Genomic DNA, 57,671 nt, shown 5'->3' on the forward strand with positions numbered 1-57,671 from the left:
GTGCAAAGGTAGATATTTTAACAGTATCTCCAATTTCTATATAACCATTATCAGGATTTATCGAACCTTTTATTATATTTAATAATGTAGTTTTCCCTACTCCATTATGCCCTATTATCCCAATTCTATCCTCTTTTAAAATATTATAATTAAAGTTATTTATAAGATTTTTTTCACTATAGCTTTTACTTATATTATGTAATTCTATTATTTTCTTTCCTAATCTAGTTCCTATAAATTGCATTTCTATACCTTGATTTGGTGATATATATTCTTGGTTAACTAAATCCTCAAACCTTTGAAGTCTAGCTTTTTGTTTTGTAGTTCTTGCCTTAGCTCCTCTTTTAACCCATTTTAACTCTTTTATAATTAACTTTTGCCTCTTCTCCTCAGCTTTAGATTCTACATCTAATCTTTCAGCTTTCTTTTCTAAAAACTCACTATAGTTACCTAAATATTGATATATATTCCCTCTATCTAATTCTAATATCTTATTAGATACTCTGTCTAAGAAATATCTATCATGCGTAATCATTAATAAAGCTCCCTTACGACTGTTTAAATATTCTTCTAACCATTCAATAGAATTTGAATCTAAATGATTTGTAGGTTCATCTAAAACTAATAACTCACAAGGTTTAATTAAGGCAGAAGCTAAAAATACTCTTTTTCTTTGACCACCAGATAAGCGTCCCATTTTAGCAGAATAATCTGTTATTCCTAGCTTATTTAATATTGTTTTTACTTCACTTTCCAAGTTCCATAAATTTAAAGTATCTATCTTTTCTTGAATCTTAATTAATTTATTATTATCCTCTTCATTAAAATCATTATTACTTATCTTTTTTATAAGCTCTTCATACTCCATTAACAATTTCATTTCAATAGAATTACTTTTAAATATTTGTTGAATTACAGTTGCATCAGAATCAAATTTAGAATTTTGTTCTAAATACTCTATCCTTACCCCTTTCCCTTTAGTTATCTTCCCGTCAAAAAATTCATCTACTCCAGTAATTATTTTTAATAAAGTAGACTTTCCACTTCCATTAAGTCCAATAATCCCAATTTTATCTCCTTCATTGATACCAAAAGATACATTATGTAATAATACTTTTTCACTATAAGTTTTATAAATATTTTCAACATTTAATAAATTCATTTTCTTCTCCTTTACTTTTGTAAGATTTGATTAATTAATTTTATCATATATTATTAATTCAATTCAAATTTACTTAAAAATTAATGACATCTATAATAGATGTCATTAAAATTAATTTATTCATTTAATACCTTGTGTATTCTTTGAATTTCTTCATTTTTATTTAACCACCAATTTCTATACCAAACAAAAATAATTTTATATCCTAAATTAATTAAATTTATTATTTTAATCAACTCATTACAATCAAAAAAATCATTATTATTTAAATATATAATTTTATTTTCAAAGCTTCCAGGTTCAAAATATATAATTGAAATATCATCTTCCTTTTGAAAAACTGCATACCCTAAATTATTAAGCATCTTATATATGCTTTTATCTAAATTTTCACTACAATTCTTATTGTTAATCCTACTATTATATAATTTATTAGTTAAATCTGATTCATCAACTATCAAATCAAATATCTCATCTAACTTTTCTCTATTTTCCATATATTCTTTTTTATCTATAATCATTATTGGAAAAAGGTTCAATAAAAAATTTATATTAACTTTACTATATCTTTCATTAATTAAACTATCAACATCTAATTTATTTAAATCTATATTATTTTTATTAATAAATAAATTAATTTCTTTATTTCTAATTCCTGTTAAAACCTTTAATAAAATATTATAATAAGACTTTAATGATTCATTTAATCTATATATTTTTTCATATATTTTATTATAAGAATTTATTACACCACCTTCATTATTCTCTATGAGTTCTATCCTTCTATAACAATAATACTTAGGTATAAATTTTAATAAATCTTTTAAATCATTTTTATTACTTAAATTTTCGTAAACATAATTTAAAATTTCTCTTTGGGTATCATTTAATATTTTTATTTTATCTTCTACTTCTAAATAATCCCTATATATAACTAAAGTTTCTTTTATATATTTTATATAATTATACAATTCATCTTCATTTATAATTTTATTATTTATTTCTTCTAAAACATTTTCTTTATAAACCCTATTTAAAAAAGAAAATGATTGGGAGAACATAGTTAAATTCTCTATATTCTCTATAAACTGATTATATATTATTTTTTCCTTCTCATTATATTCTTCATATAACATGTTTTTATTACTTATCATATCTTTATATTTTTTAATTCCAATACATTTATACCATTTAAAGCTTTCAGCTTTATTAATAATATCCTTATTATGTTCATAATTAATATTTTTAACTAATTCGTTAATTTCATCATTAGTATAATTCTTGTAATAAAAATTTCCACTTTTAAAGTCGCGTGTATATTCATTAAAATAAATAGGTGGTATAAAAGCAAAAGTATTGTTTAAAATAGTGCTTAATTTATTTATAATAATATCAATATCTTTTCTATCAATATTATTTTTTATTATTTTGAATTTTTTATTGTTTTGAAATTTATTATATTTAATAAAACAATTTACATAATTATTCTTTATCAATTTATCCACTTCTAAAATTATATTTAAGCTATTATCTTCTAAAAATAATGGAGATTTACTTAATATAGAATAATACTCAAATTCTTTATCCTTAAATTCAATACTTTTATCGGTAATTAAGTATAAATCATTTAATGAGTAATTTTTATTCTTTGTGTTAAATACAGAAAATGTTTTTATAATATTTTTTGTATCATTATTTATTTGTCTTCTTAAAACCTTAATTTTTTTAATATCTAATTCATCATTATATTCTTCTTTAATATTATCAATAGTTTCAAGAAAAATATTTTCATCAAATTTATTTATAATAAAATCATTAAAATATTCAATGAAATCATGAAGTTTACTATCATTTTTTATTATTAAAATTTTATTTCTATTTATTAAGTTTTCGATAATATCATCAAAAGCTTTATTATTTAACATAAATTTATAAATACTATTCATTACACTATTCTCCTTATATTATTTATTAATATAAGATATGAGTTTTATTAGGTTTACATTACAATTAAGATTTTTAATTTAATATAAAAGCTCGTTTTAAGCGTAAAATTTACGCCTAAAACGAGCTTTATTAATAACTAAACATTAATTTCACTTTTTATATTTAAAGCATCTTTATTGTCATTTATAATAGGATTAACATACTCTTCTATAAATTCAACAACTTGACTTGGAGCTCTTCCTATAAATTTATTTGGATTTATAATAGATTTAATTTCATCTTCACTTAAATTAAAATAATCATCAGAAATAATTCTGTCAATTAAATCATTATTTAATCCTTCACCTTTAACTCTTTGTGCTGCATCCATTGAATGTACTCTCACTCTTTCATGTAATTCCTGTCTATCTCCACCTTTTTTAACTGATTCCATAATTATATTTTCAGTAGCCATAAACGGTAATTCATTATTAACATGACTAGCAATTACTTTTTCGTATACAACCATATTTTCTGATATATTAATATATAAATTTAATACTCCATCTAAGGCTAAAAATGATTCTGCAACTGATATTCTCTTATTAGCAGAATCATCAAGAGTTCTTTCAAACCATTGAGTTGAAGCCGTTATTGCAGGATTTAGCGAATTTACAATTACCATTCTTGCTAAAGCTCCCATTCTTTCGCTTCTCATAGGATTTCTCTTATATGCCATTGCTGAAGATCCTATTTGATGTTTTTCAAATGGTTCCTCCATTTCTTTCATACTTTGTAATAACCTTAAATCATTACTAAACTTATAAGCACTTTGAGCTATTTCTGATAATGTATTTAATACTATTGAATCAACTTTTCTAGGATAAGTTTGCCCAGTAACTCCATAGCTTTTATCAAATCCCATTTTCTTAGCAACATATGTATCTAAAGCTTTAACTTTACTTTCATCATCCTCAAATAAGTTCATAAAACTAGCTTGTGTTCCTGTTGTTCCTTTTACTCCCCTTAATTTAAGCTTTGATAATAAAAAGTCTATATTTTCTACATCTAATACTAGGTCTTGCATCCATAAAGATGCTCTTTTACCAACTGTAGTTAATTGTGCTGGTTGAAAATGTGTAAACCCTAAGGTAGGCATATCTTTATATTTAATAGCAAAATTAGAAAGATGATATAATACTGTTATTATTTTTTTCTTTATTAATAATAAAGCATCTCTCATTATTATTATATCTGTATTATCTCCAACATAACAACTAGTAGCCCCTAAATGTATTATTCCCTTTGCATTAGGACATTGTAATCCATATGCATAAACGTGGCTCATAACATCATGTCTTACTTCTTTTTCTCTTTTTATTGCTTCTTCATAATTTATATTATCTATATTAGATTTTAATTCACTTATTTGCTCATCTGTAATATTTAATCCTAATTCCTTTTCTCCTTCAGCTAAAGCTAACCAAAGCTTTCTCCAAGTAGAAAACTTCATATCATCTGAAAATATATAACTCATTTCCTTTGATGCATATCTTGAATTTAATGGGGAATTATATATATTTGTCATTTTAATACCTCCGAATATTTTTTATAATTAACATAACATAATTCGTATTATATCATATTTTTATTTATTTTGTTAGTTATATTTAAAAAAAATTTTTCATATTATTTTATATGAATAGTATAAATATGGAGGATTTAAAATGTGTAAATTAAACTTTTTTGACAAATTATCTGCTGTTCTTGTTTTACTTGGTGCAATTAATTGTGGTGCTATAGGTCTTTTCACTACTAATGTTATAGCATCTTTAGTAGGTAATAATGTTATCATATTTAGAGTGATATATATATTAATATTAATAGGTGCTATTGATTTAATTTCCCTTATATTTAGATGTGATATATTAAAAAATTGATAAAACTTTAGGTAGTGAAAATCTTGAGGAAAAGTGAAACTTATATCTTTAGATATATACTCAAGAACTCCTCGCCTTTAGGCTTTGGAGTTTAAATACATAAAAATATAACTAAAATAAAAAAAGTGCATAAAGCACTTTTTTATTTTAGTCTTCTAAAGTTTCGATTAATTTAGCTATTTCTTCTGCTGCTAAAGTTTCATCATCACCAGTAGCTGTTACTGTAATGTTAGCTCCTTTAGTAACTCCTAATGATAAAACACCAATTAAACTCTTAACATTAGCTTTTTTTCCGTTAAATTCAATGCTTACATCTGATTTAAAAGATGAAGCCTTTTTAACTAATAAAGTCGCTGGTCTTGCGTGTAAACCAGTTCCGTTGTTCACTATTACTTCTTTAGATACCATTAAACACACCTCTTTACATATAATATATTATATATCTAACGATTACATTATATACTGTATTTAAAATAATTTCAATACTAAAATTTCCTTAAATATAAAGTTAATTATTTTTTATTTATATTTATCTAGGTTGAACAATTAACTTTATTGCAGTTCTTTCTTCACCATCAATTTCAATATCAGTAAATGCTGGTACGCATACTATATCTCTTCCTGTTGGCGCTACAAATCCTCTTGCAATTGCAACTGCTTTTACAGCTTGATTTATTGCCCCTGCTCCAACAGCTTGTACTTCTACAATGCTTTTTTCTTTAATTATTGCTGCTAATGCACCAGCAACTGAATTTGGATTAGATTTTGTTGATACTTTTAATACTTCCATTTATATTTTCCCTCCTGATTTAAAACCGTTTACATATAGTAGTAAAAAAAACTACTTATACAATTATATATTCTACAAAATAATTCTAATTCCTTCTTTTCATTTAAAAAAATTAAAATTAAAAGAACATATCTTACTTATAAAAATATGTTCTTTTAATTTATTATTTAGCAAAATCCACAGCCCTTATTTCTCTTATTACATTGATTTTAATTTGACCTGGATATTCTAATTGTTCTTCAACGCTTTTAGCTAAATTACGAGCTAGTTCAATAGAACCAGCATCATCTAATTGTTCTGGTTTAACCATTATCCTAATTTCTCTCCCAGCTTGAATGGCATATGACTTATCTACGCCCTCATAAGAATTTGCAATTTCTTCAAGTTTCTCTAATCTTTTAATATAAGCTTCTAATGTTTCTCTTCTTGCACCCGGTCTAGCTGCTGATATTGCATCAGCTGCTTGAACTAAAATAGCCTCTAAAGACATCATTTCAACATCACCGTGATGAGCTGCAATAGCATTAACAACTAAAGGTGATTCATGATACTTTTTAGCAAAGTCTCCACCAATTAGAGCATGAGGCCCTTCTTGTTCTTGATCTATAGCTTTACCAATATCATGTAATAATCCAGCTCTCTTAGCTAAATTAACATCAAGACCTAATTCTGAAGCCATTACACTAGCTAAGTATGCAACTTCTATTGAATGTTTTAAAACATTTTGACCATAGCTAGTTCTATACTTAAGCCTTCCTAAAAGCTTTATAATTTCAGGATGTAAACCATGTACACCTGTTTCTAAAGTCGCTTGTTCTCCTTCTTCTTTAATATCATTTTCAACATCTTTTTTGGCTCTTTCAACCATTTCTTCAATTCTAGCTGGATGTATTCTTCCATCTACAATTAATTTTTCAAGTGCTATTCTAGCTACTTCTCTTCTTATAGGATCGAAACTAGATAAAATAACCGCTTCTGGAGTATCATCAATTATTAAGTCTACTCCTGTTAATGTTTCGAGTGTTCTTATATTTCTACCTTCTCTTCCAATAATTCTGCCTTTCATTTCATCATTTGGTAATGCAACTACATGAACTGTTGATTCAGATACATGATCAGCTGCACATCTTTGTATTGCAGTAGTTATAATTTCTCTAGATTTTTTATCAGCTTCTTCTTTAGCTTTTGATTCAATTTCTTTAATAAGTAAAGCAGCATCGTGAGAAACTTCTTTTTTAACTTCTCCTAGAAGAATTTCTTTAGCTTCTTCTGTTGTTAAATTTGAAATTCTCTCTAACTCTTCTCTTCTTTTTACATATAACTGCTGAATATTTTCTTCAACTTGATCAACTTCTTGCATTCTTTTATTGATAGTTTCCTCTTTCTTTTCTAAAAGATCACTCTTTTTGTCTAAAGACTCTTCTCTTTGTAAAAGTCTTCTTTCAAGCCTTTGAATTTCATTTCTTCTCTCACGAGAATCTCTGTCTAAATCATTTCTTAGTTTGTGAACCTCTTCTTTAGCCTCTAAAATAGATTCTTTTTTAGTTGCTTCCGCTTCTCTTTTAGCTTTTTCTACTAAATCATTTGCTTCTTTTTCTAAAAATGAAACCTTTTTTTGCGTGGCCTTTTGTACGGCTTTATATACAATAAATCCGAATATTCCTAATAATAAAATATCAACTAATACCATTGTTAATATATTATTCAAACTAACACCTCCTTACATAAATCTCTATTTATATTTTAATAGAAAGCATTTAGGTGTCATATTATTCTCACTGTTCCTATGAATATGATAAACCAGTATTTGTTATTATTCTAACTTAAAAAAAAGATTATGTCAAGAATGTTACTTGTCATGCACATAGTGATTTAATTAAAATAAATAAAAAAATAAAATTAGAAATATCACTATAAGATTTACTTATTTGTAATATTCCTAATTTTATTTCATTACTTACTTTCTTTTTTATCCTTTTTTTTATTTTTATCTTCCATTAGTGGAAGTTCATATTTTAATCTTATTTTATTTTCAATTTCTAATGCAACCTCTGGGTTATCTCTTAAATATTGCTTTGCATTTTCTCTTCCTTGTCCTAATCTTATATCTCCATATGAGAACCAAGCACCGCTCTTTTGAACAATATTTTCTTTAACACCAACATCTACAATATTTCCTGTTCTAGAAATCCCCTCATTATACATTATATCAAATTCAGCTTGTTTAAATGGAGGAGCTACTTTATTTTTCATTATTTTAACTCTTGTTCTATTACCAATAATTTCATCACCTTGTTTTATTGAATCTATTCTTCTTACATCCATTCTAATACTTGAATAGAATTTAAGAGCTCTTCCTCCAGTAGTAGTTTCTGGATTTCCAAACATAACTCCAACTTTTTCTCTTAATTGATTTATAAAAATAACTACACACTTAGATTTATTAATTGTACCTGTTAATTTTCTTAAGGCTTGAGACATTAATCTTGCTTGTAATCCAACATGGGAATCTCCCATTTCACCTTCTATTTCAGCTCTAGGAACTAGTGCTGCAACTGAATCGACCACAAGAACATCTATAGCTCCTGATCTAACTAAAGCTTCTGCAATTTCTAAGCCTTGTTCTCCTGTATCCGGTTGAGATACTATAAGATTTTCTGTATCTACCCCTAAGTTTCTTGCATAACTTGGATCTAGAGCATGTTCTGCATCAACAAATGCTACTGCTCCACCTAATTTTTGAGCTTCTGCAGCTACATGTAATGCAACTGTTGTTTTACCAGAGCTTTCAGGTCCATAAATTTCTATTATTCTTCCTCTAGGAACTCCACCTATCCCTAAAGCTATATCTAAATCAAGACACCCAGTTGAAATTGAATCTACATTTAAAGTACTATGTTCACCTAACTTCATTATAGATCCCTTACCAAACTGCTTTTCAATTTGACTCATCGCATTTTCAATTGCTTTTAATTTATTTTCATCTATGTTTGCCATATAATAACCATCCTTTCACGAACATTTGTTCTTGTATGAGTAAATTATAATTTATATTTAATTTATAGTCAATATTTATTATATTTTTATATATTAAAAGTTCCTACTATAAAATATAGAAGGAACCTTTTTTTAAAATTATATCCATTTAAACTATAATTAAACACTTAATTCATAGAAATTACATGTTTATTTTTTATAAAGTAATCAATTCCTGAGATTATTGTTATTAAAACAGCTATATACATTATAATTTCAGGTACATAAGTAAAGAAGGAATTTAAAAATAAATTATTATCTACAAAATTTATTGCATCTACAGATGTATAAATATTAACTTTCAATAATAATAATAATATTGCTACCATTTGTGTTACTGTTTTAATTTTTCCCCACCAACTAGCAGCAATAATTTTTCCATTAGAGGCTGCTAATGTTCTTAATCCTGAGACTGCAAATTCTCTCGCTAAAATAACTACTACAGCCCAACTTGCTACTAATTTAAGTTCAACTAATGAAACTAATGCTGCTGTAACTAATAATTTATCAGCTAATGGGTCCATAAATTTCCCAAAATTAGTTATTTGATTTCTACTTCTAGCAATATATCCATCTAATTGATCAGTTATTGATGCTATTATAAATATAACAGTTGCTATTATAGATCCATACGGAATATTTTTTACTGTTATAAATAATAGGAAGACAGGTACTAAAAGTATCCTAATCATAGTTAATTTATTTGCTAAATTCATCTAAAACCTCTCCCATTAAATCGTACTCCATAATATCGCTAATCTTAACTTTTACTATATCACCTAAATTTAAAGGTTTTTCTTTTTTTATATAAATAAGACCATCAATTTCAGGAGCCATTTCATAACTTCTTCCAATGTAATAATCACTATTATTACCATCTATAATAGTATCATAAATTTTTCCTATTTTCAATTTATTTTGATCTTTAACTACTTTTCTTTGAATTTCCATAAGCTTCTTTTGTCGTTTAGCTTTAATATCTTCATCAATTTGATTATCCATTTTAGCAGCTGGTGTATCTTCTTCTTGTGAATATGAAAATACTCCAACATTCTCAAGCTTATAATCTTTTAAAAAGCTTTCTAACTCATTAAAATTTTCTTCAGTTTCTCCTGGAAAACCAACAATTAAAGAGGTTCTTAAGGCAATTCCTTCAATTTTATTTCTTAAAGTATTAATTTTATTAATGATATCTTCTTTATTTGTTCTTCTTCCCATTTTCTTTAAAACATCACTACTTATATGTTGAATTGGTAAGTCTAAGTATTTAACAACTTTTTTATTTTTAGCAATTTCCTCAATTAGTTCATCTGTAATTTCTTCTGGATAACAATACAATAATCTTATCCATTCAATATTTTCTATTTCAGATATTTTAGATATTAAATCATGAAGCATTCTTTTACCATAAATATCTACTCCATAGTCAGTTAAATCTTGAGCAATTAAAATTATTTCTTTAACTCCATTTTTTGCAAGCATATTTACTTCATCTAAAATATTTTTTTCTAATCTGCTTCTAAATTTACCTCTAATTTTAGGGATTATACAATAAGTACAAAAATTGTTACAACCTTCTGCAATTCTAACGTATGCAGTGTGTTGTTTAGTCGTTAATAATCTAATTCCTTCATTAATTCCTTCATCACTATAGTTAGTTGATGAAATTCTTTTATGATCTTTTATAAAGTCTAATATTAATTTGTGTAATTTCATATAATCATTAACACCCATTAATATATCTATTTCTGGAATTAAATCTAATAATTCATCTCCATATCTTTGAGTTAAACACCCTGTTGCAATTAGCATTTTGCAATTATATTTATTTTTATATTCTGCCATTTCTAAAATTGTATCAATAGATTCTTGTTTAGCGCTTTCTATAAATCCACAGGTATTAACAATTATTATATCAGCTTCTTTTGCATCATTAGTTATTTCATAATGTTTATTTATTGATCCTAATATTAATTCTGAATCAACTCTATTTTTATCGCATCCTAAGCTGACCATTCCAACTTTATATTTTTTCAAAATAATTTCCTCCTAAGTTCAAATAATAATATTTATTGTAATTTAACTATATTATATTTACAAGTATTTTATATTATTAGCTATTATACACATTTCCTTTTTCAACTAACACTTGTCTTGGCTTGCTTCCATCTCTTTGAGAAATTATACCACGTTCTTCTAATTCATCCATTATTCTAGATGCTCTATTAAAGCCAACTCTTAATTTTCTTTGTATAAACGAAGTTGAAGCTTGTTGATATTCAATAACTAATTTTATAGCTTCTTCTAATAATTCATCACATTCATTATCTAATTGGTTTTCGTTAATAGAATCATTATTTATATGATTTAATATTTCTTCTGAATAATCAATGCGCTCATCTGATTTTTTTATAAATTCAACTACATTTTCAACTTCTTCCTCTGAAATAAATGCTCCTTGAATTCTAATTGGCTTGTTTTCACCTAGAGGATAATAAAGCATATCCCCTCTACCAAGAAGCTTTTCAGCACCAACTTGATCTAATATAGTTCTTGAATCAGTTCCAGAAGAAACAGCAAAAGAAATTCTTGAAGGTATATTAGCTTTTATTACACCTGTTATAACATCCACAGATGGCCTTTGAGTAGCTATAATTAAATGCATTCCTGCAGCTCTTGCCATTTGAGCTAATCTACAAATATAATCTTCTACATCATTTGGGCAAGCCATCATTAAATCTGCAAGTTCATCTACAATTACTACTATATAAGGTAATTTCTCTTTTATTTGTCCTTTTTTTAGAAGATTATTATATGATTCTATATTTTTAACCTTCATTTGAGAAAATAAATTATATCGTTTATTCATTTCATTAACAGCCCAATTAAGAGCTCCAGCTGCCTTTTTAGGGTCTGTTACAACCGGGATTAATAGATGTGGTATTCCGTTATAAACACTTAATTCAACCACTTTAGGATCTACCATAAGAAGTTTAACTTGATCTGGAGAATACTTATATAACAAACTTATTATAAGAGTGTTTATACAAACAGACTTTCCTGATCCTGTTGCCCCTGCAATTAACATATGTGGCATTTTACTTAGGTCTCCAACTATACATTTTCCTGTTATATCTTTTCCTAAAGCAAAAGCTAAGTTTTTATTGGTATTTGTAAATTCTTTAGAATCAAGAACCTCTCTTAAAAAAACAGGTAATTGTTTTTTATTTGGAACTTCAATACCTATAGCAGCCTTTCCTGGAATAGGAGCTTCCATTCTAACCCCATTTGCTGCTAACCCTAATGCTATATCATCTTGTAAATTAACTATTTTTGATACTTTTACCCCAGGACTTGGTTGTAATTCAAATCTTGTAACTGAAGGACCTTTAGTTACTTGTATCACTTTAGCTTCTACTCCAAAATCAGAAAGTGTCTCAACTAGTTTATCTGCACTTTCAATTAAATCTTTTTTATCTTCATTTTTCAATTTCAACTTAGAATTTATGTTTAGTAAATTCATAGTAGGAAATAAATATTCCTTTTTATTTTCTTGTTCTACTTCATTTATTGAGTATTCTATTTCTTTATTAAAAAACTCCTTATCTTTAAAAGATAAATTTTTACTATTTGTTTTTAAATTACTATTGATACTTTTATCCATATCATCTAAATTAATTTTTTGAAGAGGAGTTGTTTCCTGAAAGTCTGAGTTTTTAGAAAAGTCCATTATTTGTATTTTGCTAGTTATATCTTTTGCAAATTCCTCTTCTTCACTTTCATTATTTAAATCAGAAACTATAACTTCAATATTATCATCTTTAATACTTTTTTCTTTTTTCCTTTTTAAATTATTCTTTTTAATTTCTTTTTTATAAGAATTACTACCTATAAAAGAATTTATGATATTTTTACCTTTTATATATATATCATATAGAGTTAAATCCATAAATAAAATCATTCCTATTAAAAATAAAGTACTATATAATATATAACTTCCTATATAACCTATTAATTTTGATAATGGATAAGCAATAAGAAATCCAAAGAATCCACCATGAATAGAATAATTATCTGAAAAATGAATCTTTTTTATCATTTCAAAAAAATTATAATCATTATATACAGAGCCACTTACAAATTGAATTAACATAGTGCTACAAAATAGCCAAATAACTATAGCAATTAATGTTATACTAAAGAATTTTTTTGAATATTTTATTGTTCCTTTTGATCTTATTGTATCTATACCAAAATAAATAAGATATATAGGAACAAGATAAGATATAATTCCAAACATATTATATAGTGTTTTTCTAGATATTACTGATAAAATTCCAGCTAAGTCTGTATAAGTTGAAAAAGCTAATAATAATCCTATAGATATATAAAGTATCGATTTAACATCTCCTTTCTTCTCATCAACATCTTTGAGCTTCTTTTTTGAATTGTTTTTTTGTCTCCTTTTTCCCATTAAATCACCTCTATTTAAAAACATCATTTTTAGCAAATTTATTATATTATAGCTTATAAATATTTTAAACATATTTTAAATAAAAAAGAAACTCCCTTACAGGAATTTCTTTTTTATTTTATTCATTTATATTTTCATTATTTTTTATAAGTTCATCTAATTTATCTAAAGCATCTTTTATTCCACCTACACTATCTATTAATCCGCATTCTACAGCTTGTTCTCCAATTAAAATAGTTCCCATATCATTTAATAATTCATCTGACTTTAACATCATTCTCTCTAATTCATCTTTATCTATTTTAGATGTTCTAACTATAAAATTATTTATACGTTCTTGCATCTTTTTAAAATAATGGAAAGTTTGCGCTACACCAATTACAAATCCATTCATTCTAACTGGATGAACAATCATTGTTGCTGATGGACTAATAAATGAATAATCAGCAGAGGTTGCTAAAGGAACTCCTATGGAATGTCCTCCACCAATTACAATTGAAACTGTTGGCTTTGATAAAGAACATATCATTTCAGCTATAGCCAATCCAGCTTCAACATCTCCTCCAACAGTGTTTAATACAATTAATATTCCCTTTACTTTATCATTTTGCTCCATAGAAATTAATTGCGGTATTATATGTTCATATTTTGTAGACTTAGTTTGTGGTGGTAAAACCACATGTCCCTCAACTTGCCCTATTATAGGTAATATCTGAATACTTTGACTTGGACCACTCATATTAGTAGTACCTAACTCCTTTATTTCAGAAACTTTTTCTTCTTCCTTACTTACATTTTCATCTTTAATTTCCTCTGATTTTTTTTCTTCATTAATAATCCCACATTTTAATCCTTGATCAGAATACTTTTCTATATCCATAATCCTTTTCCTCCATATATTATTTTTAATTAATTTAGCCTCTAATATCTAAAACTACAGCGTATAATATTTTCCCATTTTTATATGTACCTTCAACTCCTACTACTATTTTTTTATCTAACTGCGGAACTTTTATAGTTCCCCTATTAATTTCTAATTCCTTAATTTCATCATCCCAAATGTATGCTCTAATTTTAGTAGGATTTTCACTAAATTCAAAATTTATAACTTCTCCTCCTCTAACTTTTAAAGAATTCTTTTTCAAGAGGATTTTATAATCATCATAAATAGTTTTATCAAGCTCGCTTTCACTATTATCACTATTTAAAATAAAATGATAAGAACATAAATATTTAGTAGAATGCTTTCCTCTTAATCTAACAATTAATGATGGTATTAGGTCGTTTTCTTTATTATTCTTTACTTCGTTTTTTTTATTTTCATCATTGCTGTTTTTCTTTATGTTGTCACTTTCACCTAATTCTTGTTTCTTTTCTTCTTCCTTTTTTTTAATCTCCTCTAATCTTTGTTGGTCTATTTGTCTCCTTTCTTCCTTTAATTCTTTTTTCAACTCTTCCAATGTTTTATATGGCTCACTTTTATCTTCTTCAGTATCTTGCTTAATTTCATTTGGTTCTGCATATACTACATTACAATTTAAAGCTATTAATAATGTTAATATTAATTTAAATAAAAATATATTTTTTCCCATTTAACAACACCTCTAGAGTTTCTTTCTAAAATAGTTTCTCCAAAATAAATAAATAAATTTATTTATAATAAAAAAGTGTACCAAAAATTTAATACACTTTTTGGTACACTAAGCTATAAATTACCAGCAACCGCCGCCGAAGAAAAATAATAATATAATTATCCACCACCAGCCACCGCCGTAGCCGCCAAAACCACCGCAATTACCATAGCCACCATATCCACAACAACTATTGCAACAAGGATTGCAAGTGTTACAAGGATTACAGCAAGTACAACAACAATTATTTCTACAGCAATTGTTTCTTCTACAACAACATTTCTTTGACATGTTTCCCATCTCCTATCTTTGGTACTTTAATATATAGTATTCAATCTTACTTTTTTATGTTCACCAATATAAAGATATTCTTTGTAATTAGACATTTTTTATAATTTTTGTTATTATAATCATATATGGTAATCTAAGGAGTGATTAAATATGAATACCAACCGCAATAGGCTTATAGCCCCTAGAAATGTAGTAAATACAAAGATGTTATATTCATTTTATATATTAAAAGAGCTATCAAAAGGAGAAGTTATATTCGGAAATAAAGTATTAGAAGCATTTAGAGATGTGTTTAAAAGTTCAAACCTTCCTTTTCCAGTATCATCAAGCACAATATATGAAACTTTATATGATCTTGAAAGTAAAGGATATGTCATAAGTAAATGGACAGGCGATGATTTTCTAAATAAACGAAGCAAAAAAATCTATTCTATTACAGATGAAGGTATATACTACTATAAACATCATATAGCAGATTATATAGATAATTTAAAAAAGACTAAAAATACACTCGACTTAATGATAGAAATGCTAAGATAAAAACATAAAAATTTAATATTAATATTTTAAAATATATACTGTATCATGATACAATCAATAGCAAAAAAATGATACAGTATATGTTTTTAATTTTCCATATTACAAATTTCATCTAATGAATTAAGAATTTTTCTATACCCCTCTTTCATTAAAGGGTCATTATACAATTCTTTATAACTAACGTTATCAATATTTTGAGATAAAATTTTAGGATAATTCTCCCCATAAATTTTTTCTAATACATTTCTATAAGAATTTCTAATTATTATATTTTCAGATTTACCATTCCAATAAAATTCAACTATTTTAGAACATTCTTCTAAAACCCCATATAATTGATAAATATAGCTTAGTTCCTTTAAAGAGTATTCACTACATAAAGATGCAACTATTTTATGATAGTCTTTATAAATAGGTATAGAACTATAAAAACTATATTTTTCTTCTTTTTGCAAATACCTAACACTTTGATAAATTGCATTACAAAAATCTAATCTAATAATATTTGCATTAATAAATTTCTCTTGGCACTTACATTGATGCTGATAGTTTAGGTTTTCTTTTTGTAGCCTCGTTTGTTCATGTAATGAAAACTTATTTATAAACCAGCTACAAATAGCCCCAATTACTGAACCTAGTATTAATCCTCCAGCAGATATTAAAGCAGTAACTAGTGCAATAGGCAAAAAACTCACTCCTTATAATAATATTCTAATAATATTATTTATCATTATTAAATAAAATATAAATTTTATGTCTATTTTTTAACTTTTGCATAATATATTTATTAATAAAAAAAATTAAGGAGTAAAATATATTGTCGTTTATCATGAATAATTATATTAAATCATCATATATAAAAAAGGTTTTTTTAGAAAATTGTATTAAAAATAATAATAAACTTCTTCTTTATTTTTCACCAATTGATTATAATAATTTTAACATTTCAACAATAATAATTAAAAACATTAAAAATAGAGAAGAATTTATATGTCCATTTACAAAGGAATATCCTAATATAATCAGTATAGATTTAAATCCACTTTGTTCTTATTTTACAGATTATGAAGGATCTATTTTTATAGATACAAATGACGATAAACTATTAATTCCATTATCACCTTATAAAAATGTATTAAATATCGAAAGCACATTAGATAAATCACAATTTAAATTATTTCTAAGAGTTTTAGACAATGGGGAATTTAGAGTTTCTAGTATAGTAAATAAAAAATACTAAGGGTTACCCTTAGTATTTTTTATTTAGTTTTAATATTATTTCCTAAAGTTAATTTTAATTCATATAATTCATCCTTTAATTTATTAATAATATTATTTGACTCTGTTAAATCCTTTTTATTTTTTTCCTCAATAGTTTTTAGCAATTGATTTTTTTCATTATTGATTTTAGTTATTTCATTAGACTTATCAAGCAAAATATCTTGTATTTTACAATTAAGCTCATTAGCATATAATTTATACTCATTTTTTTCATTTCTCAGTTCACAAACTTCAGATAGATATCTTTCATTTTCCAATTTTAAATATTCAAATTTTTGTGAATCTATTTTATTTTCAGTTAACTTATTTTCTAAAATCTTAACTTGTCTTTCTAGTTCATTATTTTCTTTCTTTATAGATTTGTTTTCCTTAGATAAATCAGAAAGCGATGATATATGAATTTGTAAATTTTCTATAATTTTAGCCTTTTCACTTAATTCTTTTTCAACTGTAGTTAATGCTAAGTTAACTCTAGTAAAACTTTCTTTTGTTTCAGTTAATTCTTTAATTTTATCTTTAAATTCAAAATTTCTTTCTTCTATTTTTTTATTTAAAGAATTGTTTTCATCTTGTAATAAAGATATAATTCTATCTTTTTTCTTTAATTCTTTTTTTATTTTATCATTACATTTATCTTCAATATATGTAGCCATTTCCAAAGAATTTATAAAACATTCTTTTATAGATTCTATAAGATAATTAAACCTATCTATCTCACCTTTTCTATCAGCAAATTTTTCATTACCTTCAATTTTAAAAACTTCATATTGATTTAATAAAGCTAATATCATACTTTCTGCATCATCAAAACTAGATTGAAGTAAATTTAATCTTTCTTTTGTAGATTTTTTTAATTTTAATCCCTTAGTTTCTATTTTTTCTTTCTCATCCGTAAAAGATTCATTTCTCTCAAGTTTATTATCAAAAAGTTTTTCTTTATTATTTATTATAACTTCTGTATCTTTCATATTTTAACCCTTTCATTTTCAACTTAGTTAACCATAGTTAACTAAGTTATTTTTATGTTAACCATAAAATATAATATCATATTTATAATTAATTTTATATATTTTTTATTAAATTTTCTTTAAATAAAAACTGCACACATTTTTAAATGTGTGCAGTTTTTACAATTCAATAATAAATTTATCTATATAATTGGTCTTCTTATAAAAAGACCTTCAGATTTAAACATATCCATAACAAACCTTAAATCTATACAACCAAAATCCATAACTTTAATACACCATGAAGTTATTTCTATTCCTATTTTTAGATCATTAAATATAATATCCATTCTCTTTTTTGGTACAGATAAATTATAAATTACATCATCTATAAATCTATTTAAGTCATTATTATATGGTTCAAAAGATAAGTTTTCTTCCTCATCATGTACTAATTTTAAAATATGACTATCATAAAGATATAATTTACTCATTGATAATACAAATTTATTTAAAACATTATAACTATTATTTTTTAAAATTATATTTTCAAAATCACTATATTTATCTATATTAACAACTTTTCTAGGAAGTATATCAACTATATAAATATCTCTATATTCCTTTTGTTTATAATTATCATCTATTAACTTTTGAAATAGAACCTTAATAGCTTTACTTTCTTTTCCAGAATTTTCTCTCATAAAACCACCTCTAAAATTTCATTTTTTATTATATTTATATTATTAAAAAAATAAAATAATATTTTAATATTATTTTAGCCCTTTTTATTATTTAATATTATTATTCTCTAAGATTATAAATTTATAAAAAAATGAAGGTATATATCTAACTTTATCATAGATAATACCTTCATTTTTTATTATTTATATTGTTTTCTTAATAATTCTATTTCAGCTTTATATCCATCTAATTCATTAGGAGTTTCTAAGAAAAATGGTAAGTGTCTAAGCTTTGGATGATTTATTATTTTGCTTATTCCTTCAAGACCTAAACTGCCTTCCCCTATTTTTTCATGTCTATCTTTGTGACTATTAAAAGGATTTTTGCTATCATTTAGATGTATTGCTTTTAATCTATCTAATCCTATTATTTTGTCAAATTCTTCTAAAACATTATCTAAATTGTTTAGTATATCATATCCAGCATCATAAACATGGCATGTATCTAAACATACACCTAAATGATCATTCAATTCTACTCTATCAATAATCTTTGCTATTTCCTCAAAGCTTCTTCCTATTTCTGTGCCTTTTCCTGCCATTGTTTCTAGTAATACAGTAGTTGTTTGTTCAGGTTTTAATACTTTATTTAACATTTCTACGATATAATCTATTCCTACATCAACACCTTGTTTAACATGACTACCTGGATGAAAATTATATAAATTATTAGGTAAATATTCCATCCTAACTAAGTCATCAGCCATCATCTCAGTTGCAAACTTTCTTGTATTTTCATCTGCTGAGCATCCATTTAAAGTATATGGAGCATGTGCTAATATTTTAGCAAAATTATTTTCTTTCATTATTTTTAAAAGTTCATTTATATCTTTTTCATCTATATCCTTTGCCTTGCCACCTCTAGGATTACGTGTGAAAAATTGAAAAGTATTTGCTCCAATAGATAAAGCTTCCTTTCCCATATTCTTAAATCCCTTAGAAGTAGACAAGTGACATCCTATGTTTAACATCTTTAGTCCTCCAATATTATATAATTATTAATTAATCAAAATTTTAATTTTAATAATTTTAATATACTATAAAACAATACTACTATCAATAAATAATAATTATTATTAAATAATTTATTCTTTTATAATTTCTTCATTAAGTATATTAACTATAAATTCTTCAATAGAGTTATATCCATAATCATACGTTAAATTTTTAAGCATATATTTTTCATCTTCATCTATTTCTAATAATATTTTTGTTCTATATTTATTATTCACCTTTTCCTTTATTCTTTTTTCCATTTTATTTTTTTCTTTAATATCTAAATATAATCCATAAATTATAATAAAAATATAAAAAACAATAAATAACTTATGTAATATATTTAAATCTATACTATTCATAATATTTTAATCTCCATACTTTGTTATCCAAGGATCATATATACATATCTTTTTTATATATTCATTTACACTCTTATTATTTATTATAGCTTTATTTCTAATTTTTCTTTCATTATATTTTGATAATTTTAAAATTATAGTTTCTTTTCTATTTCTCATAAATATTCACCCCTATAATTTATTTTTGTAATATTTTATTATAAAAATAATAAAATATTACAAAAATAATAGAATTTAAAAATTAAGTTATTATTTAATAATCCCTATTCTAATCTTCCTTATAGCAAATAATAGGGGTTCCTGGCTCTATATTTTCATAGATTTTTTTTGCCAAATATTCAGGTACATTAACACATCCATGACTACCATCTGTCTTATATATTTTCCCACCAAAAGATCCTCTCCACTTTGCATCATGTATTCCTATATTGCAATTAAACGGCATCCAATATTTAACGTCAGAACTATATCCTGCACCCTTTAGTGTTGCATTTTTTTGTTTATAGTTTAATATATAAGTTCCTTGAGGTGTTGCATTTCCTCTACTAATATTTCCAGTTACAATATCACCTTGAGTTAATACTTCTCCATTTTTATAAAACCACAAATATTGATTAGTCAAATTTATTTCTACATAAGTATTACCAATATCATTTTTTCTACTCCCTAATGCCCTTTGAATATATAATGGTTCTCTTTCTATAATTTCTCCACCTTTTATATTTTTAAGTAATTCATCAAACTCTTTACTCTTATCAATTTTCCATCCATAATTTCCGCCAATTATTTCTACATTTTTTCTGGTTGTAGTTTTAAAAATACGATTTTTGCCATATGTATCATATTTAATACTTAAATTATTTAAATATTCTTTTATTCTTTTTTTATTAAATACAATATTCATAAGCTGATCTACCTCTAACCATTCATTAATAATATTCCCATCTAAAATTTCTATTTCATCATCAAAATTATAATATACTGTAGTAGATACATACTTATTTAATTCATTTTTAGCTTCTATAACTTTTTTACTATCTGAAGTAAAATCTGGATGTTCATAAGCATTTATTTCTTCTAAATCAATACTTTCTAATCCTCTTAAAATAGAATTTAATATATAAGCATATAAATAATCTTTATTAACCTTATTTCCTTCAACTTCTTCAATTATTTCATATTCAGTTCCGTTATAGTGAAAACAAGCATCTAAAGGTTCAATAATATTCTCTTTTGCAAAACATAAAAGATTATTAAATTCATTATCAAGCAAACTCTTTTCATAAGAATAAAAATTATCTATATTATATATACTTTTAGTAAAAATAGCTTTAAACCAGAAAAAACAATTTTGTTTTTTCTTTAATTCACTAATTTTATCTGCTCCTTTATATTCAAAATTAATTTTATCTCCATATATATATTCTATTACATTATCTCTTTCCTTAATTTCTAAAATATAATTATTAGACTTGTCTAACAGCTTTTCATTTGCTTCAGCTACTGTCTTAAATGATATATTCACTCCATTTATATATGTTCCTATAAAAAAATGATTATTAAAATAAATAGAAATTAAAAAATACATTATTAATAAAGAAAAAGAAACAGTAATTATAATAAAAACTATACTATTTTTTTTATTATTAACCAATATAATCATCCCCCATAATATTTATAAAGTACTTGTACATTTTATTGTTATGTAATTATTTTATATTTTAAAACAAATAAAAAAATAATAACGAAAAATTTACTTATTTCGTTATTATTTAAAAAGTTAAATTAAATTATCATTTTTTAATAAGTTATAAAGTGTAGGATTAAAATTAAATGTTTTAATTAAGCTATTAACTTCTTCGAAAGACTTTTCTCTCTTTTCTTTTGATATATTAGATTTTGAAGCTCTAATTAATATATTTTTTGGTGAATGTGAAATATCTATAAACTCTAATAATTGAGTCTTATATCCAGCACATTCTAATAAGTTAGCTCTTACACTATCTGTCATTAAAGCTGATATTCTTTCCTGTACTATACCATACTTAGTTAATATTGATAAATCATTAGTTTTTATTTGAGAATTAAATTCATGTTGACAACATGGAACTGAAAAAATCATATTACTGTTCCACTTAACAGCATTATATAATGCGTAATCAGTTGCAGTATCACAAGCATGTAATGTTATTACCATATCAACTTTATTATTATATTTAAATCCGTTAATATCTCCTAACTCAAAATGTAAATTTTCATAGTTATATCTTTGTGCTATTTCATTACATTTTTTAATTACATCTTCCTTTAAATCTAATCCTATCATTTTAACATTTATATTTTTTATCTTAACAAAATAGTAATACAATACAAATGTTAAATAAGACTTTCCACATCCAAAATCTAATATTGTTAAATCATTATAATTATTTTTTCTAATTTCATCATCAATTATTTCAATAAATCTATTTATTTGTTTATACTTATCGTACTTGGAATTAACAATTTTCCCCTCTTTAGTGAACACACCTAAATCTATAAGAGGTTCAATTATCATACCTTCCTTTAATATATAATTTTTTTCTTTATTATGTCCTTTATTAATATTTTTAGAATTATCACATTTCTTTTTACCTAAAAATATTTTTCCTTTTTTTGATATTTTCATATCATATGTAAAATTACATGACCATGCAGAAAGTTGCTTATAATTTTCATTTAAACATTCATATATTTTATCACTAATATTTTCAACCTTTATATTTTCATGAAAAACTTGTTTATCAGTAAATTTTTCTAGTTGATAAAACTTACCCTTATTTGTTTCTTTAATATTAATTACAATTTTATTATATTTAACTTCTTTATTAGCTTTATTACTTATAACTGCTTTAATTATTTCGTCGTTAAATACTTCATTTAATACTTTTCTTAACTCTTCCATTTAATCCACCTTATTATTATAATATAAATCTTATTTTAATTTATATTATAAAGAAACCTGCTGCAATTATCAAATATACAGCAACTAATTGTGCTCCTTCTAACCAATTAGACTCACCATCACTAGCAACCTTATTAGCTATTAAAACTGAAACAATAAGAGCAATTAATTCAAATTGATTAAATATTATACTCATAGGTATAAACATTAAACTTAAAAAAACAAGTATTGGAGCCACAAATAATATTATTTGTAAACTTGACCCTATTGCTATTTCAATTGCAACATCCATCTTATTTTTTAATGCCATTGCAATAGCAGTAGTATGCTCAGCTGCATTTCCTATAACAGGAATTAATATAATACCAACAAATGCTTCGCTTAAACCTAGCTTACTTGTTATTCCTTCTACTCCACCTACTAAAAATTCACTTTCAATTGCAATAAAGATAGTAGCAATTATTAATATTATTATAGATTTTTTTAATGACCATTTTGCAGTTCCCTCTTCTTCATAATTAACTGCATATAATTCCTTATGTGTAAAGAATGAAAATATCAAACTAAATATATATAATATAAACATTATAACTGCTACTACAATACTTAAACCTTCATATTTAGTATTTAATAAATTGGTAGAAAATGTATGGGTAAATACTGCAGGTATAGATAACCCTATTACTGCAAACAACAACATACTAGATGTTACTTCCACTATATTTTTATTAAATTTTTGACTTTTATGTTTAAGGCCACCCATTAACATACTAGCACCTAATACTAATAAAATATTTCCTATTATTGAACCTGCAATGGAAGATTTAACAACTTCAAATAAACCTTCCTTTAATGCAAAAAATGATATTATTAATTCTGTTGCATTTCCAAAGGTTGCATTTAAAAATCCTCCAATTTTAGGGCCTGAATAAAAGGATATTTCCTCTGTACCTTCCCCCATTAATCCTGCAAGAGGAATAATTGATAATGCTGCTAAAATAAACATAATTGCTGGAGAAAAGTTCATAAATTTTCCTACTATGCTGATTGGAATAAAAATCAACATATATTTTAGAATTTTCATATATACCACATCCAATTCATATAAATATCTGTAGTATTTTTCCCATTAAGCTAAAATATTATTATAAAAAAACTATTTATAAAATTACAAATAGCTTTTTATTATTTATTTAATCAGTCCAATCTTTAGCTCTATTAACTGCCTTTTTCCATCCATTATAAAGAATTTTTCTATCTTCAATTTTCATATTAGGATTATAACTTTCTCCTATACACCAAGACTTTGATATCTCATCAATATTATCAAAGTATCCAACAGCTAATCCAGCTAAATATGCTGCTCCAAGCGCTGTAGTTTCTGTTATTATAGGTTTACATACCTCAATATTACTTATGTCTGATTGAAACTGCATTAACAATTTATTCTTACTTGCTCCACCATCAACTTTTAACGAATTAATCTTAAATCCTGCATCATCTTCCATAGCATTTATTAAATCATTAACTTGATAGGCAATTGATTCAAGAGCAGCTCTAATTATATGATTTTTATTTGAACCTCTAGTTAAACCAAGTATAGCTCCCCTTGCATACATATCCCAATAGGGAGCTCCAAGGCCTACAAATGCTGGAACTACATAAACTCCTCCAGTATTATTAACCTTTTTAGCAAAATATTCAGAGTCTTGAGCATCAGACAATATTCCCATTTCATCTCTAAGCCATTGAATTATTGCACCTCCCATAAAAACAGAACCTTCTAAAGCATAATTTATTTTTCCATCAATACCGATTGCTATAGTTGTTAAAAGTCCATTTTTACTTTCAACTATCTCTTCTCCAGTATTCATTAGTAAAAAGCATCCTGTTCCATATGTATTTTTTGCATCACCTTTATTAAAGGCTGCTTGACCAAATAAAGCTGCTTGTTGATCTCCTGCTATTCCTGCTATTGGCACCTTAATATTATCTTTTCCACCTAAATTAACATATCCATATATTTCTGATGAACTTTTAACCTCAGGTAAGATAGAAATCGGTATATTAAGCTTATTTAATATTTTTTCATCCCATTTTAATTCTTTAATATTAAAAAGCATAGTTCTTGAAGCATTAGTATAATCAGTTACATGAACATTTCCATTAGTAAGTTTCCAAATTAACCATGTATCAACCGTTCCAAAAAGCAATTCTCCTCTTTCTGCTTTTTCTCTAGAATCATCTACATTATCTAATATCCATTTAATCTTTGTTGCTGAAAAATATGCATCTATTAATAATCCTGTATTTTCCTTAATATACTTATCAAATCCATCACTTTTTAAATCTTCACAAATATCTGCTGTTCTTCTACATTGCCATACTATTGCATTGTATATTGGTTTACCTGTTTCCTTATCCCATATTATTGTAGTTTCTCTTTGATTTGTTATTCCTATTGCTGCTATTTCTTCTGGTGAAATATTAGTTTTAGCTAAAGCTTCTTGTAAAACACCATATTGAGATGACCAAATTTCCATAGGATCATGCTCAACCCACCCTTCTTTAGGATATATTTGAGTAAACTCTTTTTGAGCAATTCCATATATATTTTGTTCTTTATCAAATATAAGACATCGTGAGCTAGTAGTTCCTTGATCTAAAGAAAGAACATACCTTTTCATATAATTACCTCCTAAGTAAATACTAATATTGATAATAGTAGCATATTTTTCTTTTTATATAAAGATTTATTAAATATAACTTTATAATAGTAAAAAGCTATATTAACTTATTTAAATTTAAATAAGTTAATATAGCTTTGCATAATCTTATTTTTTAAGTTTGCTTAAATTTATATCTAAAACATTAATTCCAAATTCAAAACATCCATTAGAAGTGTTTAAAGTACTAATATCCAACTTTTCTAACTTAACACCATAAGTGTCAGTACAATAAACCTGAATCATTTTTTCTATGTCAATTGTTAAGACTTTATCCTTTAAGCTCATACCTTCAATATCGTTTATAGATTTAGTTAAAAGTGCTATAGATCCTTTTACTAATGGATTAGAAGAACTTTTCTTAGAAATTTGAAAGCTATTAATATCTATATAAATTATATTGTTCTTAAAACTAGATATTTTCATTGAAGCATCAAAATCAATATTTAACCCAACTAGTTTATAAATACCACTAATCTTAATTACATTTCCTAATTCTATTTTTTTAATTATTGCTTTATCTTGAAGATCAATCAAGTTTAATATATCTTCTTTTGATAAATTTAACACTAAATTTTTTAATTTCATATATTTTATTCCTCTAAAAGCTAAATTTTTATTCATAAAATTATATTCCTTCATTAAAATTTAATTCCTAAATTTTTATTAATATATACTTACACATCTTTACAATATAAAAATAAACTATTATATATACTTTTTCTTTTTTAAACAATGAGGGGATGATAAATTGGATAACTTTAAAGAATTAACTCTAAGTGATAAAGATTTATTTAATAATTATTTGAGAAATTTCAAAAATAGCTCTTATGAATATTCATTTGCTGCTTTATATTTATGGAGAGATTTATGCAAAACAAAATATTCTATAATAAATGATTGCTTAATAATAAAAAAAGAAACTCCTGATGGAATATTTTTTATGATGCCAATAGGTTATAATAAATCAACACTTCAAGAGTTAATTCTTAAATTAAAAGACCTATCAACTAATGATAGTGTTTATTTATTAGGAGATATAGAGGATAGTTTTATTTATGATTTAGAAACATTTACTGACATACCTTTTAAAATAGTTGAAAATAGAGATACTTTCGAGTATATATATTTAACAAATGATTTATTAAAATTAGAAGGTAAAAAATATCATCAGAAAAAAAATCACTATAACTCCTTTATAAACTCATATAACTATACAGTTACTTCAATTGATAATGAAGAAAAAATAAATGACTGTTTAGAATTATTATCAAATTGGCACCTCCAAAAACCTTCTTTATGTAATGAACTTCAAATAGAAACAAAAGAAATAACCGATTTACTTTATAATCTTAATTATTTAGATTTATATTCTATTTGTGTATATGTTGAAAATTCATTAGTTGGTTTTTCAATCGGAGAAATATTCAAAGATACAGCTATAATTCACATTGAAAGATGTAATATTAATTATAAAGGAGTCTATTCATTTATAAATAGAGAATTTATAAAAAGATATTTTTCAAAAACAACCTATATAAATAGGCAAGAAGATTGTGGTTGCATAGGTTTAAGAAAATCTAAACTTTCATATAAACCATTATATTTATTAAAAAAATCATTAATAATAATTTAAAAGGAAGCTGATAAAATCAGCCTCCTTTTAAACTATTATTATCTTAAAACAGCACCTAATTTATGTTCTAATGCCTTAAGAATTTTATCGTGAACCTTAGATATATCCTTATCTTCTAAAGTTTTCTTTTCATCTCTATAAGCAATTGCGTAAGCTATAGATTTCTTCCCTTCTGGTATTTGAGCACCTTTGTATATATCAAATAGTTGAACCTTTTCTACTAAATTTCCACCAGCTTTTCTTATTGTTTCTTCTATTTCAGCTACAAGTATAGAATCATCACAAAGAAGAGCAATATCTCTAGTTACTGCTGGGAACTTTGGTAATGGCTTATAAGATTTTACAGTAGTTGATGCTTCAAATAAAGAATCTAAGTCTAATTCTGCAACATAGCAATTTACATTAATTCCGTAATTTTCTGTTACATCTGGATGAACTTCTCCAAATACACCTACTTTCTTATTTCTTACCATAAGAGCAGCTGTTTTTCCAGGATGATAACTTTGATTTTCACTTTCTCTAACATACTTAGCTTTAGATATTCCTAAGCCATCAATTATATTTTCGACAATTCCTTTAAGATCTAAATAATCACAATCACCATAAATACCTATAGTTAAAACATTTTTTTCAGTAGGTAATTGCTTTTCATCTTCATTTGGTAAATATATTCTACCAATTTCAAATAATCTTACATAATCATTATTTCTTGAATAATTTCTTCCTAAAGACTCCATAATTGAAGGCAATGTAGTTGTTCTCATTACACTATAATCTTCTCCTAACGGGTTCTTTATTTTAACAACATTTCTAAGCTCACTCTCTACAGGTATATTAACTTTATCAAATACTTTAGGTGATACAAATGAATAACTAATAGATTGATTAACTCCACTAGCAACCATTATTTCTATAACCTTATCAGTTAATAGTTCATTTTTATATTTTGGCTCTCTTTCTGTTGAAACCTTAAATATAGTAGTAGGAATTTTATCATATCCATAAATTCTAGCAATTTCTTCCGCTATATCTTCTTTTATAGCAATATCTATTCTAAATGTTGGAATAGATATTATTAAATCTTCATTTTTAATTTCTGTAATTAAATCTAAAGAATCTAAAGCTTCCTTCATTTCTTCCTTTGAAATTTCAGTTCCTAAGAACTTATTTATCCAAGTAGAATTTACAGTTATAGAACCTTCTTCCTTTACGTCATTATAAATATCTATAGCTCCTTCCATAACTTCTCCACAATTTAACTCGCAGATTAAAGCACAAGCTCTATCTATTGCAAGTTTAGCTAAGTTTGGATCTATATCCTTATCAAATCTTGAAGAGCTTTCTGATCTTAAATTTAACTTTTTAGAACTAACTCTTATATTAGTACCTTCAAAATTAGCAGATTCAAATATTACTTCTGTAGTATCATCTTGAATTTCAGAATTTAATCCACCCATAATTCCAGCTACAGCTACAGATTTAGAGTCATCTTTAATCATTAAAATACTTGAATCTAATTCTCTTTCTATTTCATCTAAAGTTGTGAATTTTTCTCCATCTTTAGCTTTTTCAATAACTATAGTTTTACTTTCTATTTGTCTAGCATCAAAAGCGTGCATTGGTTGACCTATTTCTAACATAACAAAGTTAGTTATATCAACTATATTATTTATAGGTCTAACACCTGCTTCTAAAAGCCTTTCTTGCATCCAGCTTGGAGATGGTTCAACTTTAACATTTTTAACACCTCTAGCCATATATCTTCTACATAGTTTATCTTTAACTTCAACCTTTAATTTATCATTAATATTAGTGGAGCATTTAACTTCATAATTAAAGTTTGGCATAGTATAATTTGTTCTTAATGTTGCAGCTGTTTCTCTAGCCATACCAACCATACTTAAGCAATCAGGTCTATTAGATGTTATTTCAAAATCTAATATTGCCTTATTTAATCCTAAGTATTCTTTAATATCCATTCCTAATGGAGCATCAGAAGGTAAAATCATTAGTCCGTGTACTGGTTCATCTCCAGCAATTCCAAGTTCCTCTTCAGAGCAGAACATACCATTAGATACTACCCCTCTCATTTTACCTTTTTTAATCTCAGTTCCATCAGCTAAAATTGATTTATGAAGAGCAACAGGAACTATATCTTGCTCTTTCATATTAGTTGCAGCTGTAACTATTTGTATTTCTTCTTTTCCTACATTAACTTGACAAACATTTAATCTATCTGCATCTGGATGTTTTTCTATTTTTGTAATTTTACCAGTAACAACATTTTTTATATTGTCTCCTTGTATAATAACCTCTTCTAGTGCTGACCCTGAAAGAGTTAATTTATCTCCTAATGTATGAGGATCTACATTTATTTCAACATAGTCCTTTAACCAATTATATGGTACCTTCATATTAAATTTCCTCCTAATTAAAATTGATTTAAAAATCTCATATCACTTTCATATAATGCTCTTATATCATCAATACCATATTTAAGCATAACCATTCTATCTACACCAAAGCCAAAAGCAAATCCGCTATAAACTTCTGGATCAATTCCACAATTTCTTAAAACATTAGGATGAACCATTCCACATCCTAATATTTCAATCCAACCACTTCCTTTGCATACTCTACATCCCTTACCTTCACAAACAAAACAAGTTGCATCCATTTCAGCTGAAGGTTCAGTAAATGGGAAATGATGTGGTCTAAACTTAGTTACAACTTTATCACCAAACATTTTTTTTGCAAATAACTCTAAAGTTCCCTTTAAATCTGCAAAAGTAACGCCCTTATCAATAACTAAACCTTCCATTTGATAGAATATCGGTGAATGTGTAGCATCTACAGCATCTGATCTATAAACCTTACCTGGAGATATCATCTTTATTGGAGGTTCTTGATTTTCCATTGTTCTAATTTGAATTGGAGATGTTTGAGTTCTTAAAACTATATTATCATTTATATAAAAAGTATCTTGCTCACTTCTTGCTGGATGATCTTTAGGTATGTTTAAAGCTTCAAAATTATAATGATCTAATTCAACTTCAGGACCATCTTCTACTGTGAATCCCATTGAAATAAATATTTCCTTCATACTTTCTAATGTTAAATCTAAAGGATGTCTCTTACCAATAACATTTTTCTTACCAGGAAGAGAAATATCAATAACTTCACTTGAAAGCTTAATATTTTTCTCTTTTTCCCTTATTTTTCTAACAGCTTCCTCTAATTTTTCTTCAACTTCACTTTTAGCTTCATTAACTAACTTACCAACTATAGGTCTTTCTTCTGGGCTTAATGATCCCATTCCTCTTAATATTGTTGTAAGTTCACCTTTTTTTCCAAGGTACTTTACTCTTATCTCTTCTAATGCTGCACTATTTTCTGATGCAGATATTTCATTAAAAGCAGTTTCTTTAATTGCTAATAATTTTTCTTGCATTTTTATTCTCCCTTCTTATAATTATTAATTTTATTAGGTTTATTTCATTTGATATTAAAGATACAAAAATATAAAATATTACTTTATAATAACTAATTTAACATATGTAAAGTATCTTCTTTTGAAATTTGGTATAAAAAAAGGATACTCAGTCCCATAAAGGGACGGAATATCCGCGTTACCACCCTAATTGATATTTTTTTAAATATAAAAATATCCATCTTAATTAAATAACGGCTTTAACCGCTAACTACTACTTATACTTTCATAGTTAGGACTCCTGAGGGAACTTCAATATAACTTTATATAAAAAGATTTCCAGTCTAAGATCTTTTCTCCCTGTATACTCCACTATATCTACTTTCTCATTCACTGTCTTTTAATATTTATTTACAATTCATTATACAAATAACCAATATTTTTTTCAATACCTTATTTTAAATTTATTTTATAGTAGACTTTGTCTTACCCTTTCAAATAATATTATAGAAGTTGCAACCCCTACATTTAAAGATTCAGCTCCACCAGGCATAGGTATTTTAACCTTTTTATCAGCAATACTAAAAATTTCTTTACTTATTCCATTTCCTTCATTACCAACTGATAATATAACTTTTCCACTTAAATCTTCATCAAAGAAATTTTTTGATTCCTCTAAAGATGTAGCTACTAAACTAAAACCTCGTTCTTTTAAGCCTTTTAATATACTTAAATCATTATCATAAATTATTGGAATATAAAATATAGAACCCATTGTAGATCTAATTGTTTTATCATTATATATATCAACTGTACCTTTTGTTAATATAATAGCATTTACTCCTGCTGCATGGGCTGTTCTAATTATAGTTCCTAAATTTCCAGGGTCCTGAACTTTATCACACAACAAATAAAAATCTCCATCTATATTGCTTATAGAATTATTTATATTTGCTACTGCAACTATCCCTTGAGTATTTTCTGTTGAAGATAATTGAGAAAATAATTCATTTTTCATTTCATATATCTTAATACTATCCATATATTCATATAAATAATCATTTAATTTATCTTTTCCATACTTATTTACTATTATATAATCTATGTTACACTTTGCCTTAAAAGCTTCTTGAACTAATCTAAAGCCTTCTATAATATATTTATTTTCTTTAGTTCTATATTTTCTTTCTTTTAATTTTTTTGTATATTTAAATAGTGTATTGTCTTTACTTTCAATGACTATCAAACTTTCACCTCTTATTTTTTTCTAATTAAAATATCTTCTAAATTACTTAAATCATCTGCAGATCCAATAGCAACTATAATATCATCTTCAGATAATATATCATCAGCTTTTGGTGATATATCTATATCCTCACCTCTTTTTATTGCCATAATATTAATTCCATATCTACTTCTTAACTTAAGTTCATTTAACGTTTTACCACTCCATTCATTAAGAACTCTTAATTCCATTATGCTATAATCAGGAGATAATTCAATAAAGTCTAAAATACTAGCTGAAACTAAATTATGAGCCACTCTTACCCCCATATCTTTTTCAGGTAATACAACTCTATCTGCACCTATTTTATATAATACTTTTGCATGTAAATCACTTTGACCCTTTGCAATTATATATTTAACACCTAATTCTTTAACTAATAAAGTTATCATTACACTTGCTTGTATATTAGATCCAATTGTAACAACAGCAACATCAAAGTTTCTTAATCCTAAAGTTTTTAATGCATTTTCATCTGTTGCATCCATTTGAACTGCATGAGTTACAGAATCTGAAATTTCTTGCACAGAATCTTCATCCATATCAATTACTAAAACATCATGTCCTAAAGAATATAAAGTTTTTGCAACTGATTCTCCAAATCTTCCTAATCCAATAACTACAAACTGCTTACTATTTGCCATATTTCTTCCCCTAACCTATTAAAATTTTTCCTTCTGGATATTTAATTCCTGAATTTTTTCTCTTCCTTGTTATAGATAATACTACAGTTAATGGGCCAACTCTACCTAAATACATCATAAAAATTATTAATCCTTTTCCTATATTACTTAATTCAGAAGTTAGACCTAAAGTTAAACCTGCAGTTCCAAAAGCTGACACAGTTTCATAAAATAAAGCTATAAAACTTGCACCTTTTTCCGTATAAGATAATAACATAGTTACTACTATTACTAAGCTTACTCCAATAAATATTAATGTAAATGCTTTATACACTAAATCCTTACTAAATCTTTTTTTAAATACTTCAGAATCTTCTCTTCCTTGTATTACACAAACTATTGTTACAATTAAAATTCCTATAGTAGTTGTTTTTATTCCTCCAGCTGTTGATCCTGGCGAACCCCCAATAAACATTAAAATTATAGTTAAAAATTGTCCCGCTGTTGTCATACCATCGGTAGGAATACTATTAAATCCAGCTGTTCTAGGTGTAACTGATGCAAAAAATGAGTTTATAACCTTATCAATAAATGACATATTTCCTATAGTGTTAACATTATTATTTTCAAATAAAAACATCAATAAAGTTCCACCTAATACTAATACAGTAGTCATCAATATTACCATTTTTGAATGAAGAGAAACCTTTCTTAAACTCTTATTACTATATAATTCACTCCATACTGTAAATCCTAAGCCACCAATTATAATTAACGCTGATGCTACCATTATTACAACTATATTAGAATTATAAGGTACTAAGCTACTAAAGTTACCTAAAATATCAAAACCAGCATTACAAAAAGCAGATATAGAATGGAAAATACTGTAAAATATTCCTCTTCCTAATCCGTATTCTGGAACAAATTGTGTAGAAAATAATAATGCACCAAAAAATTGAACCGATACTGTAAATACTAAAACATACCTAACCATTTTAACTAAACCTTGTATGTTAAAAGTATTCATAGCATCTTGCAATATTAATCTTTCCCTTAAAGTAATCTTTTTTCCTAATATAATAGCAATTAATGTTGTAAAAGACATAAATCCTAATCCACCAATTTCTATTAAAATCATTATAACCGTTTGTCCAAATGTATTCCAATATGTACCTGTATCTACTACTACTAACCCCGTAACACACACAGCTGATGTTGCAGTAAATAAAGCATCTAAAAAGTTCGTGCTTTCACCAGTAGATGTAGATATAGGTAAGGTTAATATTAATGCTCCTACCAATATTACTAATAAGAATCCTAATGCTAAAATTTGAACTCCCTTAAGCTTAATATTTCTTTTAAAGTTCCAATTCATTGCATCACCTCCAAATTACAATAATTCTTATTTTATTTTGTTCTTTTTCTTGATTTTTTATTATATTGAAGTTCCCAATGTATTTTACCATCTTTACAGATATTTTCATAGATATTCCATATTAAAATGAAAAAATTTCAATATATTATATTAAACTATAAAAGGGTTGTTTATTTATTTTAACAACCCTAAATTTTAAAAATAAGTTATATAAATTTAAATTTTTATTTGAGATGGCATACAAATTTCACATCCTGCACAATAAAAAACTCTATCACCAAATACATTAACTACAGTCTCAATAAATTCTGTATTTATGCAATTTTCTTTATGATGAATTATTATTTGCTTTGGTGCATTAGTTATTAATCCACTTATTATTATATCTTCCATTTTAGCTTCAGTATCTATTTTACATTCTGATAAATCTTTCATAAAGTCACTAAAAATATCATTTCCATATCCATCCTTTAAAACATATCCTCCACCATCATGGATATAAATATTAATTTTCTCTATTTTACTTTCTTGTATATCAACAAAATACTTTAATAACTTTACAAACTCCTTATATTCTTTTTCCACCATATATTCTTCTACTACTTTATCAACAATATTTTCTATATCTTCTCTAAGTTCTTTCATTCTAAAGGTTATAAACCCTTTTATGTTTATTTCTTCATTTTCTTCTAAACAAGTTTTAATTTTTTCTATTATAGAGTTTATTTTGCCTATACAATATATCATTTTTTCATCTTTTAAGTTTTCTTCGCTTCTTAAAACCTTCATAATTTTATCTTCAACTTCTATTATTTCATCTTGTTTTAAAAAGAAATAAGTTTCAGTTAAAAAATTAAAAAGTTCTTTTTTCCTATATTTTTCAATTACTATATTATATAAAATATTGCTTATATATAAATAGATCATTCTTCTAACTTTTTCATCATAACAATCTTTTTCGCACATAATTTTTATTAAATTTGAATCACTTTCACTACTTTCCACAAGACCAATAGTGATATTTTTCTTTTTTAATAATTCTCTAAGCTCTTGTAATTCTTTTACCAAGTCTAAATCATTATTATGCACTAATTTTATCACAAGCATGGATTTCACTCCTTTCTTAATATTAGTATGTATTAAAAAAATTTCTATATACCCACCTGTCTGTACACTTATTAATAAAATATTGATTTTTTTACGAATATTCTATATGTTATAAGAAATATATTTAAAAAAGGAGAAAATTAATGATAGGCTTTATTGATTATAGAACTAGTAAAGAAGAAATAGATTCACTAAGAAAATTAAATTACGATTTAATAAAAATACCAAAAGATAATAATCTTTATGAAGCAATAAATGGTCATGTAGATATTCAATTAAACATACTTAATTCTTATAATAGAGAAATAATTATTAATAAAAATATAAATTCATCTTTTAAAGAAATTTTAAAAGAAAAAAATATAAATTTTATTGAAAGCGATAGTACTTTATCCTATAAATATCCTAGTAATATAGCTTTAAATGCCTATATTACTGATAATTATTTAGTACATAATTTTAAATTTACTGATAAAAAAATTTTAGAATATTGCAAAAATAAAAAAATTATAAATGTAAAACAAGGATATACTAAATGTTCTATATTGCCTATCAAAGAAAAAGTAATTATAACTAACGATACTGGTATATACAATACATTAAAAAATGAAGATTTTGATATTTTATTATTACCTTTTGGAGATATAGAATTAAGTGGATTTAATTATGGATTTATAGGTGGCGTTGGAGGCATGATTTCAGATAATTCTATGGCCTTTTTTGGTTCTTTAGATAATTATGCCTTTGGTAATGAAATAAAAAAATTCTTATATAAATATGATGTTAAACCAATATATCTTAGCAACACAAAGCTTATAGATAGAGGAAGTTTACTTGTTTTTTAACTCACTATATAATACGTTTTTATTAATTAATTGTTGATTAGTATTTATCTCTTTATTTTAAATATTAATCTTAAATAAATTTTTTAATTAAATGAAATACTCCCTTTATATTAGAAATTTTTATTATTTTAACTTTCTAATATAAAGGGAGTTTATTAAATATTAAAATTGATATATGTTATTTTTATAGCTTATTTAGATCTATTTGAATTAGCTAATAATCTACCAATTTCTTCAGGAGTAAATACATATGTCTTATTGCAAAAATGGCATTTTAATTCTTCATTCTTACCATCTTCATATATTTCTCTTAAGTCTTTTTCTCCTATTGAAATTAAAGCTTTTTCTACCTTTTCTCTTGAACAATTACAAGAAAATTCTGGTTTTATCTCTTCTAAAATCTTTAAGTCCATATCTCCAAAGATATAATCTAATATATCATCCATGCTTTTTCCTTCATTTAACATAGTTGTTAAAGATGGGATTTCTTCTAATCTATAAGTTATAATATCTGCTAAAAATTCATCAGCATCTGGAAGCATTTGAATTATAAATCCCCCAGCTACTTTAATTGAATAATCTTTATCAACTAAAACTCCTAATGATACTGCTGATGGAGTTTGTTCAGATACAGTAAAGTAATAAGCTAAATCTTCTGCAATTTCTCCTGAATGTATTGGAACTTGCCCTACATAAGGATCCTTCATTCCTAAATCTTTTATAACCATTAAGTTACCATTTTTACCTATGTATCCACCAACATCTAATTTACCATTTGAATTTAAAGGCATATCTCCATAAGGATTTCCTATATACCCTTTAACTTTTGCACCTTCATAAGCTGTTACAACTACTCCATTTGCATCTCCACCACCATTAATTCTTAAAGTCATCACTTCATTTGATGATTTTAAAGTAGCTCCTAAAAGTGCCCCTGCTGTTAACATTCTTCCAAGTGCAGCTGATGCAACTGGTGTACATTCATGTATTACTCTAGCATCCTCTACTAAATCTGTTGTTATTCCTGCTATTATTCTTACCATTCCATTTTTAGCAACTGCTCTAATAATTTTATCGCTCATATTTTCCTCCAATTATTGTTTTTTCCTTATTACATATACTATTCTTTCTGTATTTGCTTGTACATAATTTTTAGTATATCCATCAAACTTTGCTATAACCTCTAAGTTTGCATTTTCTAATTCCCTCTCTAAATCCTCTTCAGTATAAGCCCTTTCTAAATGTTCTTCTTCAAATCTTTCATAAAGGTCACCCTTTTTAACAAAGAATGTTAAAAACATAGAAAGTAAATTATCTTCAAAAACATTTTCCCAAGTATAAAAAACTTCCTCTTCACTATATGTATAAATATTATTTCCTAATATCTCAGATAATTTATAATACGAATTTACATCAAATATAAATAATCCATTTGACTTTAAATGACTATAAACTCCATTAAAATAATTTTTAAGATCATTTAAGTCTGTTATGTAATTTGTAGAATCTAATACAGACGTTATTAAATCAAATTCCTTATTCAGAGAAAGTTCCGTCATATCCTGACAAATAATTTTCCCTTTTATTCTTGCTTCTTTAAATTTATCAAAAGCTTCCCTTAACATATCTTCTGATAAATCAACTCCATAAATATTTTTAAAATGTTTAGCAATTCTGATAGTTACATTTCCTGTTCCACAAGCAATATCTAAATAATCATTTAATTCTATATTATATGAATTACAAATTTCTAAAATACATTTAACCATCTCATCATAGTTAATATCTTCATTTATTAACTCATCATATATTTTTGCAAACTCACCATATGCCATGATATTCCCCCTATCCTACCTTATAATTTAAGCATAAAAACTCCAAATTAATGTGATTTTTCTAATCACTAAAATAAATTTCTAAACTTTATAATACTATGTAATATAATATTAAGTCAATCTATTATTCTATTATTTTCTTCCTAAAATTTGATCATTAGTTGGAAGCTTTAATTCTTTTTTTCTCTTAGTCATTATACCCCCTATTCTTCCTGTTTCTTCAGCAGTTAACCCTCCCCATCCAAAGCTATCTACTTTATCACTTAAACCAAGTTCTTCAGCTATTTCATATTTGATTTTCTCACGCATTTTTTCATCTGGTGTAAGCTCTTTATTAGTTTTTATTTTTAATTTTATTATTTTTTTTAAAGGTGTTTTACTCATAAAAATTCCCCCTGTATAATTTATATAAATATTTTCTCCTATATATATTTATTTATACTTAAAATCACTTGTTGCACTTTTAATTAAGATTCATATAATAAAACTAAGTATACAAGTACTATTTTATAAATATTTCTTGAAAGTTAGATACATAAAAGGTATAATCTTAAATGTATAGATTTATAAATGGATAGATATGTAATAGTTATTAATAACCTATTGCTATAGTATATAGATTGGAATTTGCGTCTATATACTTAGAAATATATATTTTAAATATATATTTCACCACATAAATATGTGGTTAACTATCATTTAAGGATTCTTTATGTATTTGTATATATACCTTGGGTGATAACTCAAGGTTTTTTTAATATTATATTTAAAATTAACAGTTAATTTAAATATAATGTTATAATTATAAAATATTATAATATAGATGGTTAGTTACCTTTAATAATATTTTATAAAATATTTTATTAAAGATAAAAAAGGGGGAACAAATATGTATAATGTAGCAATAATTGGTAGTACAGGAAATGTTGGAAGAAAATTTTTAGAGATTTTAGAAGATAGGAAGTTTCCAATAAAGAATCTTTATCTTTTTGCTTCAAAAAGATCAGCAGGTTCTTATTTAAAATTCAATGGAAAAGAATATATAGTTGAAGAAACATGCGAAGATAATATAAAAAATAAAAAAATAGATATTGCATTATTTTCAGCAGGTGGAGATACAAGTTTAAAATATGCTCCAATATTTTCATCTTATGGAGCTGTAGTAATAGATAATTCAAGTGCCTGGAGAATGAATAAAGATGTTCCTTTAGTAGTTCCTGAAGTAAATCCAGAAGATTTAAAAAATCATCATGGAATTATTGCAAATCCAAACTGCTCTACAATACAAGCAATGGTACCATTAAAAGCTCTACTAGACAATTATGGAATAAAAAGAATTGTGTACTCAACATACCAAGCAGTTTCAGGTGCCGGAATGCAAGGTATTAAAGATTTAGAGGATGGATTAAAAGGTTTAGAACCTAAAAAATTCCCTTACCCGATAGCTGGTAACTGTCTACCTCAAATTGATGTATTTTTAGAAAATGGATATACAAAAGAAGAAATGAAAATGATTGAAGAAACAAGAAAAATACTTCATTCAAATGATCTTAAAATCACAGCAACTACTGTAAGAGTACCAGTTTTAAATTCTCATAGTGAAAGTATTAATGTTGAATTAGATTCTTCATTTGAATTAGAAGATATTTTTAAATTATTTGAAAAAACAGAAGGATTAACAGTTTATGATAATTTAGCTGAATTAAAATATCCAACAGCATTAAATACTTCAGGTCAAGATGACGTATTTGTTGGAAGAATAAGACGTGATTTTAGTTTAGATAATGGATTAAATTTATGGGTTGTTGCTGATAATATAAGAAAAGGGGCAGCTTTAAATGCTGTACAAATTGCAGAAGTTTTAATAAAAAACAATTGGCTTTAGGAGGATAAAATGTCAATATTTAAAGGTTCTGGTGTAGCTATAATTACACCTTTCAATGAAAATGGTATAGATTACGAAAAATTAAGAGAATTGCTTGAATGGCATATAAAAGAATCAACAGATGCTATTATTATTTGTGGTACTACAGGTGAAGCTGCTACAATGACTGAGCAAGAAAAAAAAGATGCAATAAAATTTACTGTAGATGTTATAAATAAAAGAATACCTGTAATTGCAGGAACAGGTGGAAATAATACTAAAGCAGCTATTGAAATGAGTCTTTATGCTGAAAGTGTTGGCGTAGATGGGCTTTTAGTTGTTACACCTTACTATAATAAAACAAATGCAGAAGGTTTAATAATGCATTTTAAAGCTATAAATGATGCTGTTAAAACTCCAATAATTTTATATAATGTTCCAGGAAGAACTAATATGAATATAACTCCGGAAACATTACTAAAATTAATACAACTTAATAATGTTATTGCTATTAAAGAAGCAAGTGGTGATTTAAGTCAAGTTGCTAAAATGAAAGCTTTATGTCAAGATAAAATAGACATTTATTCAGGAAATGATGATTTAATAATTCCTACTTTATCTTTAGGAGGTATTGGCGTTATATCTGTTGCAGCTAATATAATCCCTAAAGAAATCCATGACATGTGTGATTTATATTTAAATGGAGATTGCTTTAAAGCAACTAAGTTACAATTAGATTATTTAGAATTATTAAATGATTTATTTATAGAAACTAATCCAATTCCTGTTAAAACTGCTATGAATATAATGAAAATGAATGTTGGTGAATTAAGATTACCACTTTATAAAATGAATGACAAAAACAAAAAGACCTTAGAAAATACACTAAAAAAATATAATTTAATTTAAAAGGAGTTTTTATATGTTTAAAGTTTTATTAAGTGGTTGCTGTGGAAAAATGGGAACTGTTATATCAAATTTAGTTAACGAATTTCCAAACCTAGAAATTGTAGCTGGTATAGATAAATTTCCAAAAGAAATGGGTTATAAAGTATTCACTACACCTGATGATGTAAATATAGAATATGATGTACTTTTAGATTTTTCTAATGTTAGTACACTACACAAGTTATTAGAATTAACAGAAAAAACAAAAAAACCACTAGTTATATGTTCTACTGGTTATTCACAAGAAGATTTAGATTTAATTAATGAAAAAAGCAAAACATTACCATTATTTAAATCTGCTAATATGTCTTTAGGAATAAATTTAATTAATTCATTATTAAAGAAAGTAACTCCATTATTATATGGAAATTATGATATAGAAATAATTGAAAAACATCATAATCAAAAGTTAGATTCTCCAAGTGGTACTGCTCTTCTTCTTGCAGATACAATAAAAGATTCTATTTCTGAAGAAACTCATTATGTTCATGGTAGAGATGGCCATAAAAAAAGAGAAAAAAATGAAATAGGTGTTCATGCTGTTAGAGGTGGTTCTATAGTTGGTGATCATGATGTTATATTTGCTGGAACTGGTGAAGTTATTGAGCTATCACACAAAGCAATATCAAGAGATGTATTTGCAATAGGTGCATTAAAAGCATGTGAATACATGGCTTCAATTAAAGATGCTGGTCTTTATAACATGGATGATGTTTTAGGACTATAACAAAAAAAGAGAGCTATTAAGCTCTCTTTTTTATTATTCTTTATAAGCGTGTTTGAAAGATATTTTTCCTAATGTAGTAATTTCAACACCCTTAACATTTTCATTTGCAGCTGTTACTGTTGTATAATAGTAAATTGGTAAAATAGGCATTTCATCCATTAATATATCTTCGGCTTTTCTTAACATTTCACTTCTCTTTTCAACATCTGTTTCAACTTTAGCTTCATTAATTAATTTATCATATTCTGCATTACTAAATCCACAATCGTTATTTCCACCCTTAGTTACCCATAAATCTAAGAATGTCATTGGATCAACATAGTCTCCAATCCAACCATGTCTTGCAATTTGATAATCACCTTGTTGTCTTGTATTTAAGAATACTGCCCATTCTTGATTGCTTAATTCAACATTAACACCAATCTTTTCCCAATTTTGTTGTATAATTTGAGCAATTTCCTTATGTTGTCCTTCTGAATTATACATTAATTCTATTGTTGGAAGACCTTTACCATTTTCATAACCCGCTTCTTTTAATAATTCTTTAGCTTTTTCTATATTACCTTCCACATCTTCTGGATTATAATATTCTTTTGAAGAAAACTCTTTACCATCTTCATCAAGAATACCTAATGGAACAAAACTATATGCTGGAATTTGTTCTGCCTTAGTAACATTATCAATTATTTCTTGTCTATCAATAACAAGATTTAATGCTTGTCTAACTAATTTATTACTTAAAGCTTCTTTAACATTTTCATTTAATCCATCTTGCTTTCCAACATTAATTGCAAAATAATAAGTTCCTAACTTAGGAGTAACACTAACTAATCCTTCTTCCATACCTGGTTCAATTTCATTTGTTGGTACAGAATTAACCATATCAAAGCTTCCTGCTTTTAATTCTGAATATGCTGTAGTATCATCTGTAACTAACTTGCAAGTTAAGGTATCTAATTTAACATTATCCTTATCCCAATAATTTTCGTTTTTATCAAAAATCAATTGATCCTTCATGTCCCATTTAACTAACTTAAAAGGACCATTAGAGACATAGCTTTCTGGTTTAGTTGCCCATCCATCTGGATCAGCAGATATTATATCTTCTCTTAAAGGAACATAAGTTGTAAATGCACATAATTGTAAGAAATATGATGTTGGAGATTCTAAAGTTACTTCTAATGTATAATCATCTATTACTTTAATTCCAACCTCATCAGCTGAAGCTTTACCATTATAGAAATTTTCACCATTCTTAATATAGAATAATTGATAAGCATATTCAGCTGCAGTTGATTTATCTAAGGCTCTTAACCATGAATATTTAAAATTATCAGCTACTACTGGTTCCCCATCTGACCATTTTCCATCCTTTCTTAATTTGAAAGTATAAACCAATCCATCTTCTGAAACTTCATAACTTTCAGCAGCACCTTCTACTGGTTGACTATTTGCATCTAAAGTCATCAATCCTTCAAAAGCATTTAAAATCATTGTTCCTGCTTCAGAAGCATTATTTAATGTTGGATCCATTGTTTCTGGGTCTGCACCTACATTAAACACTAAGTTTTGATTTAAGCCTGAACTACTTCCTCCATTAGTTGACTTATCCCCACAACCAACGAATAAAGAAGTAGCAAGTGTTGCAGCTAAAACTACCGCACATAACTTCTTCAATTTTGAACTTTTCATTTTAAATTTCCCCCTTATTTTCTATCAAAATTGTAAAATACAATTTATATCATTTTAAAAATTTATTTATATAAATGACATGCAACAAAATGTCCTGGCTCAATTTCTTTAAGTTCTGGATTAACCTCACCACAAATTTTCATTGCATTTTTACATCTACCCTTAAATCTACATCCTGGTGGTGGATCTATAGGAGATGGAATATCGCCCTCTAAAACAATTCTTTTATTAGCTTTAGCAACCTTTGGATCAGGAATAGGAACTGCAGATAATAAAGCTTTAGTATATGGATGTTTAGGATTCATATATACATTATCTGATGCCCCCTTTTCAACCATTTGACCAAGATACATAACACCAATATGAGTTGATATATGCTTTACCATAGAAAGATCATGTGCAATAAATAAATAAGTTAATCCAAATTCTTCTTGTAAATCTTCAAGCATATTTATAACCTGTGCTTGAATAGATACATCTAAAGCTGAAATTGGCTCATCACAAACTATAAATTCAGGTTGAACTGCAAGTGCTCTTGCAATACCAATTCTCTGTCTTTGTCCACCAGAAAATTCGTGAGCATATCTATTAATATGACTACCATTTAATCCAACTTTGTCTAATAAATATCTTATTCTTTCTTCTCTTTCTTTTCCTTTAAAAAGACCATGAATGTCAATTGCCTCACCAATAATATCCCCAACTGTCATTCTTGGATTAAGCGAAGCATATGGATCTTGGAAAATCATTTGCATACTTTTTCTTAAAGATACCATTTTCTTTTCGCTTAATTCTGTAATATCTTGTCCATTAAAAATTATTTGCCCTGATGTTGGTTCATATAACTTCAATATAGTTCTTCCAGTAGTAGTTTTACCACAACCAGATTCACCAACTAATCCTAAAGTCTCTCCTCTTTTAATAGAAAAAGAAACATTATCTACTGCTTTAACAAAGCTCTTTTTTGAAAATAATCCTTTGTTTGCAGGGAAGTATTTACAAAGATTTTTAACCTCTAAAATAACATCATTTTTTTTCTCCATATTATTCTTCCCCCTTTATTGGTGATTTAACTTTTGGTGCATTTTCATGACATAACCAACATGCTGATTTATGACCTTTAGCTATATCAAATAATGGTGGCTGTTTTTCCTTACATATCTTCATAGCATAATCACATCTTGCTGTAAATGGACATCCAACTGGAGGTTTTAATAAATCAGGTGGTTGTCCTTCTATTGGAATCAATTTTTCTTTTAATTCACTCTTTGGATTAGGAACACTTCTTAATAATCCCCATGTATATGGGTGCTTACTACGATAAAAAATATCTTCAGTAGTTCCCTCTTCAATAATAAGTCCACCATACATTACATTAATTCTTGAACATAAATCAGCAACAACTCCAAGATCATGTGTGATTAAGATGATTGATGTATCTAACTTTTCTTTTAAATCTTTCATTAAATCTAAAATTTGTGCTTGAATAGTAACATCTAATGCCGTAGTAGGCTCATCTGCAATTATAAGTTTTGGTTCACATATTAAACTCATTGCAATCATAACTCTTTGTCTCATACCACCTGAAAATTCATGTGGATATTGTTTTAATCTCTTTTCTGGGCTTGGTATTCCTACCATATCAAGCATTTTAATAGCTTTTTCTCTAGCTTCCTTTTTAGAAATCTTTTTATGCTTAATTAAATGCTCTGTTAATTGCTCTCCTATTGTAAACAATGGGTTTAATGATGTCATAGGATCTTGAAAGATCATTGACATATCATTTCCTCTTATTGTCTGCATTAATTTTTCATTAGGATTAGTTAAATCCATATCATTAAATTTTATAGTTTCAACTTCTATTTTTGCATTTTCACCTAGTAATCTCATTATTGTCATCATTGTTACAGATTTACCACATCCAGATTCACCAACAATTCCAAGGGCTTCACCTTTATTTAAATGAAAGGATACACCCCTAACAGATTGAACATCACCGATGTGAGTCTTAAATGATGTTTTCAAATTTTTAACTTCTAATAACTTATTCATATGTTTCTCCCCCTATTTTTGATGCTTAGGATCTAAAGCTTCAGTTAAACCATCACCAAATAAATTAAAGGCTAAAATAATTAAACAAATCATAGCAGCTGGAAATAAAAGCTGATATGGTTGAGTTGTTAATAATCCTTTAGCATCATTTGCTAATGTTCCTAAAGATGCTAGTGGTGCATTTAGACCTAAACCAATATAACTTAAAAATGCTTCAGTAAATATAGCTGAAGGTACAAATAATGTCATTGTAACTATAATTGATCCTAAACAATTAGGAATTAAATGCTTTAATAAAATTCTTTTCTTAGAAGCTCCTAAAGTTTTAGCAGCTAAAACAAATTCCTGTTGTTTTAATTGAAGTATATCCCCTCTAACTATTCTAGCCATACCAACCCAAGATGAAATTGCCATTGCAACTATAATAGCAAACATTCCTGTTGAACCTTCCTTTTTTAATACTTCCATTAATAAAACAACATATATTAATGTAGGAATAGAATATAATATATCAACTATTCTCATCATTATATTATCAACTCTTCCACCTAAAAATCCTGCAATTCCTCCATATAAAACACCAATTACAAGATTTAATATAGATGCTGCAAATGCAATAATAAGTGAATACCTTGCACCATACATAACCCTTACAAATAAATCTCTACCTAAATTATCTGTTCCAAACCAATGTTTAGCATTTGGTAATAAATTTGATGCTGCTTTATCAGTAGATTTATAAGTAAATCCAAAAAGTTTTTCAACTAATATAGGACCAAATACTGCAAATGCAATAATTACTACTATCATAACTAATGAAAATAATGCAACTTTATTTGACTTTAATCTCCTCCAAGCATTAGCCCAATATCCCACACTTGGCCTTACTATATCATTTGATTTTTTCTCATCTAAACTTAAAGGAGAAAATAACTCACTATCTATATTTAAATCTAAATCCCTCATAACCATATTTTTCAATTAACTCTCCCCCTTTTTATCCTTCAAGTTTAATTCTTGGATCTACTACTACGTATAATAAATCAACTATTAAGTTACAAATAACTATAAATGTGCAATAAAATGCTAATACTCCTAATAAAGCAGTATAATCTCTGTTAGTTATTGTTAAAGTAAATTCATTACCAAGTCCTGCTATAGCAAATATTTTTTCAACAACGAAAGAACCTGTTAATACTCCTGCTGTTAAAGGCCCCAAATATGTTACTACAGGAATTAAAGAATTTCTTAAGGCATGTTTAAATATTATCTTTGAGCCACTTAACCCCTTAGCTTTTGCTGTTCTTATATAATCTGATTTTAAAACATCTATTAGTTTATTTCTTGTTAACCTTGTTATAAATGCCATAGAACTTCCTGATAAAGCTATTACAGGCATTATATAATTTGAAGGATTACTAAGACCTGTTGCCCCTACTACTTTTAATTTTACTGTAAATATAAATATTAATAACGAACCAATTACAAAGCTAGGTATAGTAATACCAAGAGTGGCTATTATCATACATATTCTATCTGGCCACTTATCTGCATTTAATGCTGCCACTACTCCTAATAAAATACCAACTACTACAGAAACTACAATTGCAACTGCTCCAACTTGTGCTGATTTTGGAAATCCATTTTTTATAGTATCAATAACTTGTCTACCTTTATATTTCATAGATTCTCCAAAGTTTCCCTTTAATAAACCTTTCATATAGATAACATATTGTTCTCCTACTGGTTTATCTAATCCATATTTTTCATTTAAAACTTCTTTCATTTGAGGTGTTATTTTTTCACCTTCAAAAGGACCCCCTGGCATTATTCTTACAAGAAAAAATACAATTGTAATAACTGCCCAAATTGTAACTATACTAGTTAAAATTCTTTTTCCAATATACTTTAGCATTTGTATACAACCCCCATCTCATTTTCAACGCTAAATGTTAATATTTTACATTTATTATAATACATAATATTTATTTGTCAAAATATATTAATAATTTTTTTGAATATTATTAATATATTATCAATATAATATAGAATTTATTAATAATTTATTTAATAATTATAATCTCTATATATAACGTTTACATATAGTATTTTAGCTACTTTATAAATTTACTTACAAAAAATTTTGTAGAAACGTTTATTTACAAATTATGTAAATAAATTGATAATATATAAATTTAAAAAATGTGATTACAAACGGACATTTTAAATAATTTATACTTCTATAGAAAGACATTTTTTACAATAAAAAAAGTATATACTATTAATAAATAATAATATATACTTCAATATTATTTAAACTTCGCAATAAACTTTTCTATTCTTTTTAACCCTTCTACCAACTCATCATCAGAATAACAATATGATAATCTTAAATATCCTTCCCCTCCTATACCAAATGCACTTCCAGGTACACAAGCAACCTTTTCTTCATGTAATAATCTTAATGCAAATTCCTCTGAAGGTATATTAAATTTTCTTATTGATGGAAAAACATAAAATGCGCCTTTTGGAGTAACAACATCTAAGCCCATACTTTTAAGTTTATTAACAACAAAATCCCTTCTTTTATTAAATACTTCCTTCATGTGAATTACATCATCAAGACCATATTTTAATCCATTATATACACCCCATTGACAAATAGAAGGAGCACAAGATACATTATATTGATGAACTTTTATAATTTCATTCATTAACTTCTCACAACAAGCATAATAACCAACTCTTAGTCCAGTCATTGAAAACATTTTTGAAAATCCACCTACATAAATTATTTTATCTTTAATTTCCTTACATTGAGCAACACTATAATAATCATCATAACATAAAGATTCATATATCTCGTCTGTAATTACTATTAAATCATTTTCTTTAATTAAATTTACTAACTCCTCTTTTTCATCCTTTAATAATATTGCACCAGTTGGATTGCTTGGTAAAGATAATACTAAATACTTTACACCTAGAGTATTTATTTTATTTTTTATATCTTCTATATTGATTTTAAATTCACTATTTAGTGAATAATTTACTACATTTCCTCCTAATATTGTAACTATACTTTCATATGCTGGATATGCTGGTGTTGGAATTAAAACATTATCACCTTTATTTAGTAACGCCGTAAAAATATTAAATAAAGCCTCACTACCACCAACAGTGATACAAATTTCATCTGCTTTATAATAAATATCTCTATTTAATAAATATCTACTTATTTCTTCTCTTAATTCAATTATACCTAAATTACTTGTATAGGTAGTCTTATTATCTCTTATTGCTTTTATTAACCCCTCTTCAATAGCTAATGGTAATTTAAAATCCGGCTGACCTAAAGTTAATGAAATTGCTCCATCAACCTTTTGTACTTCATTATAAAATCTTCTAATTCCTGATATTTTAACATTACTTAAATTCTCATTCATTTTTATTTCTCACCTCAATTTATTATTTATGGCAATTTAATCTTAGATAATTTTATAGCAAATATACCATTCAGTAAAGTTTTTTCTACTATTTTACTATTGTCTCTTTAAAATAAACAATAATTCTATTATAATATAAATGCTTAAATAAAAAAATTTGGGCTTAGTAAGAAAGGATGATTTTATGAATTATAATTTAACTGATCCATATGAAATCGCAAGATTTATTAAAGAATCAAAGAAAACAACTCCAGTAAAAGTATATGTTAATGGAGATTTAAGAGAAGCTTCGCTAGATAATATTGAATATTATGGAGATAATAATTTTTACATATTATTTGGAGAAAGTGATATAATCACTGAAATAATATTAGAAAATAAACACAAAATAAACTCTTTTAGAGTTGAAAATGATAGAAGAAATTCAGCTATACCAATGTTAGATCTTTTATCAATAGATGCAAGAATTGAACCAGGTGCAATAATTAGAGATAGAGTATCAATTGGTAAAAATGCAGTTATCATGATGGGTGCTGTAATAAATATAGGTGCTGAAATCGGTGAAGGTACTATGGTAGATATGAATGCAGTAATTGGTGCTAGAGGACAATTAGGTAAAAGAGTTCACTTAGGTGCTGGTGCTGTTGTTGCTGGTGTTTTAGAACCACCAAGTAAAGAACCTTGCCAAATTGGTGATGATGCTCTTATAGGCGCTAATGCAGTTATATTAGAAGGTGTAAAAATAGGTGCTGGCGCTGTTGTTGCAGCAGGTTCTGTTGTTACTGAAGATGTTCCAGCTGGTGTCGTTGTTGCTGGTTCACCTGCAAAGATAATTAAAGCTGTTGATGACAAAACAAAAGATAAGACACAAATATTAGAAGATTTAAGAAAATAAAAAAACTCCCAATTGGGAGTTTTTTTATTTTTATTATATGCTATACTGCACCTTCTTCATGATTAGTAGTAGCATCATGATTAGCTTCCTCTACAGAAACCTTTTCCATTTTAGAAATTGATACTTCATAAGCAACCTTTTTAACTACTTCAGTTTCGCTTATCTTCTTTTGGTATTCTCTACTTTGTAGTCTTCCCCATACTCTAATATTATCACCAACTTCTAATGTTTGGCAGAATCTTGAGTTTCTACCCCATGCAATTGTTGGAATATAATCTGATTTATTATAAGCTCTATTTACTGCTAATAATACATCTGCAATTTCTCTTCCAAATGGTGTTTTTCTGTATACTGGTTCTTTACAAATATAACCATCTAAGAAAATTTCATTTGGGTTTTTACTTTTTTCTATGCATGGTTCTATGTTTCTAGCAAATACTGTTAATATTAACTTATTTGCACCATCTACAAATTTATTATAAGATCTTAATTGACCTAAAACCACTATTTCTTTACCTATAGATAAGTCCATATTGCTAATAAGTCTTTCAGATACTGTAATATTTAATAAATCTACAGAATCGCTTAATCTTGTTACCTCCATTAAGAAAGTATAAAAACCTTCCCCATACATTTCGTGGCTAAATTCCATACCACTTACAACTTTTCCTTCAAGATAAATCTTGTTATTTAACATCAAATTGTCCATCTTTACCCCTCTCTCCCTTAGTAATTAATAAAATTTCTTTTTGCTTTTATAAAAATATCAAGGATTATTTCCATTATAATACAAAAACCTCATAACTTTCAATATTTTTCTAATATTTATTTTTGAATTTGTTCACCTTTTTCATCAATATAGTAATTACTATCATAAATAAGCTGATTTACAGTAACAAATTCATATCCTTCATCAGTTAAATTAGTAATAATCTTCTTTAAATTTTCAGGTGTATACTTTGCATTATTATGAAAAAGAACTATTGATCCAGGTTTAATATTTTTTATTACTCTATTAAACTCAACTTCTGCTCCAGATTCTTTATAATCTATAGAATCAACATCCCATTGAATACATTCATATCCTAAACTTCTAACATACTCTAAAGCATCTTCATTATAATCTCCACTTGGAAATCTAAATAATTTTATTTCATTACCAGTTGCAGCATAAACAATATCCTCTGTCTTTTTTATTTCATCTGCCATTCTTTCGTGGCTAATCTTAGTAAAACTTGGATGAATATAACTATGATTACCTATCGAATGACCGCCTTCATTTATTTTCATAAGCTTTTCCCTATTTTCGTCCGAATAATTTACCCATCCGCCCATAATAAAAAATGTAGCTTTTGCATTATTTTCATTTAAAACATCCAATATATCATATATGTATTCATTTTCTGCCCAATTTACATCAAATGTTAATGCAACTTTCTTTTCTTCAGTTGAAACTCTATATATTGGCAACTTTTTTCCCTCGCTAGCTATAGTATTTTCAACTTTACCACTATAAACTAAAGATATAATAACAACCATAAAGAGTATAAAAATATTAATATTTATTTTTTTTAGAACTTTCATTCCCTTGCTCCTAAACTTAATTTTTATTAATTTATATTCTTAGTTTATAATATTATTACTACAATAATCACATCTAGCAAATTTTATGTTATAATTAATTAGACACTTTCATATTGGAGGTTTAATATGTACGAAAATTCGGCTGAATTAGCAGAAAATAAGCTTTTAGTGCTATATGTTATAAAATCATTAAAACAAGCTATTTCTAAAACACAATTAACTGAAATAATTCTTGAAAATAATTTTATTAATTATTTTACACTTCAACAATATATTAGTGAATTAGAAGCTTCGGAATTTGTTGAATATATTGAAAAAAACAACAAAAAACTAATAACTCTAACTATTAAAGGAGAAAATGTTCTCTCAATATTTAATGATAGAATTTCTCCAATAAAAAGAGATATAATTAATAATTATATCTCTAAAGCGATAGATAATATAAAAAAAGAATTAACCATTTATAGTGATTATACTATAGAAAATAACAGCTCTTTTGTTGTTAATTTAAAAGCTCTTGAAGATGAACTATTGCTTATAGATCTAAAAATCTCTGTTCCAACTAAAAAACAAGCAACTTCACTTTGTAGTAGATGGAAGGAAAATCCATCAGATATTTATACAAAAATAGTTCAAGTACTTTTTTCTGATGAAAATTAAAATAAAATCATAGCATTGGGTTCTGACTCGATTGCTATGATTTTTTTTAATTTATTATCTTCAACAACAATCAAGCGTCCTTTTAAATAATCCCCTATATAAATTTTATTATCTTTCTTTAATATTCCTTTTGGCATTCCACCTATATATATGGTTTTAACTACTTTAAACATATTTTTATCTACTATACTTATGCTACCTTCAGTAAAATTTGAAACATAAATATTTAATTCATCCTCAAACAAGTCAATAGGAGAAGTTCCTACTTTAATTCTTGCCACCCTATTAAATGTTTCTATAGAAAATATGTCTAAGTAACCATTATCATCACTGCCTAAGTAACTTTCACATATATATATACTTTTATTATCATTTGACACTTTTACTTTTGTAGGATATTCCGGAGTTAAGAGGGTTTTAACAATTTGATAATTTTCTAAATTTATAACCTTAGTGCAATTTTCTTCTAAATTTGATACAAATAATAATTCTTTATTATCACAATAATCAATGCTATGAGGCCAATTTCCAGTTTTAAGCTCCCATAACATTCTATTTTGATTTAAATCATAAGCAACTACAGCATTTGCTTCTCCACAAATTGTATATACTTGATCCCTCACTTTAACTAAATCATTAGGCTTAGGTCCAATTTTAATATTTCTTACTTCTTCAAAAGTATCTAATGAAAAAATAGATATAGAGTCACTATAATTATTAGCAGTTATAATTTCATCATCATACTTTCTTATTCCATGGGGTCCAACTGGATTTTTAGATAAATTAAATAATATTTTTTCTACCCCAAATGTATCTAAATCAATTTTAGAAAGTGAATCTGCACCAGTATTGCATAAAACTATATAACTCATTAAACTTACACCCCCTTAAAACTTCTATGTATTTTAATATATGCAAGTTTCAATAAGTTGGCTACTACTACATTATTTCGTGTTTTTATTTATTTTTCTACAAATTCAATATATAATTAAATAGTAAAATTTCTTTACTTATAAGGAGGAGTAAATATGTTTGTTTATAAAACATCTGGAGTATGTTCTACAGAAATACATGTAGAAGTTAAAGATAATACTATTGAAAATGTTGAATTTGTAAGAGGATGTCCTGGTAATTTATTTGGGATTTCTGCACTTGTAAAAGGAATGAATATTGATGAAGCTATTGAAAAATTAAAAGGAATAGATTGTAGGGGAAAAGGAACTTCTTGTCCTGATCAATTATCTAAAGCTTTAATAGAATTTAAAAGTGCTAATAAATAATACAAAAGAAGACAAGCTCTTACTTGTCTTCTTTTATATTATTTTATTAATTGTAATGCAATTTCCATCATATCTGTAAATGTATTTTGCCTCTCTTCTGGTGACGTTTCTTCACCCTTAAAAATATGATCTGATATTGTTAATATAGATAATGCTTCAACATTATTTTTTGCAGCTAAAGTATATAATTCAGCTGTTTCCATTTCAACTGCTAAAACTCCATAATCAGCCCAAGTTTTTAATGAAAAATGATTTGTATCATCATAAAATAAATCACTAGACAATACATTTCCAACTTTAATATTAACACCTTTTGCCTTTGCTATATTGTAAGCATCATATAACAAATCAAAATTTGCACTTGGAGCATAATCAAGACCATTAAATCTTCTTTTATTAATTCCTGAATTAGTAGATGCACTTTGAGCAAGCACTATATCTCTAACATTAACATTATCGTTACAAGAACCTGCTGAACCTATTCTTATAAGTCTTTTAACTCCATAAAATTGAATTAATTCATTAACATAAATTGAATGTGAAGGTAATCCCATTCCAGTTCCTTGTATTGAAACTCTTTTTCCTTTATAAGTTCCAGTATATCCATACATTCCTCTAACTTCATTATAACAAACTGAATCTTCTAAAAAGTTTTCTGCTATAAATTTAGCTCTTAATGGATCACCAGGTAGTAATACAGTTTCTGCAACATCACCTTTATTAGCCATAATATGTAAATGCTTTGACATAAAAAAACCTCCTTTATTTATTATTTAATAGTATAGTATATTTTAAAAAAATAGTAAATGATTAGCTTTTCAATAAATTCAAATTTTTAGGATAATTTTTTTATTTATCAATTATCATTTACGAGTATTTTATTTAAGTATATAATTTTATTTTTATCTATTATAAAAGAGTTGCTAATGCAACTCTTTTATTCTTTTTTTATATTTAATTATTTTTCTCATATCTCCGATCATATACAATGAACCACTTATTAAAATCAAATCATTTTTATCACTGTCTTTTATCGCAGATATATATGCTTGTTCATAGTCTTCGTAAGCATTACAGTTTTTATTATACTTGATTATCTCACTTCTTAAATTTTCTGCTAATTCAGCTCTTATAGAGTTAGGAGTAACAGCGTATATTTTTTTTGCTGTAGGAGTTATTATTTTTATCATTTTCTCAACATCTTTATCTGCTAATATACCTAAAATTAAATATAAATTTTCATATTTAAAATATTTTTTAATATTTTTGTTTAATGTTTCTATACCTTGTATATTATGAGCACCATCAATAATAATAAACGGATTATTTGATAAAACTTCTAAGCGTCCTTTCCATATAACTTTTTCTATGCTCTTTGATATACTATCTATAGAAAGATTTGTTATATTTTTTGAATTTAAAACTTCTATTGACTTTATTGCAACATTTAAATTAGTTATTTGATGTTCCCCAAGTAATGGTAACAATATATCTTCTTTATCTTTATATTTTAATAGTTGATAAGGCTTATCCTTATTTACTACACCTTCAAACTTCAAATCATCTATATTTATAGTATAAAGCTCAGAATCCATTTCTAAACATTTATTTTTAATTACTTTTAAAGCTTCTTCTTTTTGAGGATATATTACAGTAGGAATACCCCTCTTTATTATTCCAGCCTTTTCTTTAGCTATTTCTTCTAAAGTATTTCCTAAAAGGTTAGTATGATCAAAACTTATAGAAGTTATTACCTGAAGTATTGGTGTAATAACATTAGTAGAATCTAAAGTTCCTCCTAAACCTACTTCTATAACTCCAAAATCTATATTTTCATTTTTAAAATATAAAAGCATTAAAACCGTAATTATTTCAAATTCTGTAGGATGATTATATCCTTCTTCTATTACTTTATCCACAGCTTCTTTAATGTTATCCATTAATAATGCTAAAGTTTCCTTTGGAATATTTATTCTATTAATTTGAATTCTTTCTTCAAACTCTTCTATAAATGGAGATGTATACATTCCTACTTTATATCCTGCTCCCATTAATATCTCTGTTATCATAGAAGTTGTAGACCCTTTACCATTTGTACCTGCAATATGTATAAGTTTTAAATTCCTTTCTGGATTTCCCAAATATTCTAACAACTTATTAGTTCTTTCTAATCCATAATTTGAACCAAAATTCCCAACCTCAGTTATATATTTCATTGCATCTTCATATCTCATAACTTACCTCATCTTAAATATAATTTATATTATTAAATATAAATTATATTTAAATAAATTGCAAAATATCATTTACTTTAATTAATAAAATTTATAAATAATAATATTTATAAAGTTTTATAACCTGTTTTCTTAATATTACAAATTATAATTTCTTACTTATTATTTTTAAAATAATTCCCACTTTAGAAATATGATTGTTATAAAAAATAACCATAAATAAAATTTATTTTATTTATGGTTATTTTAAAATGCAAATATTTATTAGTTATCTTTTTTAGACATAGATGATAAATTATTTCCCTCTGTTCCATCAGGTTTAGTTCTTAAATATTCTTCACCCTTTTTAGAATGAGCAACAATTACATCTTCAATTTGACCGTTTTTAGCCATTTCAACACCTTGTGCTTTATCTACAGTTGTTCCATTTTCTAATACATATTGCATAATTTCGCCACTGCTATTTTTTATTGTTTCTACTATTTTATTACTCATTTTCTTTCACCTCTTGACATTATTTTTCACAAAAAAGTAGATTTTATTCAAGTTTATTTTATAAAAAACAAAAATAGCAAGTATCAATTTTTTTATAATTGATACTTGCTAAATAAATTATTTTAAAGTGTCTATTCTAACTAATACTGCATCAAGCATTTCTTGATATTTAACTAGTTTTTCTTTTTCACCATTTATTACTGCTTCTGGAGCCTTAGATACAAATCCAGCATTAGAAAGCTTCTTTTCTATTCTTGTAACTTCACCTTCTAATTTTTTCTTTTCTTTATTTAATCTTTCAAGCTCTTTTTCTTTATCAACTAAGTCTAAAAGTGGCATAAATAATTCTCCACCCTTAACTACTAATGATACTGCATTTTCAGGGACTAACTTCTTATTTTCTATAAATTCAACTTCTGATGCAGAACCTAGCTTTTCCATATAAGGAATACCAGCTGTAAATGCTTCTTTAGCTTCATCAGAAATATAACAAATTACTTTTGCTTTTCTTGATGGTGGAACATTCATTTCAGCTCTTATATTTCTTAATCCTTTAATAGCTTCAATAACAAATTCCATATCTTTTTCTGCTTTAATATCTGCTAAAACTTCAGTATATTCTGGCCATGAAGAAATTGTTATAGATTCTCCATCTGTTAAAGTAGTATATATTTCTTCTGTTATAAATGGCATTACTGGATGTAATAATTTTAATCCTGTAGTTAACACATTATTTAATACGTTATAAACTACTCCCTTAGCCTTTTCATCATCACTAAAGAAAACTGGTTTAACAAGTTCTATATACCAATCACAGAACTCAGTCCACATAAAGTCATAAACTTTTTGAAGTGCAATACCTAATTCGTATTTTTCCATATTTTCAGTTACTTCTTTTACTAAAGTATTCATTTTAGATAATATCCATCTATCAGCTAAGCTATACTCTGTGCAATCAGCATATTTATTCATTACTTCTTTATCTAAATTCATCATAACAAATCTTGATGCATTCCACATTTTATTAGCAAAGTTTCTTGCAGCTTCAACTCTTTCAGGAATATATCTTATATCATTACCTGGAGAATTACCAGTAACAAGCATGAATCTTAAAGCATCTGCTCCATATTCATCTATAACTTCTAGTGGATCAACTCCATTTCCTAAAGATTTACTCATCTTTCTTCCTTCAGAGTCTCTTATAATACCATGTATTAATACTGTATCAAATGGAGTTTCATTCATGTTGTGTATTCCTGAGAATATCATTCTAGCAACCCAGAAGAAAATAATATCATATCCAGTAACTAAAACATTTGTCGGATAGAAGAAATCTAAATCTTCTGTTTTTTCTGGCCAACCTAAAGTTGAGAAAGGCCATAACGCTGATGAGAACCAAGTATCAAGTACATCTTCATCTTGTCTTATATTTTCAGAACCACATTTTGTACACTTGCTTGGAGCATCAATTTCAACCATCATATGATTACAGTCATTACAATAGAATACAGGTATTCTATGTCCCCACCATAATTGTCTTGAAATACACCAATCTTGTATATTTTCCATCCAATTATAATATATTTTATCAAATCTTTCTGGAACAAACTTAGTTTTACCATTTCTAACTACATCAATAGCAGGCTTTGCTAAAGATTCCATCTTAACATACCATTGTTTTGAAACAATTGGTTCAACAACAGTTCCACATCTATCATGAGTTCCAACATTATGAGTATGAGGCTTAACTTTAACAAGTAATCCTTGCTCTTCTAGGTCTTTAACCATTTGTTTTCTAGCTTCGTATCTATCTAATCCTTGGTATTTACCACCTAACTCATTAATTACACCATGATCGTCCATCAC

Annotated in this window: 57 protein-coding genes and 1 other annotated feature (2 of these 58 cut by a window edge); of the genes, 11 read left to right on the plus strand and 46 right to left on the minus strand. The window is 26.0% G+C overall.

All coding sequences use genetic code 11. The annotated features are described in order from the left end of the window. The 3 genes from QZ321_RS01655 to purB all read right to left on the minus strand — a co-directional run. On the minus strand, nt 1–1,162 hold the 5' portion of the coding sequence (locus tag QZ321_RS01655) for an ABC-F family ATP-binding cassette domain-containing protein (RefSeq protein WP_291749258.1). 764 nt of this gene lie to the left of the window's left edge; only the first 1,162 of its 1,926 coding nucleotides appear in the window; its start codon is at nt 1,160–1,162; its stop codon lies off the left edge, out of view. 116 nt (nt 1,163–1,278) lie between these two features. Continuing rightward, nucleotides 1,279–3,108 (minus strand): hypothetical protein, encoded by a 1,830-nt coding sequence (locus QZ321_RS01660; protein WP_291749255.1) that lies wholly within the window; start codon nt 3,106–3,108, stop codon nt 1,279–1,281. Between the two features lie 137 nt (nt 3,109–3,245). Next, a complete protein-coding gene (gene purB / locus QZ321_RS01665; RefSeq protein WP_291749253.1) occupies nt 3,246–4,676 on the minus strand; it encodes an adenylosuccinate lyase in 1,431 nt (476 codons plus the stop codon). A gap of 139 nt (nt 4,677–4,815) precedes the next feature. Here purB and QZ321_RS01670 point away from each other — a divergent pair, with 139 nt between their 5' ends. Next, nucleotides 4,816–5,028: a DUF378 domain-containing protein gene (locus QZ321_RS01670; RefSeq protein ID WP_291749250.1), complete on the plus strand. Its 213-nt coding sequence runs from the start codon at nt 4,816–4,818 to the stop codon at nt 5,026–5,028. 147 nt (nt 5,029–5,175) lie between these two features. On the opposite strand, the gene QZ321_RS01675 is transcribed toward QZ321_RS01670, so the two are convergent. The 10 genes from QZ321_RS01675 to QZ321_RS01720 form a co-directional block, all read right to left on the minus strand. Continuing rightward, nucleotides 5,176–5,436: an HPr family phosphocarrier protein gene (locus QZ321_RS01675; RefSeq protein ID WP_195469199.1), complete on the minus strand. Its 261-nt coding sequence runs from the start codon at nt 5,434–5,436 to the stop codon at nt 5,176–5,178. 121 nt (nt 5,437–5,557) lie between these two features. Then, nucleotides 5,558–5,818 (minus strand): stage V sporulation protein S, encoded by a 261-nt coding sequence (locus QZ321_RS01680; RefSeq protein WP_291743225.1) that lies wholly within the window; start codon nt 5,816–5,818, stop codon nt 5,558–5,560. Nucleotides 5,819–5,981: 163 nt separating this feature from the next. Then, nucleotides 5,982–7,517 (minus strand): ribonuclease Y, encoded by a 1,536-nt coding sequence (gene rny, locus QZ321_RS01685; protein WP_291743230.1) that lies wholly within the window; start codon nt 7,515–7,517, stop codon nt 5,982–5,984. A gap of 254 nt (nt 7,518–7,771) precedes the next feature. Further along, nucleotides 7,772–8,815: a recombinase RecA gene (gene recA / locus QZ321_RS01690; protein ID WP_291749247.1), complete on the minus strand. Its 1,044-nt coding sequence runs from the start codon at nt 8,813–8,815 to the stop codon at nt 7,772–7,774. 167 nt (nt 8,816–8,982) lie between these two features. Further along, on the minus strand, nt 8,983–9,570 hold the full coding sequence (gene pgsA, locus QZ321_RS01695; protein ID WP_291743218.1) for a CDP-diacylglycerol--glycerol-3-phosphate 3-phosphatidyltransferase: 588 nt from the start codon (nt 9,568–9,570) through the stop codon (nt 8,983–8,985). Then, nucleotides 9,554–10,891: a 30S ribosomal protein S12 methylthiotransferase RimO gene (gene rimO, locus QZ321_RS01700; protein ID WP_291749245.1), complete on the minus strand. Its 1,338-nt coding sequence runs from the start codon at nt 10,889–10,891 to the stop codon at nt 9,554–9,556. Before rimO ends, pgsA begins: the two co-directional genes overlap by 17 nt. Nucleotides 10,892–10,967: 76 nt before the next feature. Then, nucleotides 10,968–13,400: a DNA translocase FtsK gene (locus tag QZ321_RS01705; RefSeq protein WP_294196040.1), complete on the minus strand. Its 2,433-nt coding sequence runs from the start codon at nt 13,398–13,400 to the stop codon at nt 10,968–10,970. Between the two features lie 46 nt (nt 13,401–13,446). Continuing rightward, the gene (locus QZ321_RS01710) at nt 13,447–14,208 is read right to left on the minus strand and encodes an ATP-dependent Clp protease proteolytic subunit (protein WP_291749238.1); all 762 of its coding nucleotides are present in this window, start codon (nt 14,206–14,208) and stop codon (nt 13,447–13,449) included. Between the two features lie 34 nt (nt 14,209–14,242). Next, nucleotides 14,243–14,920: a hypothetical protein gene (locus QZ321_RS01715; protein ID WP_291749235.1), complete on the minus strand. Its 678-nt coding sequence runs from the start codon at nt 14,918–14,920 to the stop codon at nt 14,243–14,245. Nucleotides 14,921–15,040: 120 nt separating this feature from the next. Next, entirely contained in the window at nt 15,041–15,250 is a 210-nt protein-coding gene (locus QZ321_RS01720; protein ID WP_291749230.1) for a ground-like protein, read from the minus strand. A gap of 150 nt (nt 15,251–15,400) precedes the next feature. Here QZ321_RS01720 and QZ321_RS01725 point away from each other — a divergent pair, with 150 nt between their 5' ends. Continuing rightward, entirely contained in the window at nt 15,401–15,790 is a 390-nt protein-coding gene (locus tag QZ321_RS01725) for a PadR family transcriptional regulator (protein WP_291744236.1), read from the plus strand. 86 nt (nt 15,791–15,876) lie between these two features. Here QZ321_RS01725 and QZ321_RS01730 read toward each other — a convergent pair whose 3' ends face one another. Beyond that, nucleotides 15,877–16,476: a hypothetical protein gene (locus QZ321_RS01730; RefSeq protein ID WP_291749228.1), complete on the minus strand. Its 600-nt coding sequence runs from the start codon at nt 16,474–16,476 to the stop codon at nt 15,877–15,879. A gap of 131 nt (nt 16,477–16,607) precedes the next feature. Here QZ321_RS01730 and QZ321_RS01735 point away from each other — a divergent pair, with 131 nt between their 5' ends. Then, nucleotides 16,608–17,030: a hypothetical protein gene (locus QZ321_RS01735; RefSeq protein ID WP_291749225.1), complete on the plus strand. Its 423-nt coding sequence runs from the start codon at nt 16,608–16,610 to the stop codon at nt 17,028–17,030. 19 nt (nt 17,031–17,049) lie between these two features. On the opposite strand, the gene QZ321_RS01740 is transcribed toward QZ321_RS01735, so the two are convergent. The 10 genes from QZ321_RS01740 to QZ321_RS01785 form a co-directional block, all read right to left on the minus strand. Further along, nucleotides 17,050–18,039 carry a hypothetical protein gene (locus QZ321_RS01740; RefSeq protein WP_291749222.1) on the minus strand — a complete coding sequence of 330 codons (990 nt, stop codon included), beginning with the start codon at nt 18,037–18,039 and terminating at the stop codon, nt 17,050–17,052. Nucleotides 18,040–18,221: 182 nt separating this feature from the next. Continuing rightward, nucleotides 18,222–18,722 carry a hypothetical protein gene (locus QZ321_RS01745; RefSeq protein WP_291744386.1) on the minus strand — a complete coding sequence of 167 codons (501 nt, stop codon included), beginning with the start codon at nt 18,720–18,722 and terminating at the stop codon, nt 18,222–18,224. Between the two features lie 179 nt (nt 18,723–18,901). Next, complete coding sequence (locus QZ321_RS01750; RefSeq protein ID WP_291744384.1) at nt 18,902–19,732, minus strand: deoxyribonuclease IV; 831 nt, start codon at nt 19,730–19,732, stop codon at nt 18,902–18,904. Nucleotides 19,733–19,846: 114 nt separating this feature from the next. Continuing rightward, nucleotides 19,847–20,119 carry a hypothetical protein gene (locus QZ321_RS01755; RefSeq protein WP_291744382.1) on the minus strand — a complete coding sequence of 91 codons (273 nt, stop codon included), beginning with the start codon at nt 20,117–20,119 and terminating at the stop codon, nt 19,847–19,849. A 6-nt stretch (nt 20,120–20,125) separates the two neighbouring features. Next, entirely contained in the window at nt 20,126–20,278 is a 153-nt protein-coding gene (locus QZ321_RS01760) for a hypothetical protein (protein ID WP_291749220.1), read from the minus strand. A gap of 109 nt (nt 20,279–20,387) precedes the next feature. Continuing rightward, complete coding sequence (locus QZ321_RS01765) at nt 20,388–21,773, minus strand: L,D-transpeptidase family protein (protein WP_291749217.1); 1,386 nt, start codon at nt 21,771–21,773, stop codon at nt 20,388–20,390. A 126-nt stretch (nt 21,774–21,899) separates the two neighbouring features. Then, nucleotides 21,900–23,063 carry an SAM-dependent methyltransferase gene (locus QZ321_RS01770; protein ID WP_291744463.1) on the minus strand — a complete coding sequence of 388 codons (1,164 nt, stop codon included), beginning with the start codon at nt 23,061–23,063 and terminating at the stop codon, nt 21,900–21,902. Nucleotides 23,064–23,103: 40 nt separating this feature from the next. Then, on the minus strand, nt 23,104–24,147 hold the full coding sequence (gene cax / locus QZ321_RS01775) for a calcium/proton exchanger (protein WP_291749214.1): 1,044 nt from the start codon (nt 24,145–24,147) through the stop codon (nt 23,104–23,106). Between the two features lie 109 nt (nt 24,148–24,256). Then, nucleotides 24,257–25,750 (minus strand): glycerol kinase GlpK, encoded by a 1,494-nt coding sequence (glpK, locus tag QZ321_RS01780; protein WP_291749211.1) that lies wholly within the window; start codon nt 25,748–25,750, stop codon nt 24,257–24,259. A gap of 147 nt (nt 25,751–25,897) precedes the next feature. Further along, the gene (locus QZ321_RS01785) at nt 25,898–26,413 is read right to left on the minus strand and encodes a hypothetical protein (protein ID WP_294196043.1); all 516 of its coding nucleotides are present in this window, start codon (nt 26,411–26,413) and stop codon (nt 25,898–25,900) included. Nucleotides 26,414–26,540: 127 nt separating this feature from the next. Between QZ321_RS01785 and QZ321_RS01790 the strand changes: the two genes are divergently transcribed. Continuing rightward, nucleotides 26,541–27,425 carry a phosphatidylglycerol lysyltransferase domain-containing protein gene (locus QZ321_RS01790; RefSeq protein WP_291749121.1) on the plus strand — a complete coding sequence of 295 codons (885 nt, stop codon included), beginning with the start codon at nt 26,541–26,543 and terminating at the stop codon, nt 27,423–27,425. A gap of 38 nt (nt 27,426–27,463) precedes the next feature. On the opposite strand, the gene pheT is transcribed toward QZ321_RS01790, so the two are convergent. The 6 genes from pheT to ytxC form a co-directional block, all read right to left on the minus strand. After that, nucleotides 27,464–29,839, minus strand: a complete 2,376-nt coding sequence (gene pheT / locus QZ321_RS01795) for a phenylalanine--tRNA ligase subunit beta (protein ID WP_291749123.1) — start codon at nt 29,837–29,839, stop codon at nt 27,464–27,466. A gap of 17 nt (nt 29,840–29,856) precedes the next feature. After that, the gene (gene pheS / locus QZ321_RS01800) at nt 29,857–30,876 is read right to left on the minus strand and encodes a phenylalanine--tRNA ligase subunit alpha (protein ID WP_291742972.1); all 1,020 of its coding nucleotides are present in this window, start codon (nt 30,874–30,876) and stop codon (nt 29,857–29,859) included. A gap of 157 nt (nt 30,877–31,033) precedes the next feature. Next, nucleotides 31,034–31,258: a binding site (T-box leader), on the minus strand. Between the two features lie 66 nt (nt 31,259–31,324). After that, nucleotides 31,325–32,101: an RNA methyltransferase gene (locus QZ321_RS01805; protein WP_291749126.1), complete on the minus strand. Its 777-nt coding sequence runs from the start codon at nt 32,099–32,101 to the stop codon at nt 31,325–31,327. 11 nt (nt 32,102–32,112) lie between these two features. Continuing rightward, a complete protein-coding gene (locus QZ321_RS01810) occupies nt 32,113–32,784 on the minus strand; it encodes a TrkA family potassium uptake protein (RefSeq protein ID WP_291749129.1) in 672 nt (223 codons plus the stop codon). A 10-nt stretch (nt 32,785–32,794) separates the two neighbouring features. Beyond that, nucleotides 32,795–34,141, minus strand: a complete 1,347-nt coding sequence (locus tag QZ321_RS01815; RefSeq protein WP_291742964.1) for a TrkH family potassium uptake protein — start codon at nt 34,139–34,141, stop codon at nt 32,795–32,797. A gap of 216 nt (nt 34,142–34,357) precedes the next feature. Further along, nucleotides 34,358–35,248 carry a putative sporulation protein YtxC gene (gene ytxC / locus QZ321_RS01820; RefSeq protein WP_291749132.1) on the minus strand — a complete coding sequence of 297 codons (891 nt, stop codon included), beginning with the start codon at nt 35,246–35,248 and terminating at the stop codon, nt 34,358–34,360. Between the two features lie 143 nt (nt 35,249–35,391). On the opposite strand from ytxC, the gene QZ321_RS01825 reads away from it, so the two are divergent. Beyond that, nucleotides 35,392–36,093 (plus strand): DUF6873 family GME fold protein, encoded by a 702-nt coding sequence (locus QZ321_RS01825; RefSeq protein WP_291749135.1) that lies wholly within the window; start codon nt 35,392–35,394, stop codon nt 36,091–36,093. A 191-nt stretch (nt 36,094–36,284) separates the two neighbouring features. Here QZ321_RS01825 and hslO read toward each other — a convergent pair whose 3' ends face one another. The 3 genes from hslO to QZ321_RS01840 form a co-directional block, all read right to left on the minus strand. Beyond that, nucleotides 36,285–37,175, minus strand: a complete 891-nt coding sequence (gene hslO / locus QZ321_RS01830; RefSeq protein WP_291741760.1) for an Hsp33 family molecular chaperone HslO — start codon at nt 37,173–37,175, stop codon at nt 36,285–36,287. Nucleotides 37,176–37,187: 12 nt separating this feature from the next. Beyond that, nucleotides 37,188–37,928, minus strand: a complete 741-nt coding sequence (locus QZ321_RS01835) for a class I SAM-dependent methyltransferase (protein WP_291749138.1) — start codon at nt 37,926–37,928, stop codon at nt 37,188–37,190. Nucleotides 37,929–38,060: 132 nt separating this feature from the next. Continuing rightward, the gene (locus QZ321_RS01840; protein WP_291749141.1) at nt 38,061–38,312 is read right to left on the minus strand and encodes a small, acid-soluble spore protein, alpha/beta type; all 252 of its coding nucleotides are present in this window, start codon (nt 38,310–38,312) and stop codon (nt 38,061–38,063) included. 505 nt (nt 38,313–38,817) lie between these two features. Here QZ321_RS01840 and QZ321_RS01845 point away from each other — a divergent pair. From QZ321_RS01845 to dapB, 3 genes are read left to right on the plus strand one after another with little or no spacing between them, the layout of a single operon-like run. Next, nucleotides 38,818–39,813: an aspartate-semialdehyde dehydrogenase gene (locus QZ321_RS01845; protein WP_291749144.1), complete on the plus strand. Its 996-nt coding sequence runs from the start codon at nt 38,818–38,820 to the stop codon at nt 39,811–39,813. A gap of 9 nt (nt 39,814–39,822) precedes the next feature. Continuing rightward, nucleotides 39,823–40,701 carry a 4-hydroxy-tetrahydrodipicolinate synthase gene (dapA, locus tag QZ321_RS01850; protein ID WP_291741741.1) on the plus strand — a complete coding sequence of 293 codons (879 nt, stop codon included), beginning with the start codon at nt 39,823–39,825 and terminating at the stop codon, nt 40,699–40,701. Between the two features lie 13 nt (nt 40,702–40,714). Next, a complete protein-coding gene (gene dapB / locus QZ321_RS01855) occupies nt 40,715–41,467 on the plus strand; it encodes a 4-hydroxy-tetrahydrodipicolinate reductase (RefSeq protein WP_291741732.1) in 753 nt (250 codons plus the stop codon). Between the two features lie 33 nt (nt 41,468–41,500). On the opposite strand, the gene QZ321_RS01860 is transcribed toward dapB, so the two are convergent. From QZ321_RS01860 to QZ321_RS01885, 6 genes are all read right to left on the minus strand, one after another. Next, entirely contained in the window at nt 41,501–43,159 is a 1,659-nt protein-coding gene (locus QZ321_RS01860) for a peptide ABC transporter substrate-binding protein (RefSeq protein ID WP_291741729.1), read from the minus strand. Between the two features lie 62 nt (nt 43,160–43,221). Next, the gene (locus tag QZ321_RS01865) at nt 43,222–44,202 is read right to left on the minus strand and encodes an ABC transporter ATP-binding protein (RefSeq protein ID WP_291741726.1); all 981 of its coding nucleotides are present in this window, start codon (nt 44,200–44,202) and stop codon (nt 43,222–43,224) included. A 1-nt stretch (nt 44,203) separates the two neighbouring features. Further along, nucleotides 44,204–45,211, minus strand: coding sequence for an ABC transporter ATP-binding protein (locus QZ321_RS01870; protein WP_291741721.1), 1,008 nt, complete (start codon nt 45,209–45,211; stop codon nt 44,204–44,206). Between the two features lie 12 nt (nt 45,212–45,223). Next, nucleotides 45,224–46,183 carry an ABC transporter permease gene (locus QZ321_RS01875; RefSeq protein WP_291741763.1) on the minus strand — a complete coding sequence of 320 codons (960 nt, stop codon included), beginning with the start codon at nt 46,181–46,183 and terminating at the stop codon, nt 45,224–45,226. 25 nt (nt 46,184–46,208) lie between these two features. Beyond that, entirely contained in the window at nt 46,209–47,126 is a 918-nt protein-coding gene (locus tag QZ321_RS01880; protein ID WP_291741714.1) for an ABC transporter permease, read from the minus strand. A gap of 394 nt (nt 47,127–47,520) precedes the next feature. Then, nucleotides 47,521–48,657 (minus strand): aminotransferase class I/II-fold pyridoxal phosphate-dependent enzyme, encoded by a 1,137-nt coding sequence (locus QZ321_RS01885; RefSeq protein ID WP_291749146.1) that lies wholly within the window; start codon nt 48,655–48,657, stop codon nt 47,521–47,523. Nucleotides 48,658–48,841: 184 nt separating this feature from the next. Here QZ321_RS01885 and dapD point away from each other — a divergent pair, with 184 nt between their 5' ends. Further along, nucleotides 48,842–49,552 carry a 2,3,4,5-tetrahydropyridine-2,6-dicarboxylate N-acetyltransferase gene (gene dapD / locus QZ321_RS01890; RefSeq protein ID WP_291741709.1) on the plus strand — a complete coding sequence of 237 codons (711 nt, stop codon included), beginning with the start codon at nt 48,842–48,844 and terminating at the stop codon, nt 49,550–49,552. Nucleotides 49,553–49,592: 40 nt separating this feature from the next. On the opposite strand, the gene QZ321_RS01895 is transcribed toward dapD, so the two are convergent. Then, entirely contained in the window at nt 49,593–50,261 is a 669-nt protein-coding gene (locus QZ321_RS01895) for a single-stranded DNA-binding protein (RefSeq protein WP_291741328.1), read from the minus strand. A 116-nt stretch (nt 50,262–50,377) separates the two neighbouring features. Next, nucleotides 50,378–51,136 carry a polysaccharide deacetylase family protein gene (locus QZ321_RS01900; RefSeq protein ID WP_291749149.1) on the minus strand — a complete coding sequence of 253 codons (759 nt, stop codon included), beginning with the start codon at nt 51,134–51,136 and terminating at the stop codon, nt 50,378–50,380. Between the two features lie 126 nt (nt 51,137–51,262). Here QZ321_RS01900 and QZ321_RS01905 point away from each other — a divergent pair, with 126 nt between their 5' ends. Continuing rightward, nucleotides 51,263–51,796: a DUF4364 family protein gene (locus QZ321_RS01905; RefSeq protein WP_291741333.1), complete on the plus strand. Its 534-nt coding sequence runs from the start codon at nt 51,263–51,265 to the stop codon at nt 51,794–51,796. Here the strand turns inward: QZ321_RS01905 and QZ321_RS01910 are convergent. Continuing rightward, nucleotides 51,793–52,668: a YncE family protein gene (locus QZ321_RS01910; protein ID WP_291749152.1), complete on the minus strand. Its 876-nt coding sequence runs from the start codon at nt 52,666–52,668 to the stop codon at nt 51,793–51,795. The genes QZ321_RS01905 and QZ321_RS01910 overlap by 4 nt on opposite strands. A 156-nt stretch (nt 52,669–52,824) precedes the next feature. Between QZ321_RS01910 and QZ321_RS01915 the strand changes: the two genes are divergently transcribed. Next, a complete protein-coding gene (locus QZ321_RS01915) occupies nt 52,825–53,076 on the plus strand; it encodes a TIGR03905 family TSCPD domain-containing protein (RefSeq protein WP_291749156.1) in 252 nt (83 codons plus the stop codon). A gap of 38 nt (nt 53,077–53,114) precedes the next feature. Here QZ321_RS01915 and deoD read toward each other — a convergent pair whose 3' ends face one another. The 4 genes from deoD to QZ321_RS01935 all read right to left on the minus strand — a co-directional run. Then, the gene (gene deoD, locus QZ321_RS01920; protein ID WP_291741341.1) at nt 53,115–53,825 is read right to left on the minus strand and encodes a purine-nucleoside phosphorylase; all 711 of its coding nucleotides are present in this window, start codon (nt 53,823–53,825) and stop codon (nt 53,115–53,117) included. Nucleotides 53,826–53,999: 174 nt separating this feature from the next. After that, the gene (locus tag QZ321_RS01925) at nt 54,000–55,310 is read right to left on the minus strand and encodes a folylpolyglutamate synthase/dihydrofolate synthase family protein (protein ID WP_291749159.1); all 1,311 of its coding nucleotides are present in this window, start codon (nt 55,308–55,310) and stop codon (nt 54,000–54,002) included. Nucleotides 55,311–55,574: 264 nt separating this feature from the next. Further along, entirely contained in the window at nt 55,575–55,805 is a 231-nt protein-coding gene (locus QZ321_RS01930) for a DUF3892 domain-containing protein (protein ID WP_291741345.1), read from the minus strand. Between the two features lie 117 nt (nt 55,806–55,922). Beyond that, nucleotides 55,923–57,671: the 3' portion of a valine--tRNA ligase gene (locus tag QZ321_RS01935; RefSeq protein ID WP_291741348.1), read on the minus strand. It continues 894 nt past the right edge of the window; only the last 1,749 of its 2,643 coding nucleotides appear in the window; the start codon falls outside the window, past its right edge — the gene reads right to left on this strand; the stop codon is at nt 55,923–55,925.

Origin of the sequence: uncultured Clostridium sp. (genome assembly GCF_910588715.1) — a bacterium.
GTDB lineage: Bacteria > Bacillota > Clostridia > Clostridiales > Clostridiaceae > Clostridium.

Coding starts and splice junctions, on each gene's coding strand:
- QZ321_RS01810 (WP_291749129.1), bottom strand. CDS start 32,784: ATGGCAAATAGTAAGCAGTTTGTAGTTATTGGATTAGGAAGATTTGGA.
- pheS (WP_291742972.1), bottom strand. CDS start 30,876: ATGCAAGAAAAATTATTAGCAATTAAAGAAACTGCTTTTAATGAAATA.
- QZ321_RS01740 (WP_291749222.1), bottom strand. CDS start 18,039: ATGAAAGATACAGAAGTTATAATAAATAATAAAGAAAAACTTTTTGAT.
- hslO (WP_291741760.1), bottom strand. CDS start 37,175: ATGAGCGATAAAATTATTAGAGCAGTTGCTAAAAATGGAATGGTAAGA.
- QZ321_RS01725 (WP_291744236.1), top strand. CDS start 15,401: ATGAATACCAACCGCAATAGGCTTATAGCCCCTAGAAATGTAGTAAAT.
- QZ321_RS01860 (WP_291741729.1), bottom strand. CDS start 43,159: ATGAAAAGTTCAAAATTGAAGAAGTTATGTGCGGTAGTTTTAGCTGCA.
- QZ321_RS01680 (WP_291743225.1), bottom strand. CDS start 5,818: ATGGAAGTATTAAAAGTATCAACAAAATCTAATCCAAATTCAGTTGCT.
- QZ321_RS01670 (WP_291749250.1), top strand. CDS start 4,816: ATGTGTAAATTAAACTTTTTTGACAAATTATCTGCTGTTCTTGTTTTA.
- QZ321_RS01875 (WP_291741763.1), bottom strand. CDS start 46,183: ATGGTTATGAGGGATTTAGATTTAAATATAGATAGTGAGTTATTTTCT.
- QZ321_RS01745 (WP_291744386.1), bottom strand. CDS start 18,722: ATGAGAGAAAATTCTGGAAAAGAAAGTAAAGCTATTAAGGTTCTATTT.
- pgsA (WP_291743218.1), bottom strand. CDS start 9,570: ATGAATTTAGCAAATAAATTAACTATGATTAGGATACTTTTAGTACCT.
- QZ321_RS01825 (WP_291749135.1), top strand. CDS start 35,392: ATGATAGGCTTTATTGATTATAGAACTAGTAAAGAAGAAATAGATTCA.
- QZ321_RS01835 (WP_291749138.1), bottom strand. CDS start 37,928: ATGGCATATGGTGAGTTTGCAAAAATATATGATGAGTTAATAAATGAA.
- QZ321_RS01675 (WP_195469199.1), bottom strand. CDS start 5,436: ATGGTATCTAAAGAAGTAATAGTGAACAACGGAACTGGTTTACACGCA.
- QZ321_RS01905 (WP_291741333.1), top strand. CDS start 51,263: ATGTACGAAAATTCGGCTGAATTAGCAGAAAATAAGCTTTTAGTGCTA.
- QZ321_RS01910 (WP_291749152.1), bottom strand. CDS start 52,668: ATGAGTTATATAGTTTTATGCAATACTGGTGCAGATTCACTTTCTAAA.
- QZ321_RS01870 (WP_291741721.1), bottom strand. CDS start 45,211: ATGAATAAGTTATTAGAAGTTAAAAATTTGAAAACATCATTTAAGACT.
- cax (WP_291749214.1), bottom strand. CDS start 24,147: ATGAAAATTCTAAAATATATGTTGATTTTTATTCCAATCAGCATAGTA.
- QZ321_RS01755 (WP_291744382.1), bottom strand. CDS start 20,119: ATGAATAGTATAGATTTAAATATATTACATAAGTTATTTATTGTTTTT.
- QZ321_RS01760 (WP_291749220.1), bottom strand. CDS start 20,278: ATGAGAAATAGAAAAGAAACTATAATTTTAAAATTATCAAAATATAAT.
- QZ321_RS01930 (WP_291741345.1), bottom strand. CDS start 55,805: ATGAGTAATAAAATAGTAGAAACAATAAAAAATAGCAGTGGCGAAATT.
- dapD (WP_291741709.1), top strand. CDS start 48,842: ATGAATTATAATTTAACTGATCCATATGAAATCGCAAGATTTATTAAA.
- QZ321_RS01710 (WP_291749238.1), bottom strand. CDS start 14,208: ATGGATATAGAAAAGTATTCTGATCAAGGATTAAAATGTGGGATTATT.
- QZ321_RS01885 (WP_291749146.1), bottom strand. CDS start 48,657: ATGAATGAGAATTTAAGTAATGTTAAAATATCAGGAATTAGAAGATTT.
- QZ321_RS01845 (WP_291749144.1), top strand. CDS start 38,818: ATGTATAATGTAGCAATAATTGGTAGTACAGGAAATGTTGGAAGAAAA.
- dapB (WP_291741732.1), top strand. CDS start 40,715: ATGTTTAAAGTTTTATTAAGTGGTTGCTGTGGAAAAATGGGAACTGTT.
- QZ321_RS01915 (WP_291749156.1), top strand. CDS start 52,825: ATGTTTGTTTATAAAACATCTGGAGTATGTTCTACAGAAATACATGTA.
- QZ321_RS01660 (WP_291749255.1), bottom strand. CDS start 3,108: ATGAATAGTATTTATAAATTTATGTTAAATAATAAAGCTTTTGATGAT.
- dapA (WP_291741741.1), top strand. CDS start 39,823: ATGTCAATATTTAAAGGTTCTGGTGTAGCTATAATTACACCTTTCAAT.
- QZ321_RS01705 (WP_294196040.1), bottom strand. CDS start 13,400: ATGTTTAAAATATTTATAAGCTATAATATAATAAATTTGCTAAAAATG.
- pheT (WP_291749123.1), bottom strand. CDS start 29,839: ATGAAGGTACCATATAATTGGTTAAAGGACTATGTTGAAATAAATGTA.
- QZ321_RS01720 (WP_291749230.1), bottom strand. CDS start 15,250: ATGTCAAAGAAATGTTGTTGTAGAAGAAACAATTGCTGTAGAAATAAT.
- QZ321_RS01815 (WP_291742964.1), bottom strand. CDS start 34,141: ATGAATTGGAACTTTAAAAGAAATATTAAGCTTAAGGGAGTTCAAATT.
- QZ321_RS01715 (WP_291749235.1), bottom strand. CDS start 14,920: ATGGGAAAAAATATATTTTTATTTAAATTAATATTAACATTATTAATA.
- QZ321_RS01895 (WP_291741328.1), bottom strand. CDS start 50,261: ATGGACAATTTGATGTTAAATAACAAGATTTATCTTGAAGGAAAAGTT.
- QZ321_RS01785 (WP_294196043.1), bottom strand. CDS start 26,413: ATGAATAAAAATTTAGCTTTTAGAGGAATAAAATATATGAAATTAAAA.
- QZ321_RS01900 (WP_291749149.1), bottom strand. CDS start 51,136: ATGAAAGTTCTAAAAAAAATAAATATTAATATTTTTATACTCTTTATG.
- QZ321_RS01840 (WP_291749141.1), bottom strand. CDS start 38,312: ATGAGTAAAACACCTTTAAAAAAAATAATAAAATTAAAAATAAAAACT.
- deoD (WP_291741341.1), bottom strand. CDS start 53,825: ATGTCAAAGCATTTACATATTATGGCTAATAAAGGTGATGTTGCAGAA.
- recA (WP_291749247.1), bottom strand. CDS start 8,815: ATGGCAAACATAGATGAAAATAAATTAAAAGCAATTGAAAATGCGATG.
- QZ321_RS01880 (WP_291741714.1), bottom strand. CDS start 47,126: ATGCTAAAGTATATTGGAAAAAGAATTTTAACTAGTATAGTTACAATT.
- QZ321_RS01925 (WP_291749159.1), bottom strand. CDS start 55,310: ATGAGATATGAAGATGCAATGAAATATATAACTGAGGTTGGGAATTTT.
- QZ321_RS01770 (WP_291744463.1), bottom strand. CDS start 23,063: ATGGAAGAGTTAAGAAAAGTATTAAATGAAGTATTTAACGACGAAATA.
- QZ321_RS01750 (WP_291744384.1), bottom strand. CDS start 19,732: ATGTTAAACATAGGATGTCACTTGTCTACTTCTAAGGGATTTAAGAAT.
- glpK (WP_291749211.1), bottom strand. CDS start 25,750: ATGAAAAGGTATGTTCTTTCTTTAGATCAAGGAACTACTAGCTCACGA.
- purB (WP_291749253.1), bottom strand. CDS start 4,676: ATGACAAATATATATAATTCCCCATTAAATTCAAGATATGCATCAAAG.
- ytxC (WP_291749132.1), bottom strand. CDS start 35,248: ATGCTTGTGATAAAATTAGTGCATAATAATGATTTAGACTTGGTAAAA.
- QZ321_RS01865 (WP_291741726.1), bottom strand. CDS start 44,202: ATGGAGAAAAAAAATGATGTTATTTTAGAGGTTAAAAATCTTTGTAAA.